The organism is Pseudomonas sp. Bc-h (assembly GCF_002080045.1).
GTDB lineage: Bacteria > Pseudomonadota > Gammaproteobacteria > Pseudomonadales > Pseudomonadaceae > Aquipseudomonas.
Genome location: NZ_MUIN01000003.1, coordinates 64,645 through 120,981 on the forward strand (window position 1 = coordinate 64,645; position 56,337 = coordinate 120,981).

The window sequence follows — 56,337 nt, forward strand, 5'->3', positions numbered from 1 at the left end:
CGAATCCGAACTGATGCTCGGCATCGAAATGTCCGCGCATGATCCGCATCAACATCACAAATAGAATGATCGTGCCGATGGTCACGTGGGCGCCGTGAAACCCCGTAAGCATGAAGAAGGTCGCGCCATATATGCCCGAGCCCAGAGTCAGGCCCAGTTCGGTATAGGCCTCGTGATATTCCTTGGCCTGCAGCGACAGAAAGGCGATGCCCAGCAGAATGGTCAGCGCCAGCCACAGCTTCAAAGCGCCGCGATGGCCCTTTTTCAAAGCGTGGTGAGCGATGGTCACCGTGACACTGGAACTGACCAGCAGCACGGTGTTGATCAAGGGAAGATGCCACGGATCGATGATTTCCCTGGGCGGCGGAAACATCTTCGGATCGGGCGTGTGCAGCAACGGCCAGGTGTACTGAAAGTTCGGCCACAGCATGTGCGCAATGCCTTTCGGTCCTTCGCCACCCAACGCCGGGCCCGCTACGTTGCGCACATAAAACAGCGCACCAAAGAACGCCACGAAAAACATGACTTCCGAAAAGATGAACCAGCTCATGCCCCAGCGGAACGAACGGTCCATCTGCGCGCTGTACAGCCCCGCCCGGCCTTCCTTGATTACCGTACCGAACCAGCCAAACATGATGTAGGCGACGATCAGCCCGCCAATCGCAAAGAAGATCGGCCCGTGGGATTCACGTCCTGCCTTCATGTCGATGAACCAGGTGCCCAGGCCGTACATGGTGATGAACATGCCGACCGTAGCGATGATCGGCCATTTGCTCTGCGCCGGAACGTAGTAATGCTCATGCGTTGCCATCTTCTGAATCTCCTCGGCCCGGAGGCCTAGCCACCATTTGCCGCAACAGGGCGGGCGACCGGTGGCATGCGAGCGGTGATATCGAACAGCGTGTAAGCGAGCGTCAGGTGTTTCACATCTTTGGGCAGGTCGCGATCGACGATGAAGCGCACTGGCATTTCGATGCGTTCGCCCGGTTGCAGCATTTGTTGGGTGAAGCAGAAGCATTCGGTCTTGTGGAAGTAAACCGCGGCGGTGCTCGGCGAGATGCTCGGGATCGCCTGCGCGGTCATCGGCTTGTTGGTCGGGTTCTGCGCCACGAACAGCATTTCGCTGACCGCGCCAGGGTGCACGGTCAGTTCTTCAGCCTTGGGGAAAAAGCCCCAGCTCATGTCGGCATTGTTGGTCGCCAGAAACTGCACCCGCACCTGGCGACTGTCATCGACCTGCTGGGTTTGCGTGTACTGGTCCCCGGTCTTGCCATTGATGCCCAGCGCCTTGCACATCACGTCGTAGAGCGGCACCAGCGCGAATCCGAAGGCGAACATCGCCACCACCAATATCAGGAGGCGGGTCACGAGTCGCTTGTTCGGGCGCAGCGTGTCGCTCATCTCACTTCACTCCCTCACTTGACTTCTGGTGGTGTCACGAAGGTGTGATACGGCGCAGGCGAAGGCACGGTCCACTCCAGCCCATCGGCACCATCCCAGGGTTTGGCCGGGGCCGGCGGGCCGCCACGGATAGTCTTGATCACGATGAACAGGAAAAAGATCTGGGTCGCGCCGAAGGTAAAGGCGCCAATCGACGAGACCATGTTGAAGTCGGCGAACTGCAGGTTGTAATCCGGCACCCGACGCGGCATTCCGGCCAGCCCCACGAAATGCATCGGGAAGAACGCCATGTTCATGCCGATGAAGGACAGCCAGAAGTGCAGCTTGCCCAGGGTTTCGTCGTACATGTGGCCTGTCCATTTCGGCAGCCAGTAATAGGCCGAGGCGAAGATGCCGAAGATCGCGCCCGGGACCAGCACGTAATGGAAGTGCGCGACGACGAAGTAAGTGTCCTGGTACTGAAAGTCAGCCGGTGCGATTGCCAGCATGAGCCCGGAGAAGCCGCCGATGGTGAACAGAATTACAAACGCCACGGCGAACAGCATTGGCGTCTCGAAGGTCAGTTCGCCCTGCCACATCGTGCTGACCCAGTTGAATACCTTCACCCCGGTTGGCACGGCAATCAGCATGGTGGCGTACATGAAGAACAGCTCGCCCACCAACGGAATGCCGACCACGAACATGTGGTGCGCCCAGACGATGAACGACAGGAAGGCGATGCTCGCCGTGGCGTAGACCATGGAGGTGTAGCCGAACAGCGGTTTGCGCGAGAACGCCGGGATGATCGAACTGACCGCGCCGAATGCCGGCAGGATCATGATGTATACCTCGGGATGCCCGAAAAACCAGAACACATGTTGGAACAGCACCGGATCACCGCCGCCGGCGGCGCTGAAAAAACTGGTGTGGAAGTGAATGTCCATCAGCATCATGGTCACGCAGCCCGCCAATACCGGCATCACAGCGATCAACAAAAACGCTGTGATCAGCCAGGTCCAGACGAACAGCGGCATTTTCATCAGGGTCATCCCGGGTGCGCGCAGGTTGAGGATGGTTGCGATGACATTGATCGCCCCCATGATCGAACTGATGCCCATCAAGTGGATGGCGAAGATGAAGTAGGTGACGCTTTCCGGTGCGTAGGTGGTGGAGAGCGGGGCGTAGAAGGTCCATCCGAAGTTCGGTCCGCCGCCCGGCGTGAACAAAGTCGAGACCAGCAGCAGAAAGGCGGCGGGCAGCAACCAGAAACTGAAGTTGTTCATGCGCGGCAACGCCATGTCCGGGGCGCCGATCATCAACGGGATCATCCAGTTGGCCAGCCCGACAAAGGCCGGCATCACCGCGCCGAACACCATCACCAGCCCGTGCATGGTGGTCATCTGGTTGAAGAAGGCAGGCTCGACGATCTGCAAGCCGGGCTGGAACAGTTCTGCACGTATCACCATGGCGAACGAGCCGCCCAGCAGGAACATGCAGAAGCTGAACCACAGGTACAGCGTGCCGATGTCTTTGTGGTTGGTGGTCAGCACCCAGCGCATCAGGCCCTTGGCCGGACCATGCACATGGCCTTCGTGGCCATGGTCGTCAATCACTGCGCTCATGTCCTGTCTCCTGCGAAACGCTGACGGGTATTCAATCTTGCGGGCGGCAATTCGATGTAGCTGCACGACTTGCCAGCGATAGCGATCTCAAGGCCGCCACCGCCGGCGAGCCGGGCTGCTACAGGAGGCACGGCGGGAATCAAAAAAGCGTTCATTTCGCCTCCGCCTGTTTCAGTGCAAACACGTCTTTGGGCGTGACCATGTCGCCCTTGTTATTGCCCCACGCGTTGCGCTCGTAGGTGACGACTGCGGCGATATCGACTTCCGACAGCTGCTTGCCGAACGCCGCCATCGCCGTGCCTGGCCGACCGTGGAATACCGTGGAGAGGTGTTCTTCTTTCGGACCCATCACGGTTTTCGAGCCCTTGAGCGCCGGGAACATCGGCGGCAGCCCCTGACCTTCAGCCTGGTGACAGGCCACACATGTCGTGTGATAAACCTTGTCGCCCTGAGCCACCAACTCCTCAAGCGTCCATTCCTTGCTGGTCAGCTCCTTGAGCTTGGCGGCTTCTTCCTTGCGACCGGCAAGCCAGGTGTCGTAGTCGGCCTGCGTCTTGGCCTCGACCACGATCGGCATGAAGCCGTGGTCCTTGCCGCACAGTTCAGAGCATTGCCCACGATAGATGCCCGGCTTCTCGATCCGGGTCCAGGCCTCGTTGACGAAGCCGGGAATGGCGTCGCGCTTGACCGCAAAAGCAGGCACCCACCAGGAATGGATGACGTCGGCGGCCGTCACCAGAAAGCGAATTTTCACGCCTACCGGGACCACCAACGGCTGATCCACCTCAAGCAGGTAGTGCTCGCCCTTGGTTTCCTTGTTGTGGATCTGGTCGGCGGGGGTCGCCAGGTTGCTGAAGAATTCGACGTCCTGACCCAGGTACTTGTAATGCCACTTCCACTGGTAACCGGTGATCTGGATATCCAGACCCGATTCCGTGCTGTCGTACATTTGGATCAAGGTCTTGGTGGCGGGGATCGCCATGACGATCAGGATCAGCAACGGCACGACGGTCCAGAGGATTTCCACCGTGGTGCTTTCATGGAATTTCGCGGCAACCTGTCCGGTCGAGCGGCGATGAACGATCATCGACCAGAACATCGCACCGAACACGATGATCCCGATCACCACACATATCCAGAAAATGGTCATGTGCAGATCGAAGACTTCGTGACTGACCTCGGTCGCTCCAGGTGCCATATTCGTGGTCCAGGCGGCGTGTGCCTGGCCGAATATCGACCACAACAGGAGGCCCATCCAGACGTGTGGATGTCGCATCATTGCGGTTTCCCCTCTTGTTCTTCTTATTAGCCAGCAGTCATTTCAGGCGGGGTGAACACCGTGCCGTGCGCAGCGGCGTTCACAAGTGCCTGTGCGGGCGAGGGAGCGGTCGGGTAAGTGGCTAGAGGACCGGGGCCAAGCCTGCGTCACATTCCAGTTGCATCAGCAAACTCATCACAAACCCGAGTATAGACACGGCCAAACGGTGCGCAATGCAGTGGAGATTCCGCGAAACCCAGCTATACGCACGCGCATTTACGAGAAAATTCAGGATCAATGCGGGAAAACTGGCCTTTTAATAGCGGATGCACATAACTATGAAATTGTTATGACAATTACGTCTTAGCGACGTTGATAAGCAAGCTAACGTATGACTTCCCTATAATGACAGCCTGGTTTTATTGCCCTATGGAGCATTCATGAACACCGCCGCATTGCGCGAGCAGATCACACGAGCACAGGAACACGAGACCCAGACCGGTCAGTTATTGCGCCAACTCGAATTGCAGCTTCCCCATTTGCACCCTGCCATCCATCTTCCCGATGTCGACGCGCGAGGTGTGCTGACGCGTTTTGTGATCGCCTACATCGAACAGGTCCCGGATTTGCTGGACGCCGCCCACGACGTGGCACTGCAAGCCGGGATCGATAGTCAGATCAAACCCGTCCTGAAAATCGCCGAACAGTTTTTCAGTGCACCGCCCGCCATCATGGCTGGTCATGAAGGTCTGGATGGCCTTCTGGACGAAGCCTATCTGGCGCATCGTCTGGTAGAAGAGGTGAATGACCTGTACATCGTGCACTTCGGCCAGCCGCTGATTCCGGTGAACACCACTGTGGCCAGCGTCATTGCCCATCAACTGATTGGTGAGGACTTCGCCAACCAGCTTGATGAAGTGGTGCATCACGCCATCGACGAGTTGCTCGGCGAAGACAGCTTTTCGCTGGAGTCGGTGGAGGCCTATCGAGACCAACTCGTCAGCCCGGATACCGAAGCTGCGTGGAAACGCTGGCCAAGCCTGTCGCGCCAACTGGGCGTGGGGCTTGAGATGGAATGCACGAAGGATTTATAGGGCTGCTGGCGGCATATGACCTGTAGCAGGCCGGCTTGGCGGCGGTAGCGATCACAAGATTGCCACCGCCGGCAAGCCGGACTGTCACCGAATGTTCCCAGTCGGGCTAATCAATGCTCAATGCAACGCCGCCCCACCAATCGACGTCCGAATCCGCCCCTCTACCCGGCGCTTGAGCAGACGCTGCTCCAACAGCAGCCGCGAGCCCTGTGCGGCATTGGCACGACCCCATTCCTCCAGCAACTCAAGGCAGGAATGGTCGATGTAGCTGAGGTTGCTCAGTGGCACATGCAGCGTAGTGCCGGGCGGTACTGCGCCCAGTGCCTGAGTCAGCGCAGGCACTTTAAGAAACGTCGCGGCACCATTCAGACGCAGCTCCATCTCGCCCTCGGCTTCCAGATCCACCAGATTGATCTTCAGCCGCGAAGCGTTCAGCGCCAGCTTCACCAGGGTCAGACCAAAGCCGATCAACACGCCGGTCAACAGGTCCGTGAGGATGATCGCGCTCGCTGTCGCGCCGTAGATAAACATCGGCATGCGGCCATAACGGCCCAGACCGCGCAGCGCCTTGAGATCTACCAACTTCACGCCGGTGTAGACCAGCACACCCGCCAGACTCGCCACCGGAATGCTTTGCAGCACGCTGGACAGCAACAACACGAACGCCAGCAGCCACAGACCGTGGAACATTGCCGACATGCGCGTCTTGGCACCGGCCTGCACGTTGGCCGAGCTGCGCACGATCACGCCGGTCATCGGCAGCGCGCCGACCAGGCCGCAGAGCATGTTGCCGACGCCTTGGGCGCTGAGTTCCTTATCGAAATCCGAACGCTGGCCGTCATGCATCCGGTCAACGGCGGCAGCCGACAAAAGCGTTTCGGCGCTGGCAATGAATGCCACAGCGATGGCCGCAATCAGGATCGCAGGGTCGGTCAGGCTCAACAGATCCGCCGGACGCAACCAATCGATCGCGTCTGCAAGATTGGCCGGGACTTCAACGCGCTTGACCTGGAGGTTCATCACCAGGCTCACGACTGTGGCGATGCCTACACCGAGGAGGGCGCCGGGCACGAAGCGCAAAGCGTGAGGGCGGCGCTTTTCCCAGAGCCACATGACCGCGATAGTCCCTAGGCCCAGAAGCCCGGCCTGCATGCCGCTGCCCGGCCCTATGGCACCGAACAGGGTTTCGGGGAAAGCGATCAGGTTATCCAGCCCCGAAGGTTTCGGACCGCTGTCGAACATTACATGGGCCTGAGACAGCACGATCAGTACGCCAATCCCCGCGAGCATCCCGTAGACCACCGCAGGCGCGGTCACGCGGAACCAGCAGCCAAGCTTGAGACGCCCGGCCACCAGTTGCAGCAACCCGGCGAGCAGCAGGATCGGCCCGAGCATTGCCATGCCGTGCTCACGCACCAGTTCGAAAACCAATACGGCAAGACCTGCCGCCGGGCCGCTGACCTGCAAGGGAGAGCCGGCCAGCCAACCCACCACAAGGCCGCCGATGATGCCGGTGATCAAACCTTTGGCGGGCGGCATGCCAGAGGCGATGGCGATCCCCATGCACAGCGGCAGGGCGACCAGAAAAACCACCACGGAAGCCAGCAGCTCCCGTGGCAATAAAGACTTCAGATCTGTAGTAGCCATGACGACTCTCCGGAGATTCTTCAGACGTGACAACGCCCGACGGCACGCGCAATGCGCGGCCGCTACGAGCTTGAATGAGGTGTGAACCGTCAGTGGTGACGCGGATTCAACGGCCTTGCGGCCGGTTTCAACCCGTGATCAGTAACGTTTTCGTGGCGTTGCCATCGGAGTGGCGTTGTCGCCATCCAGAGGAAGGAAGGTTCCCTGCTCGGCATCGTAAGCGCGAATCGCGCAGGTCTCGATGTCATACACCCAGCCGTGAATGAACAGCTGGCCGGCCGCGATCTTGGACGCTACGGAAGGGTGAGTCTGCAGATGACGCAGTTGCGCGATGACGTTCTCTTCTGTGAGGACGTGCATCGTTTCGTGTTCGCCCGAGCAATTGCAGTTGTCCTGGACCACGGTTCTGGCGACTTCGGCGTGACGCAACCAGGCCTTTACGGTGGGCATCTTTTCCAGGGTGTCCGGATTGAGTACTGCACGCATGGCGCCACAGTCGGAATGCCCGCAGACGATGATGTGATGCACACCCAGCGCCATGACAGCGTATTCGATGGCCGTGGAAACGCCGCCGTTCATGGGGCCATACGGCGGAACCACGTTGCCGACGTTACGGGTGACGAATAGGTCGCCGGGGGAGCTTTGAGTGATGAGTTCGGGGACGATGCGCGAGTCGGCGCAAGTGATGAACATAGCGCGGGGCTGCTGAGCCGTAGCGAGCTTTTTGAAGAGTTCTTCCTGTTGCGGGAAGACGTCGTGGCGAAAATGCTTGAAGCCATCAACGATGTGCTTGAGGGCCACATCGGCGGATTCTGCCTCGGCCAAGGCGCCCGGGGTTGTAACCTGGGGCCGTTTATCCATGTCTGTCATGTCTCATCCTCTTTGACGGATTGAAGTGGATTTACCAGTGATTCCCGTGGATGACCCACTTTTTTCAGGCAATACGGACAATTCCATCTGTACGCGACCAGCCGGTCACTTGCTAAACACCTTAACGGCAAAAACTTAATTGAAACTGAATGCATCGCTCTAGATCGCGGGTCTCGCTTAAGAAATTCTTAATCCAGGCCCCGGTTTCTACCGTCGACCGGTAGCCGGCCGGATTGCTGCAGAGCACACCTACAGATAGATAGACGTCACCTGAGTCACAACAATGACATCTGCCCTCCCGGCGGACAGAACGCCTCGCAGTCGAGCTTGAAACTGTCCCGCTGGTTCAAGCCGAGCCTCTTCACAGCGATACTGTAGCGCTGCGCCAGCAACTCGGCGAACACACCCTCGCCACGCATCCGAGAGCCAAAACGGCTGTCGTAAACCTGCCCGCCGCGACTCTGCCGGACCAGACTCATCACATGCTCGGCTCGCTGCGGATAATGCGCCTTCAACCATTCTTCGAATAGCGGCGCAACCTCCAGTGGCAAGCGCAACATCACGTAACTCGCGCTCAAGGCTCCCGCAGCCTTGGCCTCGGTCATCAGCTTTTCCAGCTCCATGTCGTTGATCATCGGGATCATTGGCGCCAGCAGTACGCCGACTGGAACACCCGCATCCCGTAGCACCCGAATCGCGCGCAGCCTCGCTTTGGGCGCTGCGGCACGAGGCTCAAGAATGCGTTTGAGCTCATCGTCCAGAGACGTCAGGCTGATGAACACCGACACCAGTCGCTGTTTCGCCAACTCGGCGAGCAGATCCAGATCACGCAGAATCAGCGAGCCTTTGGTGATGATCGTTACCGGATGACGATAGCGCAACAGCACCTCGAGCGTGGCGCGGGTGATTTTGTATTCGCGTTCGATGGGCTGATACGGATCGGTATTGGCGCCCAGCGTGATCGGCGCAACGCTGTAACCCGGCTTGGACAGCTGTTGCTCCAGAAGCGCGGCGGCGTTGGTCTTGGCGATCAGTCTGGTCTCGAAATCCAGCCCCGGCGACATGTCCCAATAGGCGTGACTGGGCCTTGCGTAGCAATAAATGCAGCCATGCTCGCAGCCACGATAGGGGTTGATCGAGCGATCAAACGGGATATCCGGCGATGAATTGCGCGCGATGATGCTCTTCGCGGTTTCCAGGGTGACGGTAGTGCCTTGCGTCAGCGGTACTTCCTGATACCAGCCGTCATCCTCGGCCACAGAGCGATTGGGCGCGAAGCGGTTGTGCGGGTTGGTGGCGGTGCCGCGTCCGCGGGGTGGCAATGAGATGGACATGCGGGCAATCCTGATAACTGTTCATGCATACAGTATCTTGAATCCCTTATGCTCTCCACGCTCAACCCCGAAAAAACCACGGATCGGCGATCAACGGCATCAACACGGCTTTGACATTTGCCTCACATCGCATTCACCCCACACCGCGCAGACTCGCGAATCCTGTCCCTGCTTGCTCGAACGGTGTTGCTCGATGCGTACTCAACTTATCCTGCCGCTGGCAGCTTTCCTTTGCTCGTTCGCTCAGGCCGGCGAATATTCCGTTTCGTCACCCAGGCCAAGTCAATGGGCGCAGCCGATCGACACCCACTACAACCTCTATGAAATGACTCCAACGCTCTACCGTAGCCGCCAACCGGATGCGGCTGCGCAGCCGCTGTTGAAGAAACTGGGGGTCGTGACAGTCGTGGACTTCATCAAGGAGAGCGACAGCAAATGGCTGTCTGACCCGTCCGTGGCCCAGGTGCAGATTCCATTGCAGACCGTTCACGTCGATGACGCCGACATGATCCAAAGCCTGCGCGCTATTCGGACAGCGCAAGAGAAAGGACCGGTGTTGATCCACTGCAAACACGGGCTTGACCGCACTGGCCTGGTAGCCGCGATGTACCGGATCGTTGTGCAGGGCTGGAGCAAACAGGCGGCGCTGGATGAAATGGAACATGGAGGCTTTGGCGATGCCGATGACCTCAAGCACGGCATCGATTACATCAACAAGGTTGACGTGGATGCGTTGAAGACGGCGCTGGACAGCGGGGCGTGCAGCACAAGCGCGTTTGCGAGCTGTGCAATCAAGGGGTGGTTTCAGAAGACCGATGTGGTGGGTGTGCAGACGATTTTGTGGCGGCTGTAGGGTCTCCCCGCTCTGTTAGCAGTCTGGCTTGCCGATAGTAGCGATCAAAAAACCGTCACCGCCGGCAAGCCGTGCTGCTACTGAAAGTTCGCGGATGTCAAAACAGCCGCGAAACGGGACTCGCGTTAAATCAGCTCGGATCAACCGGCTTTTTCAGCTTAGGATTCGGGAAGAACTGCACTCCCTGCACCTTGGGCCCGGCCGGTTTAGCAGGGGTCTTGTTGACCCGTGTGCCCAGTTCTTTCGGGATCGACTGGCCCTGAGCATTGAGCGTGTCCGAATACCCGCAATGCACGCATTCGCGATGCGGCACGTCGTCTTCGCTCCACATCATCAACTTGTCGGGCTCGCTGCACGCCGGGCAGACAGCCCCGGCGATGAAACGCTTCTTGGTAATCACATGGGGTGTATCGGTCATGCTGCCGCTTCCTCACTCAAGCCGGAGTGGCGCAAGAGTGCGTCAATCGAAGGCTCGCGTCCGCGGAAGTCGACGAACAGCACCATCGGCGCCTGCGAACCGCCACGGGCCAGAATCGCCTCGCGGAAGGCACGACCCGTTTCGGCATTGAGCACCCCGTCTTCTTCGAACTTGGAGAAGGCGTCTGCCGAGAGCACTTCAGCCCACTTGTAGCTGTAGTAGCCCGCTGCATAACCACCCGCGAAGATGTGCGCGAAGCTGTTCGGGAAGCGGTTGTAGGCGGGCGGACGCATGACCGAGACCTCGTCGCGAACGCCTTCGAGCACTTGCAGGGTCGTGCGGCCGTCGCCGTGGGTGGCGTGCAGTTCAAAGTCGAACAGCGAGAACTCCAGTTGGCGGACCATCATCAGGCCGGACTGGAAGTTCTTCGCCGCGAGCATTTTCTCAAGCAGATCCTGAGGCAGCGGTTCACCGGTTTCGTAGTGACCGGAAATCAGCGCCAGACCTTCCGGCTCCCAGCACCAGTTTTCCATGAACTGGCTCGGCAGCTCGACTGCATCCCACGCCACGCCGTTGATGCCCGAGGCACCCGCGTGTTCGACACGGGTCAGCAGGTGATGCAAGCCATGGCCGAACTCGTGGAACAGGGTCGTGACTTCATCGTGGGTCAGCAGGGCAGGCTTGCCAGGCGACGCCGGGGTGAAGTTGCACACCAGGTTGGCGACCGGGCTTTGCAGCGAGCCTTCCAGGGTGCGACGACGATCACGCGCGCCGTCCATCCACGCACCGCCACGCTTGTTGGCACGGGCATAGAGGTCGAAGAAGAAGCGGCCGACGTGCTGGCCGTTTTCCTTGATTTCGAACAGACGAACGTCTGGATGCCAGGTGTCGAAGCCTTTCTGCTCGGCGATTTCGATGCCGTACAGTTTTTGCACGATGGCGAACAGGCCGTTCAACACCTTGTCGATCGGGAAGTAGGCGCGCAGGGCTTCCTGGGAAACGCTGTAGCGCTGCTCGCGCAGCTTCTCGGCATAGAAACCGCTGTCCCAGCTTTGCAGGTCCGGGCAGCCGTGCTCAGCGGCGTAGGCTTTCAGTTGTTCCAGATCCTGGGCAGCGAAGGGTTTGCTGCGCTTGGCCAGATCACGCAGGAAGCTCAGCACCTGATCGCTGGACTCGGCCATCTTGGTTGCAAGGCTCAATTCGGAGAAGCTGGCGAAACCCAGGAGCTTGGCCAGTTCCTGACGCAGGTCGAGAATCTGCTCCATGACCGGACCGTTATCATTCTTGCCGGCATTTGGGCCCTGGTCCGACGCACGGGTGCAGTAGGCCGCGTAGACTTCTTCGCGCAAAGCGCGGTCCTGGGCGTAAGTCATCACCGCGTAGTAGCTCGGGAATTCCAGAGTAATCAGATAACCGTCGAGGTCTTTAGCCTTGGCCGCAGCGGCCATTTGCGCCTTGGCCGAATCGGTCAGGCCGGCGAGGGTGGCTTCGTCGGTGACGTGCTTGGTCCACGCCTGGGTGGCGTCGAGCAGCTGGTTGGAAAACTGGCTGCCCAGTTCCGATAGCTTGCTCTGCACTTCGGCGTAACGCTTTTGCTGCTCAGGCGGCAAGTCGATGCCCGACAAACGGAAATCACGCAACGAGTGCTCGAGGATGGTTTTCTGCGCGACGTCGAAACCAGCGGCTTGCGGGCTGTTGGCCAGGGCTTCGAAAGCCTGGAACAGCTCGCGGTTCTGGCCCATTTCAGTGGAGTAGGCGCTCAACCCTGGCAGGCAGGACTCGTAGGCTTCGCGCAGTTCGGCGCTGTTGCACACGGCGTTCAAGTGGCTGACCGGGCTCCAGGCAGCGCCCAGGCGGTCGTTCAGCTCGTCCATCGCCAACACCAGGCCGGCCCATGTAGGCTGCGCACCTTGCTTGGCGAGGATGTCGGCAATCGCGGCGCGGTTGTCGGCAAGAATCTGGTCGATAGCAGGTTTTACGTGCTCGGCGCGAATCGCCGAGAAAGGTGGCAGGTCGTAGGATTGCAAAAGAGGGTTGTTCGCGCTCACGGTTTGGCACCTTGGCTGGAAGAAACACCTGAGCATCTTAATTACAATCTGCGCTGACCGCAGCTATCAGCGCCAGAGAAGGAATCTATTGTGGCTATTCGCACATTCCAGAATCACACCCCGGCCCTTGGCGAACGGGCGTTTGTCGATCATTCGGCCATCGTTATCGGCGATGTCGACATCGGCGACGACAGCTCGGTATGGCCATTGACCGTGATTCGCGGCGACATGCACCGCATCCGAATCGGTGCTCGCACCAGCGTGCAGGATGGCAGCGTGCTGCACATCACCCACGCAGGCCCTTTCAACCCGGACGGCTTCCCGCTGTTGATCGGCGATGAAGTGACCATCGGTCACAAGGTCATGCTGCACGGCTGCACGATCGGCAACCGGATTCTGATCGGCATGGGCAGCACGATCATGGACGGCGCGGTGGTCGAAGATGAAGTCATCATTGGCGCTGGCAGCCTGGTGCCGCCAGGCAAACGTCTCGAAAGCGGGTTTCTGTATGTCGGTCGACCCGTGAAGCAGGTCCGGGCATTGACGGAAAAGGAAATCGCCTTCTTCCCTTACAGCGCCAGCAATTACGTGAAGTTGAAAGATCAGCACCTGGCTGAAGGTTTCGACAAACCCCTATAGCAGTCCCGCTTGCAGGCGATGGAAGACTGAAACCGCCACCGCCGGCAAGCCGTGCTGCTGCACATGCCACGCGTTGCACCGATTCACAGACTTCGAGAGAACACATGCATTACCAGAATATTCTGTTCGACCTGGACGGCACCCTGACCGACCCACGGGAAGGCATCACCCGTTCGATCCAGTTCGCTTTGAGCAAACTGGGGATCGACGAACCCGACATCACGCAGCTCGAGCACTTCATCGGCCCGCCACTGCTGCAGCAGTTCATGCGCGCTTACGATTTCGACGAGGCCAGGGCGTGGGAGGCGGTAGGCTTCTACCGCGAGCGCTTCAAAGTCACCGGGCTTTACGAGAACCTGGTGTTCGACGGTGTGTTCGAATTGCTCGACATGCTTGCGGATCAAGGCCGAACCTTGTTTATCGCGACCTCAAAACCTTGGGTGTTCGCCCATGAGATCGCCCGACATTTCGACTTTGCGCGCCACTTCAAGCTGATCTACGGCAGCGAACTGGACGGCACACGCACCGATAAGGTCGAACTGATCCGGCATTTGCTGGAAGAAGAAAAGCTCGATCCCAAGCAGACGCTGATGATCGGCGACCGCAAGCACGACTTGATCGGCGGCAAGCGCAACGGGCTGGATGTGGCGGCGGTGGGATATGGATTCGGCAGCAGGGAAGAGCTGGAGGCCGAGGCGCCGACGTATCACTTCGGCTCGTTGAAGGAGTTGCATCAGGCGTTTCTCAAGTCCTGACAGCCACACAAAACCTGTAGCCGCCCGGCCGGACGGCTACAGGGTCATGTTGTGATCAGGCGGGTTTCATCAACCTCTCCAACGCGGCCTTGCGCTCATCCTTCGGCAAGCCGCCCATCTTCTCGACAGCGACAAAGAACGCCAGCCAATCGCCCTTGACCTGCCTGAACAGCGCCTCGAACGACGGCACCCACTGGTCGTATAGCCCGATTGGCAGTAAGCGGGCGTTGTTCATGGGGGCGTAAACCCAACTGTCAAAACGCTTGTCGCCACCCCATTGGCTGTCGCGCATCTGTCGGTATGCACTGCGCAAACGATCGAACTCTTCAGCCTTGCGCTGGCGCATGACGTCGGGGCTCAACGGCTCGGCATACAGCGCCTTCAGACGGTCGCGAGTCTCGAGCGCCAACTGGGTCAGCTGGTCACGACGCTGAGCTTCGGACGATGCGGTCTCTGCAGGCAATCCCCGCGCCGCACGCCACTGCCGGGTGCCTTCCTCTTCGACAAACGTGGCATAGGACTCGTTGAACTCGCTGTCGTCCTTCACATAGAAGCGCTGGTGCGCCAGCTCATGAAAAATCAGCGTCGCCAGACGTTCATCGCCCCAGTTCATCATCGAGCTGATGATCGGGTCATTGAACCAGCCGAGCGTCGAATACGCCTCGACACCGCTGACATACACGTCCTTGCCGTCGAGCTTCTGCAGCGCCGCTTCCCCTCGCGCCGCACCCTGATCGTAGTAACCGCGATAGGCCACGCAGCCAGCGATGGGGAAGCAGTGGGTTACAGGGTCGAGAGAGAATTCGTCGGTGGCAAAGACGTTCCACACCACATAACGGCGATGGATGTCGGCGTACAGGCGATAGCTTTTGTTGTCAGGCAGATGCAGGTGTTCGCTGGCGAAAGCGCGAGCCTGTTGCGACTTGAGTAAATGGTCGCGCAGCTTCGGATCACGTTGTGGATCGGCGATGACATCGGCCACCGGTTCGCGCGCCTGCAGCAACGCCAACTGGCCGCTCGCCAATTGCGTGTAATAGGAAAGACTGGAACAGCCGCTGAGGAGTAAAATCGCCAGCATCGGCACACCGCGCCGCAACCACAAGATGTTCAATAGATTCATGCAGCGGCCTTAGTGTCGAAACAGAGAGTGCACACCAGCAGCGTTATGCCGGAGAGCCAGCCTCTGACGCAACCACCATCGCCATCTGCCTGAATGCGGAGTCTGTCATGCGCCTGCCCCTGTCGATCATCGCCCTCGGTCTCCTCGCTGGATGCGCAGGCCCGTTGCCTGCCGTCGATCCGCAAAAAGCCTGGGTCGACCTGCACACCTACACTGGCAAGACACTCATGTCCGACAAGCTGGATGGCGTGCGCACGGAAGATGGTCGGTTTTTTCAGGTGACGCCCGGCAAGCATAAGCTGGAAGTGCGCTATGACTACGACTACGCACCCGGAGGTCTGGGGCTTTCGATAGCGATCTATAACGAGCTGACCTGCTACGTCACGATCAACTACGACCATTTCGAAGCCGGCCATCGTTATCGCCTGGACGTGCGCAATATCGCCAACAGCATCGACGCGCAACTGCGCGACGAGCAGCGCAAGGTGTTGGCGGAGGAAGGGGAGATTTTTTGTATCCCGTAACGATGGCTACGGGATATTTTCAACTCGTTCGTGACCCTTACCGATCATTCTTCTGATAAATGATCTTCTTTGTGCCGTTCTCGCATGAGCCCACGACCATGTTCTGGTCGTGCACCTCTTCATTGCTGACGACTTCCAGGGTGTAGGAACTGACGTTCTGCGCCTGGATCTTGGCTTCGATCTCGGCTTTCAGCTCTTCGCAGGGCTTGGGAGCGGCGAACACGCTGGTGGTCAGTGCGCTGATGATCAGGGTTGCGGCGATGCGTTTCATGCTCGACTCCTTCGATGCCGTGCGACTCGCACCGGCCCTGCATATGACCTTGTGACCCCGAAGCGGTTCTCGGGCCCCTGAAATGAAAAATGACCCGCTGCACTCAAGCACGCGGGTCATCGGATAGTACGGCGGCGCTGGATCAGCTCACCAGTGTGGCATCCAGAGTGATCTTGGCGTTCAAGACTTTGGAAACCGGGCAGCCTTCTTTGGCCATGGCGGTCAGCTTGTCGAACTGCTCCTGAGTCGCGCCAGGCACTTTGGCTTTCAGGGTCAGGTGTACAGCGGTGATGGCAAAGCCGCCATCGACCTGGTCCAGCGTGACGTCTGCAGTGGTGTCGATACTGTCGGCTTTCAGGTTTTCGCCGCCGAGAATCATCGATAGGGCCATCGAGAAGCAGCCCGCGTGAGCCGCGCCGATCAATTCCTCAGGGTTGGTGCCCTTGCCGCCTTCGAAACGCGCTTTGAAACCATACGGTGCTTCACGCAGCACGCCGGTTTCGGTGGAGATGCTGCCAATACCTGTTTTCAGGTCGCCTTCCCAGTGGGCGGATGCTTTCTTGACGATGCTCATGGTGTCTCCTCGATGAAAAAAGTGCGATTGCGTCGCACGTGGACCAAAAGTCTGAGGAGTGTAGGCGGGACTTAGTTCAACAGTTATGACGCCCGTGCTTTATTTGCTGATTTTCAGAAGTGGAAATCCGACCAAATTAGTAGGAAATTTCCTCTTGCCCATTGCAACCTAAAAATCCGGCCGTATCCTAGGGCCTTAACGCAAATATTTAGGCTTAACGCAGGTTTTGCTCTCGCGTCTCCCAAGTCCGAGGCGCCCGACCAAGCCCCCAAGAGGATCGACAGCGGCCTATGAAACGATTAGCTGATGTGAAGATTTCCACCCTTGACCTGGTTCCGGTTCGCGAAGACAAAGGCCCGGCCGTGTCGCTGCGCAACTCGCTGGACCTGGCGCAACACGTCGAAAAATGGGGCTATAACCGCTTCTGGGTCGCCGAACACCACAACATGGATGGCATCGCCAGTTCCGCGACCTCGGTGCTGCTGGCCTATCTGGCGGGCGGCACTTCGACCATTCGTGTCGGATCCGGCGGCGTTATGCTGCCCAACCACGCGCCACTGGTGATCGCAGAACAGTTCGGTACCCTCGCGAGCCTGTTTCCGGGCAGGATCGATCTCGGTCTGGGCCGCGCGCCTGGTTCCGATCAGATGACCGCCCGTGCCTTGCGCCGCGAACGCTCCGGCAGCGCTGACGATTTCCCGGATGACGTCGCAGAGCTGATGAGCTACCTCGGCCCGCGTCAACCGCATCAACGCGTGATCGCCGTTCCCGGCACCAATACCAATGTTCCGATCTGGCTACTGGGCTCAAGCCTGTTCAGCGCGCAACTGGCCGGTCAGCGCGGTTTGCCCTATGCCTTCGCCTCGCACTTCGCACCGCGCTTCATGCACGAGGCGATCCGGGTCTACCGCAATCACTTCCAGCCTTCAGAGGTGCTCGACAAGCCTTACGTGATGCTGGGCGTGCCTCTGGCGGCGGCCGACACTGATGAGCAGGCCGAATACCTGGTGACTTCGGTTTATCAGCGCATTCTCAATCTGATGCGTGGGCAGAGCCTGATGCAGAAACCCCCGGTCGACAGCATGAACGGCCTGTGGCTGCCCCATGAGCGCGAAGCGGTGATGGATTTCCTGGGCCTGGCGATGGTCGGCGGCCCGGAGAAGATCCGCGCCAAGCTGGATGTGCTGCTGGAACAGACCGATGCCGATGAACTGATCTTCACCTGCGACATGTACGAGCACGCCGACCGGTTGCGCTCGTACGAGATTCTGGCGCAGGTGGCCAAAGGCTGATTGGGCAAGCATTTCTGTAGCAGTCCCGGGATGGGTAAAAGAACAACATTCAGGCATAAAAAAACCGACGCCAAATGCGTCGGTTTTTATTTGTCTATGGGCTGAGTCAGCCGCGTTTGTAGACGATTTCCTTGCTGCCGCCTTCGCAGGTGCCGACGACTTTTCCGTCTGCGGCGCTGCCTTTGTCTACCGCCTCAAGCGTGTAAGACGACACGCCGTTTGCCTTGATCTTCGCGTCGATGTCCGCCTTCACGTCATCGCACGATTTGCCGGCTGCAAAGGTGGTGCCCGCAATACTCAACAACCCTACCGCCAAAAGAATCTTCTTCATCGGTCACACTCCCTCGTCAGGCGCTTTTCAAGCGTAAGAGGCCGCTCGTCAGGAGCGGCCCGTCACATTTTCCTCGCGTCCGAATTCACGAACGGCGCGGTATGTATAGCGAAGGTTGTGGCAATCAGCCAGTGTAAAAGTTCATCAACTGTTGTCGATGCGGAAGCCAACCTTGATCGTCACCTGAAAGTGCGCCACCTTGCCATCCTTGATGTGCCCGCGGGTTTCCAGCACCTCGAACCACTCCATGAACTTCACGCTCTTAGCGGCCTGGGCAATTGCATTCTGAATCGCATCGTCGATGCTGGTGGTCGATGAACCGACCAGTTCCAGGATCTTGTAGGTGTGGTGATCTGTCATGGCAGTGCTCCTCAAGTTGTCTCAATTGCAGCGTAGCAGCGAAATTGCGCCCTACGACCGCCGTGGCTTTCCTATCTGTCAGGCGCCATTTGCCCCCGAAAAGTTCACAAGAAACGGTACTTCGAAACACGCACTGCACTTTCTGAAAACCCTGTAGTCGGAAACAACACACGCCACTCATCACTGCAGGAGAGTCAAATCATGGCATTCACGTCATCCCGTAAAGCGTCTTTGCAAAGCATGGAAGCGGAGATCGAGAGTCTGCTCAAGTCGTTGGAGAGCTTGAAGTCGGACGCTTCGGACGAGTCGCGCAAAACCCTGAAGACCCTGAAGGCCAACGCCGAAAGCGCGCTGAGCCATTCGCGCAGCCTGCTGAGCGATGTCTATGAAGACGTCAAAGTGAAAACCCGCGAAACAGGCGTTGCCACCCGTGACTACGCACAGGAACACCCTTGGACTACAGCGGGTGTCGCCGTGGGTGCGGTCGGTCTGCTGGCGGCCTACTTGCTCTGCAAACGCGGTAACTGATTACACCTGACCTGAACGCGCCAGCTCTTGTCCGAGCCATTGGGCAAGTTGCCGGGCACGCCCTTCGGCGGCACGTTTGGGCACCCATAACGCCAGTTGCGCCGGGGTTTCACTGAAACCCCATGGCGCAGCGAGGCGCCCGGCTTTCAAATCGTCAGCTACCAGCGGCTCCGGGGCGATGGCAATTCCAAGGCCCGCTACGGCAGCCTCAAGCAAGTAATACAGATGCTCGAACCCCTGACCGTAATGCAATGTGTCGGGATCGATGCCGTTCTGCTTCGCCCAGCTGGGCCACGCTTGCAACCGTGACTTCGTTTGCAACAGGGGTTCGTTACGCAGCGCTTGGGCAGGTGCGTGAGATAACGCTTCGAACCGGGCGAACCGCGGGCTCAACACCGGGCCAATGCGTTCCTTCGCCAATTCGAAAACCTGCATGTCGGCAGGCCACGGCGGTTCAGCGAACACCAGCAATGCATCCAGACCGGGACGCCGCGGATCAAGATCGCCTTCGCCAGCCGACAAGTGCAGGCGCAAGTCTGGCAGCTCTGCATTCAGGCGCCCCATTCGCGGGATGAACCAGCGAGCCAGCAAACTTCCCGAACATCCCAGGACGAACGGTGCGTCGGCGCTGCCTTGGGCCAGCTCAGCGCAGACAGTGCGCAGTCGATCGAATGCTTCGCCGCTGGCGTCCCGCAGACGAACGCCTGCATCTGTGAGTTTAAGGCCGCGCCCATCCTTGCTGAACAGACTCACGCCCAGATGCTCTTCGAGGACTTTCAATTGTCGGCTGACCGCGCCGTGGGTAACGTGCAATTGGTCCGCCGCCTGGCTGACGCTGTTAAGCCGGGCAGTGGCTTCAAAGGCACGCAGTGCGTTCAGCGGGGGGAGATCTCGACTCATGGTATCTGTGAGTTTTTCTGACAGGTTGCGCCGATCTTATCGGTTTTCATCCACCGATGCGCTGGTTAAAGTGTGTTCACTGCCTCAACGGCTAAATCTATTCGTCACCCCGGAGGTCTTCACCATGACTCAGACCCAATACAGGAACGGCCCGGATGACCGCGGCATGTTCGGCGCATTTGGCGGTCGTTACGTTGCTGAAACCCTGATGCCGCTGATCCTCGACCTCAATCGCGAGTACGAAGCCGCGAAAGAAGACCCGTCCTTCCTCAAGGAGCTGGCCTACTTCCAGCGCGATTACGTGGGCCGTCCAAGCCCTCTGTACTTCGCCGAACGCCTGACCGAGCATTGCGGCGGGGCGAAGATCTACCTCAAGCGCGAAGAGCTGAACCACACCGGCGCGCATAAGATCAACAACTGCATCGGCCAGATCCTGCTGGCTCGCCGCATGGGCAAGAAACGCATCATTGCCGAGACCGGCGCTGGCATGCACGGCGTGGCGACCGCCACCGTGGCTGCGCGTTTCGGTCTGGAATGCGTGATCTACATGGGCACCACCGACATCGAGCGCCAGCAGGCGAACGTGTTCCGCATGAAGCTGCTCGGCGCCACCGTGATCCCGGTCGTTGCCGGCACCGGCACCCTGAAAGACGCGATGAACGAAGCTCTCCGTGACTGGGTGACCAATGTCGACAGCACGTTCTACCTGATCGGCACCGTCGCCGGCCCGCACCCGTATCCGGCGATGGTTCGCGACTTCCAGGCCGTGATCGGCAAGGAAACCCGCGTACAGTTGCAGGAACAGGAAGGCCGGCTGCCTGACAGTCTGGTGGCGTGCATTGGCGGTGGCTCCAACGCCATGGGCTTGTTTCATCCATTCCTGGATGACACCACCGTGCGCATCATCGGCGTAGAAGCAGCCGGTCACGGCATCGACACCGGGAAGCACGCAGCGAGCCTGAACGGCGGCGTTCCAGGCGTTCTGCACGGCAACCGTACTTTCCTGCTGCAGGACGACGATGGCCAGATCATCGATGCTCACTCGATTTCCGCTGGCCTGGATTACCCTGGCATCGGTCCTGAACACGCCTGGTTGCACGAGATCGGCCGTGTCGAATACACCTCGATCACCGACGACGAAGCGCTGGCCGCGTTCCACCAGTGCTGCCGCCTGGAAGGCATCATTCCGGCGCTGGAAAGTGCCCACGCCCTGGCTGAAGTCTTCAAGCGCGCACCAACGTTGCCTAAAGATCACCTGATGGTGGTCAACCTGTCCGGTCGCGGTGACAAGGACATGCAAACCGTCATGCACCATCTGGATCTGTCCAAGCAGGAGAAACACTGATGAGCCGCCTGCAAACGCGCTTTGCCGAGCTGAAAGAACAAAACCGGGCCGCTCTGGTGACCTTCGTCACCGCAGGTGACCCGGCGTATGACACCTCGCTGGCGATCCTCAAGGGTCTGCCGAAAGCGGGGGCTGACGTGATTGAGTTGGGCATGCCCTTCACCGATCCGATGGCCGACGGCCCGGCGATCCAGTTGGCGAACATTCGCGCACTGGAGGCCAAACAGAACCTGGCGAAAACCTTGCAGATGGTCCGCGAGTTCCGCACCGAAGACAGCAACACGCCATTGGTACTGATGGGTTACTACAACCCGATCCACAACTACGGTGTCGAGCGCTTCATCGCCGAGGCTCAAGAGTCGGGCGTCGATGGCCTGATCGTCGTCGACCTGCCGCCTGAGCATAACAACGAACTGTGCGACCCGGCGCAGGACGCAGGTCTGGACTTCATTCGTCTGACCACGCCGACCACCGACGACAAACGCCTGCCAACCGTCCTCAACGGCAGCTCGGGCTTCGTTTACTACGTGTCGGTTGCCGGTGTGACCGGTGCGGGCTCGGCCACCATCGAGCACGTCAAGGAAGCCGTCGCTCGCCTGCGTCGTCACTCTGACCTTCCGATCAGCGTTGGTTTCGGTATTCGCACACCTGAGCAGGCTGCTGCCATCGCTCGCGTCGCGGATGGCGTCGTGGTGGGGTCGGCATTGATTGACCAGATTGCGAACGCCCAGACGCCGGAAAAAGCGGTGAGTGGCGTGCTGGAACTGTGTTCGACGTTGGCACAGGGTGTCCGCAGCGCCCGCGCTTGATACCAGCGCTCCATCGCGATTGTAAGAAAAGGCTCGCTTCGGCGGGCCTTTTTTATTGCATAGGCGTTTTCTGAAAGTGGATTTTCAAGTGAAGGAGTAAACCTGGCAGCCCACCATCATGGAGACATTGAAATGAAAGTCGGAAGCGCCAGAACCTTGATCCCGCATCGGGTTAATGAAGGAGCTTTGTCCATAAGTTCCAGACTTAAACAGCATCTTACGAGTGTCGGAAACACCGCGAGTGTCAAATCCAGCGAAGGGCCGGCTACAGATGCACCGCAGAAGAAATCAGTCCAGTTTGCCCCGACTGCAACACTCAGAGATGTAAACGGTAACGACACTACCGTTGACGCAAAACTGCCGCCAATCGGTCAAGAGCCCCGAAGTTCGCGCTCCAGCAGCTTGAAGGGCAGCTTGCGACCTCTTGAGCAGAATCAAAAAACCGGTGCCGCGCCTGGTTCTGGCGAGCCGAGGCTGCGTTCTCCTGAAGGGGTTGGTTACAGCGCTTGGGTTGCCAAGGACAACGCATTTATTTACTAGGGGTCGGCCCGGCCCATCTGCCCTGAGTAAAGATTCTGATACAAAGGAATCTAAGTCTTCGTTAGCAGACTAAGCAGTACAGCAAAGGGGTTCAGGACCCGATTCTGAACCCCTTTTTGCTGTCTCGAATTTGCTCAGGAGCACGCTACATGAAAGTCTCGAATCGTTTGATCGCAGGGTTGGGCGTACTGATGCTCAGCGCCAGCGCGCTGGTCCAGGCGGCACCGCCTGATCAACGTGGCGGCCATGACGACAACGGCCCCGGCCAGCATCAGGACCATGGCCCGCAAGGGGGTCCGCAGAATAATCGAGGCAATGATCACGGCAACGATCATCGCAATGACCAGCACGCTGACAACCGTGGCAACGACCGTGGGGGACGTCCGCCGCAAGACTTCGGCGACGTTCGCCGCACGATTCAGGAGCACCGTGAAGTCATCGGGCGCGGCCAGCCGCTGCCGCCGAACATTCATGTTGTGAAGGGTCACCCACTGCCGCGCGGCTATGGTCGTCGTCTGGATGATCGTTCGCTGCAGTACCTGCCGCGGTATGACGGCTATGAATGGCGTCGCCTAGGCACTGACGTAGTGCTTGTGGCCATCGGCAGCGGGATCGTTTACGAAATTCTGGATGGCGTGTTGAATTAAGCATCGACCCCGATTCAGCACGGCTTGCCGGCGGTGGCGTCTTAGACCGCTGGCGCTGGCAAGCCGGACCGCGATAGGGATTCGTCCGTCAGCGCCTGAACATCCCCACGTTCAAATCCCGAATCCCTCCCATCCAGATCGCATGCCTGGTGTGGTCGGCCAAGTCATCGCCGGTGTTCGGGTGCGTGAAAATCACCAGGCCGTCGCGATGCAGTGCCAGATGCAGCATCACGTCAGCAAACTTCTCATGCTCGAACGCCAATTGGCAGCTCCAGTCAGGATGCGGCCCCACCGGGCGCTCGTGTACTCGCCCCATGCGGATATCGAATTTCGCCGCAACGCTCTCGCACAACGCGCGGGCTTGCTCGATGGTCTGGGCATCGAAATAAACGTGGGCGTGATAGCCCTCGACAGGTGACATGTCCGGTCCTCCTAAAACGTGGAACAGCCCAATGCGCTGCTAGTCTCAAATAGGGAGAGTTATCCACAGTCCCGGATCAATTGCCATGAAGAATGCAGAAACCCCGGTGATGAAGGTTGTGCTGTTTGGCGCACTCAGCAGCTTCGGCAGCGCGTTGATGGCCGAATTGCTGCGCCGCCAGCATGAGGTCATCGCGATACTCGATGATCTCAACGCTCTGGCGCCACGGCCGGGTTTGCGCACAAAGGCAGGCAATCTGTTCAGCGCTGATCGGGTGTGTGAAAGCATCGCTGGTTGTTCGGCCGTCATCTGCCTGCTCGACGCCAAGGTGTTTCCCGTTGGCCCCGAACACGACCGCAAGCCCAAGAACCTTACCCCTGAAGAGCAATTGATCGCTGCGCAGAACGTTTTGGCCTGCCTGATGCGCATGCAGATCAAGCGGCTGATTCTCGTCGCGGACATCCAACTGCTACAGGGCCAGCCTCTCGCCGATTATCAGGACCCGGATCTCGACCAATTCCAGGCATCAGCGTTGATCGTCGATTCATTGCGCAATAGCGATGCCGATTGGACATTGGTCAGTGCACCACAGGGTGTCGCGGGCCTGAGTATCGAGCACTTCAGCCAGACCGGCGGGACGGTGGAACCTGGCCTGCAGGTACCCCTGGAGGTTCTGGGCCGGGTGGCGGCAGGTATCGCCGATGAACTCAGGCTCAATGCCCATGTGCGGCAATACGTGAATTTTGTTGTTTGAGCGGAGGCAAGCGTGTACGCCTCCATATCTGCGCCGCCGTAGCCCCTTTACACAGCAATCGACGGCATCGGCTTGCCCACCAACGAATCCCCGCTCAGCGCCTGTTCACTTTTCAGCCAATCGACGAAACGCTGCACGATCTGCACGCGTCGTTTGCGTTGCGGCAGGACGATGTAATACCCATAAGCCGAGATTGCCGTGGCTTCGATCGGGCGGCACAACAGGCCCTGCTCCAGCAAGTCATCCACCAGATGCCGCCAGCCGATCGCAACGCCTTGCCCGCCAATCGCGGCCTGGATCAGCAACGTGTAGTTGTCGAATCGTAACTGACCCGGGGCAGGGGCCTGAGCGATGTTCAATGCCCGGAACACGCCACCCCAGTCAAACCAGTTGGTGCTGGTCTCACCGCGCAGGTGGAGCAGCGGGAACTCTTTCAGCGCTTCGGTCTTCAATGGGAGAGGACGGTCGGCCAGCAACTTCGGACTGCACACCGGAAACACTTCCTCGCTGAACAGCCAATGGCTTTCACCCTGTTTGAAGCGTCCATCGCCAAACAGCACGGCCACGTCGATATCCGCTCGCAACATGTTATGACTGCGCTCGCTGGTCACCAGGCTGACGTCCACATCGGGGTTGTCTTTGTGAAAGCGGTGCAGACGCGGCATCAACCAATAGGCAGCGAAGGCGAAGTCGGTGGCCACCTGCAACACCTCGTGCTGGTGCTGCTCGGTAATCAGGCTCAAACCCGCATCCATGGACTGCAATCCGGTCTGCACGTGGTTGAACAGAATTTCCCCGGCGTCGGTGAGTTCGATACCGCGATAAATGCGATCGAACAGGCGCGTTGCCAGTTGTTCTTCTAACCTTTTGATTTGCTGGCTAATCGCCGGTTGGGTCGTGCCGAGCTCGACGGCTGCTGCGGTGAAACTGCGCAGACGGGCGGCAGCTTCGAAACCGCGAAGCAGATCCAGCGACATGTCACCAAGGGCTTCAAACATAAGCGTGGCTTATCCTAGGCATTGTGTTCTATGGGCTTTACCGCTGATCCCATGGGTCTCATTCTCTGGAACAGCAATTTCGCATAAATATTCACTATGGAATGCCGCGAATACATGAAGCGCAAGAACATTCTTTTCATCATGGCCGATCAGATGGCCGCGCCGATGTTGCCGATTTACGCCTCATCTCCAATCAAGATGCCTAATTTGAGTCGCCTCGCCGCCGAAGGCGTGGTGTTCGACGCTGCCTATTGCAATAGCCCGCTGTGCGCGCCGTCCCGTTTTACCTTGGTCAGCGGTCAGCTCCCGAGCAAGATCGGCGCCTACGACAACGCTGCCGATTTCCCGGCTGACGTCCCGACTTACGCCCATTACCTGCGCCGACTCGGCTATCGCACTGCGCTGTCGGGCAAAATGCATTTCTGCGGGCCTGATCAATTGCACGGGTACGAAGAACGTCTGACCAGCGATATCTACCCCGCCGACTACGGCTGGGCAGTGAACTGGGACGAGGCTGACACGCGCCCCACCTGGTACCACAACATGTCGTCGGTACTGCAAGCCGGCCCGTGCGTGCGCACCAACCAACTCGACTTCGACGAAGAAGTTGTCTTCAAGGCCCAGCAATACCTGTTCGACCACGTGCGTGAAGACGGTGATCAGCCGTTCTGCCTCACGGTGTCGATGACCCACCCACACGACCCGTACACCATCCCCAAGGAATACTGGAATCTCTACAACGACGACGAGATCCCGATGCCGCCTGCGCCGCCAGCACAGGCCGATCAGGACCCGCACTCTCAGCGACTGCTCAAGGTCTATGACCTCTGGGACAAGCCGCTGCCGGAACACAAGATTCGAGATGCCCGCCGTGCGTACTTCGGGGCGTGCAGCTACATCGACGACAATGTAGGCAAATTGCTGAAGACACTGGAAGACACCGGCCTGGCCGACGACACCATCATCGTGTTCTCCGGCGATCATGGCGACATGCTCGGCGAGCGGGGGCTCTGGTACAAAATGCACTGGTTTGAAATGTCCGCCCGTGTACCGTTGCTGGTGTACGCTCCGGGGCAGTTCAAGGCCGGCCGCGTGAAGGCCGCCGTGTCCACCGCCGATCTGTTGCCGACCTTCGTGGCAATGGCTCAGGGCGAGCTGGAAGCCGGTCTGCCGCTTGATGGCCGCTCGCTGCTGCCGCACCTGGAAGGCACTGGCGGTCACGACGAAGTATTCGGCGAGTACATGGCCGAGGGCACCAACAGCCCGTTGATGATGATCCGGCGCGGCGCTTATAAATTCATTTATTCGGAACAGGACCCATGTCTGCTGTATGACGTGAACAACGATCCGAAGGAGCAGGAAGAGTTGAGCCAGTCTGAGGCTCATCGCGACCTGTTCAATGCGTTCCTGGCTGAAGCAAAGGCCAAATGGGACATTGCGGCGATACACCACCAGGTGCTCGCCAGCCAGCGTCGTCGGCGTTTCGTCGCCGAGTCTCTGGCCCTCGGCAAGCTGAAGAGTTGGGATCACCAGCCGCTGGTAGACGCCAGTCAGCAATACATGCGCAACCATATCGACCTCGACGATCTGGAGCGCAAGGCCCGTTATCCACAACCTTGAACCCTGCCAACACCTAGAAAACCAAAAAGGGGCACACCATGATGAAGTTGTTCACAACGCTGGCGGTTGGGGTCATGAGCATGAGCGGCGTGGTGGCATATGCCGCTGACGCAGCCAGCTGCAGTACGGTGAAGATGGCCGATCCAGGCTGGAGCGACATCGCCGCAACCAACGCCACGGCGGGCTTTTTGCTCGATGGCATGGGTTACAAGGCCAAGGTCGATACGCTGGCGGTGCCGATTGCCTATGGTGGTCTCAAAGACGGTCAAATGGACGTTTTTCTGGGCAACTGGATGCCTGCGCAGCAGGGCTTCTATGACAAGTTCATCGCCACCGGCGATGTAACCCAATACGCGAAGAACCTGGAAGGCACCGAGTTCACCCTCGCCGTGCCGGACTATGTCTACGACGCGGGTGTGCATAACTTCGCCGACCTGAACAAGTTCGCCGACAAGTTCCACAAGAAGGTCTACGGCATTGGCTCGGGGGCCCCGGCCAACGCGTCGATTCAGGAGATCATCAAGAAGAACGAGTTCGGCCTCGGTGACTGGAAACTGGTCGAGTCGAGCGAGCAGGCGATGCTGGCCGAAGTACAGCGCAACGTGAAGAAGAAAGAGTTCGTGGTCTTCCTCGGCTGGACCCCGCACCCGATGAACGTGCAGATCAAGGGCATGCACTATCTCAAGGGTGGCGAGAAATACTTCGGTGACACTGGCAGCGTTTATACGGTGACCCGTAAAGGCTACGCCGACGCCTGCCCGAATGTGGCCAAGTTGTTCTCCAACCTGACATTCACCCAGGATATGGAGAACACCATCATGAAGAACGTGGTAGACAACAAGATCAGCAACACCGAGGCGGTCAAAGCGTGGCTCAAAGAAAACCCGGCTGTGCTTGAAAAGTGGTTGAGCGGCGTAAAAACCCTTAATGACAAGGATGCGCTGCCAGCGGTGAAGGCCAAGTTGTAAACCAGTCTCAGAATCGCGTTTGAACCTGCAGCAGTCCGGCTTGCCGGGGGTGGGGTCCATGGGATCGCCACCGCCAGCAAGCCGGACTGCTACAGATCACTGCTCAGCCATCAACCGCCGCAACTGCGCCAGCACCGGCGCCGAATCCGGGCGCACACCACGCCATAGAAAGAACGCCTCCGCAGCCTGTTCCACCAGCATCCCCAGGCCATCCACCGCTCGCTCCGCCTTGTGCTCGGTCGCCCAGCGACAGAACGCTGTCGGCTCCTTGGCGTACATCATGTCGTAGCAGAAGGTTTCGCCCGGCTGAATCAAACTCGGCGCAATCGGGGGCAGCTCACCGGACAGACTGGCCGACGTCGCGTTGATGATGATGTCCACAGGCTCTTCCAGCCAGTCATAACCGGCGGGCAGAACAGGCCCGATGTCAGCGAACTCTTTGGCCAGCCATTCAGCCTTTTCCACCGTGCGGTTGGCCACGACCAACACATAAGGCTCCTCGGCCAGCAATGGCTCCAGCGCCCCACGCACTGCACCACCAGCGCCCAGCAACAGGATGCGTTTATCCTTGAGCGTTACACCATGATTGACCTTCAGGTCCCGCACCAGCCCGGCGCCGTCAGTGTTGTCGCCGAGCAAACTGCCGTCAGCCTGCTTCGCCAGGGTATTCACTGCACCCGCACGACGTCCGCGCTCGGTCAATTGATCCGCCAGACGATAAGCCTCTTCCTTGAACGGCACAGTGACGTTGGCGCCTCGACCGGTTTCGAAAAACTGCCGGGCGCACGCAGTGAAGCCGTCGAGCGGCGCCAGCGCCGTCTGGTAGTCCAGCGACTCGCCGGTCTGCTCGGCGAACAAGCGATGGATCAGCGGCGATTTGCTGTGCGCGATGGGGTTGCCGAAGACGACGTAGTGATCGGTCATTGATTCTGTTCCTCGGCGAGCCAGTCGCGATCCTGCAGGAAGTACTCGGTCAGGCGCGCTTCTTCGCTGCCCGGCGCGGCTTTCCAGTCATAACCCCAGCGAACCTGCGGCGGCAGCGACATGAGGATCGACTCGGTGCGCCCGCCAGATTGCAGCCCGAACAGCGTGCCGCGGTCATAGACCAGATTGAATTCCACGTAACGGCCACGACGAAACTCCTGGAACTCGCGTTGCTGCGCCGTGTAAGAGATGGCCTTTCGGCGTTGCACGATTGGCAGATAGGCCTCGACAAAGGCATCACCGATGGCGCGCAGGAAAGCGAAGCTGGTGTCGAAATCCCACTCGTTCAAATCATCGAAGAACAGACCGCCCACGCCACGCGGTTCGTTGCGATGCTTGATGTGGAAATAGCGGTCGCACCAGGCTTTGTAACGCGGATAGACGTCGGCCCCGAACGGCGCGCAGGCCTGCTCGGCAACGCGGTGCCAATGCACGCAGTCTTCCTCGACGCCGTAATAAGGCGTCAGATCGAAACCGCCGCCGAACCACCAGACCGGTTCTTCGCCTTCTTTTTCGGCGATGAAGAAACGCACGTTTGCGTGTGAGGTCGGAACATGTGGGTTATGCGGATGCATCACCAGCGACACACCGAGAGCCTCGAAGCCGCGGCCAGCGAGTTCCGGACGATGAGCGCTGGCCGAAGGCGGCAGACCCGCACCGAAGACATGGGAGAAGTTGACGCCGCCTTTTTCGATGACGTTGCCGTTTTCGATCACGCGGGTCCGGCCGCCACCGCCGGCCGGTCGCTCCCAGGCGTCTTCGACGAAACGGGCGCCGCCGTCTTCGTTTTCCAGCGCGGCGCAGATCCGGTCTTGCAGATCAAGCAGGTAGGCTTTGACGGCATCGGTGCGAGAGGACATGGCAGTACCTTGAATAAGGTGAAACGGTATTTTTGAGCGTCGTCTTGAATACAGCGTGCCGCCGAACGAATCGGTTCAGCGCAAACGGGCGCTCGAAATTGGCGCGTAGCATATCACCGGCCAGTCCGGTGCCGCAGTTGACGAAGACCAAACGAAGGAGTCCGATAGAGCCCTTTCGTACATAAAGTTTCGATCCATGACGGAGAAAGCAAATGGCAAAGCGTATCCAGTTCCGCACCCACGGCGGCCCTGAAGTTCTCGAATACGTTGACTTCGAACCGGCCGCTCCGGGTCCGAAAGAAGTACTCGTGCGCAACAAAGCGATTGGCGTCAACTTCATCGAAACCTATTTCCGCACTGGCCTGTACCCGGTTGCCGCGATGCCGTCGGGTCTGGGCAATGAAGGGGCGGGTGTGGTCGAGGCGGTCGGCGCCGAGGTGACCCACGTCAAGGTTGGCGACCGCGTGGGTTACGGCACCGGCCCGCTGGGCAGCTATGCGGATCTGCACCTCACACCCGCTGCGAACGTGGTCAAGCTGCCGGACGAAATCAGCTTCGAACAGGCCGCTGCGATCATGCTCAAGGGCTTGACCGTTCAGTACCTGTTTCGCCAGACGTACGAGATTCGTCCTGAAGAAACCATTCTGTTTCACGCCGCAGCCGGGGGCGTGGGCTCCATCGCCTGCCAGTGGGCGAGCGCCATGGGCGTGAAGCTGATCGGTACCGTCAGCTCGCCGGAAAAAGCCGCCCACGCCAAGGCCAACGGCGCCTGGGAAGTGATCGATTACAGCAAGGAAGATGTGGCCAAGCGCGTACTTGAGCTGACCGATGGCAAGAAAGTTTCGGTGGTTTACGACGGCGTCGGCAAAGACACCTGGGAAACCTCACTGGACTGCCTGGAGCTGCGTGGCCTGTTGGTCAGCTTTGGTAATGCCTCAGGCCCGGTCGCTGGTGTGAATCTGGGGATTCTGGCGCAGAAAGGCTCGCTTTACGTGACCCGTCCGACTCTGGGCTCATACGCCAACAGCCCGGAAGCACTGCAGGCTATGGCTGATGAGGTGTTCGACATGGTGATCAGCGGCAAGGTCAAAGTGGATGAGTTGAAAAAATTCGACCTGAAGGATGCTGCGAAGGCGCACACCGAACTGTCCGCTCGGCGTACGACCGGCTCGATCATTCTGGTGCCTTGATCGCCCCTTGTTGATCCGCAGCTAACCCTATGGGAGGGAGGAGCTTGCTCGCGAAGAAGCCGGTACATTCGACACACCTATCGTGTCTGAACCTGTGCATTCGCGAGCATGCTCCCTCCCACAGGGGTTGGCAGTGAATTCTGATCGTTATCCCGCCCGCACAACCTCAGCGGTAACCAGATCCCGAATCACGCTCGGATTGCGCCTGCCGCCCAGCGAGCCACCGAGCACCATGTCCAGCTGATCATGGAAATACTGCTCGACCCGCAGACGCGAACGCGCAGCAGGGCGGCCAGTGGGGTTGGCCGACGTCGACACCAGCGGGCCGGTGAGGGCGCAGAGTTCACGCACTTGCGGATGATCGCTGACACGCAGCGCAACCGTATCGCGGCCCCCGGTGATCCAGTCAGGCAGCAGGCCCTGATGCGGCACCAGCCAGGTGTTCGGCCCTGGCCAGGTACTGGCCATGCGATCAATCCACAGCTCCGGGAAATCCTCGAACAGAAAATCGAACTGACGAATGTTGTCGGCAATCAGGATCAGGCCTTTTTCCACAGGCCGTGCCTTGATCGCCAGCAAGCGGTACACCGCTTCGACATCCCAAGGGTCGCACCCCAGGCCCCACACCGCTTCGGTTGGATAGGCAATCACAGCCCCGGCCCGGATCTCTCGTGCGGCTTGTTGCACACGCCAACTGCTGACCATCGTTCGCTCTCCGAATTAACGCTGGTGGGCAGTTTAACCTCAGGGCGCCCGGGCAAACCATCGTCCCGCCTCACAAGCCACGCTACTGTCGAGCTCAAGCTCGGTCAGCGCCGCCAGCACCTTGGGCAAGGGCCAGCCGCTGCTTAGCGCCAAGGCTTCACTGGTCTGCGGCGCGGCATGCAGCAAAGCGAGCAACGGGTGATCGGATCGGGGAGCGCTTTGCAGCGTATCGTTGCTCGGCGGCAGATTCTTCCAGCCTTGCAGCCCCTCCAGAATGTGATCGATGGTCTCCACCAATATGGCGCCTTCACGAATCAACTGGTGACAACCGCGTGCACCAGGGTGATGAATCGATCCGGGAATGGCATAAACCTCGCGGCCCTGTTCTGCAGCCAGACGCGCGGTGATAAGCGACCCGCTCGCAACGCTGGCCTCTACCACCAGCACGCCCAACGACAGGCCGCTGATGATGCGGTTGCGTCTCGGGAAATTGCTGGCGTGGGGAGCGGCATCCAGCGGTAACTCGGAAACCACCGCGCCACCCTGAGCCATCATCGTCGCTGCAAGTTGGCGGTGCCGCTGTGGATAAAGTTTTTCGATCCCCGTGCCGAGGACGCCAATCGTGGCGCCTTTTGCATCGAGAGCGCCCTGATGAGCGGCGCCATCGATCCCCAACGCCAGACCACTGGTGACGACAAAACCGGCCCCCGCCAGACTGCGAGCGAAGGACTTCGCAGTGTCCAGTCCTGGCTTGGAGGCACGTCGACTGCCAACCATTCCGAGTTGCGGACGATCAAGTAATGAGTGATCGCCAGCGATGAAAAGCAGCGGCGGCGGGTCAGGAATTTCCGCCAGCAATGCAGGGTAATCCGGGTTGTCCCACATCAACAAATGCTGGCCCGGACGCTCTAGCCAGCGCAATGCAGCACTGGCGCCATCACGCACCTCGGGGTCGCGACGCGCATCGGCACTGGCGGCAGGGAGACGCAGTGAACGCCACGCCGAGGCGGGCGCACTGAGCGCGGCGGACGCACTGCCAAAGGCATCGATGAGGGTCTGGAAACGCCTGGGACCAATCTCGGGCAATCGATGAAGACGCAGACGCGCCTCCAGCTCGGCAGGCGACTGCCCGGCTTTCTCGAACAACGGCATAAGATCTTCCTTGATCCCGAGCCCACTTCAGGAAGTGAGCAAAGCTGTGGATAAGTCTGTTAACAACAATTTGATAAGTGAAGCATGCCGGTGGAAAAAAGTGTGTTGGAGCTGATACATAGCATTACGGATTGCGAACCTTGTCATTAACCGCCAAAGATCTGGATGCATGCAGCACCATCGCGAAACTCAGGCGATTGTAGGTGCGGAAGACCATCAACAGGCCCGAGCGCTCATCCGGAATCTTCACCTGCTCGCCGGTAATACGGTCGCGCACTGTTTCACCCGCCTTGTAGATCGCCAGCACATTGCCTTCGGCCAGGCCATCGAGCCGTCCGCGATCCAGGGTCACCACGTCGAACTCACCGATCTGGGTCACGCCACGGGGCACATCGATGATCATGCCGTTGATCGGCTGCGAAGGTTCGCTGGGCACGAAAGTGGAATTGATCGCCCGCTCTTCGCTGACGAAAAGCCGGTCGCCCAGACGCACTTCCTGGGTCGAACGCTGCATCACCAGGGTGGCAATGTCGCCCTCGCTGGCCACGACCTCACCGCTGCCGATGTCATCGGCGTTGATGCCCAGCGGTACATTGGTATCCGGATCGAAGTAAGTCTTGCCCTTGCGGAAGATCCCATAGGACACATGGCCAGGATCGAATGTCCCGCGGGCGTAAATACGATCCCCGGCACCGCTGAGCACGCGCTCGCCGCTGCCGGCGACGATGTACGGTGCATCCTCGAACTGCTCGGGCGTGTCCATGATCCGGTTATTGAGCAGAAACGCATTGATCGCTCCCAACGGAATGGTCGGGATGGCGTCGGCGATGGGCGTGGTGCGCACACGCGGTGACAATTTGATGGTGCCGCGGGACTCGCCACGATTGACCACGATCCTCGGCTGACCGTCCACATAAATGAGGTTCAGGGTGTCGCCGGGGTAGATCAGATCCGGGTCATGGACCTGCGGATTGGCGTGCCAGAGCTGTGGCCACTTCCATGGCTGGCTGAGGAACTTGCCGGAAATGCCCCAAAGTGTGTCACCGGCGACAACGGTGTAACTCTGTGGATGGCCTTCCCTAAGCTGTACTTGCGCCTGAACAAGGCCTGTCGCGGCCAACAGCAGCAGGGCGAGTAGTGATTTCCTCATGCGGTGAATCCCTTTATCATGTTGGCTTCGCGTGAAACGTTGAGTCCTGCGAGACTTCGGTTTTACAAGGGCTGCCCGCTTTGACGTCCCAAGCCTAGCAGCCGATTTTGACTTTACCCTACAAGTGCAGCTCTTACGTATATGGCCATTTTAAACATTCTCGAATTTCCCGATTCGCGCCTGCGCACCATCGCCAAGCCGGTGGCCGCTGTGGACGAGGGCGTTCGCCAGTTGGTCGACGACATGTTTGAAACCATGTACGAAGCGCCTGGCATCGGTCTCGCCGCGACGCAGGTTAACGTACACAAGCGCGTCGTTGTAATGGATCTCTCGGAAGATCGCAGCGAGCCACGGGTTTTCATCAACCCGGAACTCGAGCCGCTGACCGACGAGATGGATCAGTATCAGGAAGGTTGCCTGTCGGTTCCCGGTTTCTACGAGAACGTCGACCGTCCGCAGCGCGTCAAGGTCAAGGCACTGGACCGCGAAGGCCAGCCCTACGAGCTGATCGCCGAAGGCCTGCTCGCGGTGTGCATCCAGCACGAGTGCGATCACCTGAACGGCAAGCTGTTCGTCGACTACCTGTCTAATCTCAAGCGTGACCGGATCAAGAAAAAGCTCGAAAAACTGCACAAGCAGAACGCTTGATCCCTTCACCCCGAAAGGCCTCTTGGAGGCCTTTTCTTTTTTTACAGATTTCAGAACGAGAAGCCCATGACTGAGCCACTGCGCATCGTCTTCGCCGGCACCCCGGAATTCGCCGCCGAACACCTCAAAGCCCTGCTCGACAGCCCTTATGAAGTGATCGCGGTCTACACCCAGCCCGATCGCCCGGCGGGACGCGGTCAGAAGCTGATGCCAAGCTCGGTCAAGCAACTCGCTGTGCAACACAACATTGCGGTACTGCAACCGCCGACGCTGCGCGCGCCGGACGCCCAGGCCGAACTCGCTGCGCTCAAGCCCGACCTTATGGTCGTCGTCGCCTACGGATTGATTCTGCCGCAGGCGGTGCTGGATATTCCGCGCCTGGGCTGCATCAACAGTCATGCCTCGCTGCTGCCACGCTGGCGCGGTGCGGCTCCGATCCAGCGCGCGGTCCAGGCGGGCGATGCCGGAAGCGGTGTGACAGTGATGCGCATGGAGGCGGGTCTGGACACCGGCCCGATGCTGCTCAAGGCCATTACCCCGATCACTGGCGAGGACACCGGCGGCACGCTGCACGACCGATTGGCCGAATTGGGCCCGGTGGCTGTGTTGCAAGCCATTGCCGGCCTGGCTGACGGCTCGCTGGTCGGCGAAGTGCAGGACGACAGCCTCGCCACCTACGCTCACAAGTTGAACAAAGATGAGGCGCGCATCGACTGGAGCCGTCCGGCCGACGAGCTGGAACGTCTGGTCCGTGCTTTCAATCCATGGCCGATCTGCCACAGCACCCTCAACGGCGAAGCGCTCAAAGTGCTGGCCGCTCAGATTGCAGAAGGCAACGGCGAGCCAGGCACGATCCTCGGCGCCAGCAAAGACGGCCTGACGGTCGCTTGCGGCCAAGGCGCTCTTCGTCTGACTCGCCTGCAACTGCCGGGCGGCAAACCGCTGAACTTCACTGACCTGTTCAACAGCCGCCGCGAGAAGTTCGCGCTCGGTACCGTGCTCGGCCAAGCGGCGGATAGCCAATGAACCCGCGTCTGGCTGCCGCCAAAGCCTTGGCTGCCGTACTCAGTGGCAAGGCATCGCTCAACAGTTCGCTGCCAACTCAACTGGACAAAGTCGACGACCGTGATCGCGGCCTGACTCAGGATCTGGCTTTCGGCACCGCGCGCTGGGAGCCTCGGCTATCGGCGCTGGCGGCCAAGCTGCTGCAAAAGCCTTTCAAGGCAGCCGACAACGACGTTCAAGCGTTGCTGTTGGTCGGCCTGTATCAGCTGTTCTATTCACGGATGCCAGCGCATGCCGCCATTGGCGAAACAGTGGGCTGCGCCGACAAGTTGAAAAAACCCTGGGCCAAGGCGTTGCTGAACGCCGTTCTGCGTCGCGCGCAACGGGAAGGCGAGGCGCTGCTGACCGAGCTGGAACACGATCCGGTGGTGCGCACTGCTCATCCGCGCTGGCTGCAAAAAGCGCTGAAGGCTGCATGGCCCGAGCATTGGGAGGCGATCTGCGCGGCAAACAACGCGCATCCGCCGATGATCTTGCGGGTCAATCGTCGCCACAAAACCCGTGATCAATACCTCGGACTGCTGCACGAAGCAGGCATCGATTCGACGGCCAGTGCCTTCAGCCAGGACGGTATCGTGCTGACCGAACCGGGCGACGTTCGCTCGCTGCCGGGTTTCGCCGAAGGCTGGATCAGCGTGCAGGACGAAGCGGCGCAACTGGCCGCAGAACTGCTGGAGCTGGCGCCGGGTCAGCGTGTGCTCGATGCCTGTTGTGCGCCGGGCGGCAAGACCTGCCACCTGCTGGAAGTACAACCGGGCCTCGCAGGCGTGGTCGCTGTGGATCTGGAAGCCAAGCGCATGGTCCGCGTGAAGGAAAACCTCGACCGTCTGGGCCTGAGCGCAGAACTCATCGCCGCCGACGCTCGCGCCACTGATCAATGGTGGGATGGCAAGCCGTTCGAGCGCATTCTGCTGGATGCGCCCTGCTCGGCGACCGGCGTCATCCGCCGCCACCCGGACATCAAACTGACACGTCAGGCCGATGACATCCCAGCACTCGCGACCCTTCAGGGCGAGCTGCTCGATGCGCTGTGGCCGACGCTGCAAGTGGGCGGCATTCTGCTGTACGCCACCTGCTCGACGCTGCCGACCGAGAACACCGAAGTGATCGAAGCCTTCCTCAGTCGTACGCCAGGCGCTCGGGAATTGGACATCGCCGGTCAGCAGGGCAACCCGCCGCCAGGCCTGAAACAGCCCCATGGCCGACAGTTGCTGGCGCAAGAAGGCAGTCATGACGGCTTTTATTACGCCAAACTGATCAAGATCTCGGCGATCACCTGATCTTTCCGGCTGAACCTCCACCTGTAGCAGCCCGGCTACAGAGGCGTTTTCCGCCGGAGGACACAATCACTTCAAGGAGAGACTGATTGAAGATCATCATTCTCGGTGCAGGACAGGTCGGCGGTACGCTGGCTGAGCATCTGGCCAGCGAGGCCAACGACATCACCGTGGTCGACACCGATGCGGATCGTCTTCGGGCGCTGGGCGATCGTCTGGATATCCGCACCGTTCAAGGTCGTGGCTCGTTCCCGACCGTGCTGCGTCAGGCAGGAGCGGACGATGCCGACATGCTGGTCGCCGTGACCAGCAGCGACGAAACCAACATGGTTGCCTGCCAGGTCGCCTATACCCTGTTCCACACTCCGACCAAAATTGCCCGCGTGCGTGAATCGGCATACCTGACCCGCGCAGGCCTGTTCGAAAACGAAGCCATTCCGGTAGACGTGTTGATCAGCCCCGAGCAGGTGGTGACCAACTACATCAAGCGCCTGATCGAATACCCAAGCGCGCTGCAGGTCATCGACTTCGCCGAAGGCAAGGTGCAACTGGTGGCAGTCAAGGCCTACTACGGTGGGCCGTTGGTGGGTCAGCAACTGCGCCAGTTGCGCGCTCACATGCCGAATGTCGACACCCGCGTTGCAGCCATTTTCCGTCGTGACCGTCCGATCATTCCTCAGGGCGACACCGTTATCGAAGCCGATGACGAAGTCTTCTTCATCGCCGCCAAGGCGGACATTCGCGCAGTGATGGGCGAAATGCGCCGTCTCGACGAAAGCTACAAGCGCATCGTTATCGCAGGCGGCGGGCAGATCGGCGAGCGTCTGGCCGAGGCTATCGAAAACCGCTACCAGGTGAAGATCATCGAGATGAACCCGGCGCGTTGCCGCTACCTCTCCGACACCCTCGACAACACGGTGATCCTGCAAGGCAGCTCTTCGGACCGCGACCTGTTGATGGAAGAGAACATCGATAACGCCGACCTGTTCCTGGCCCTCACCAACGATGACGAAGCCAACATCATGTCGTCGCTGCTGGCCAAACGGCTTGGTGCGAAGAAGGTCATGACCATCATCAACAACCCGGCGTACGTCGACCTGGTGCAGGGCGGGGAAATCGACATTGCCGTCAGCCCACAGCTGGCGACCATCGGCACTTTGCTGGCCCATGTAAGGCGCGGCGATATCGTCAGCGTGCACTCATTGCGCCGTGGTGCGGCCGAAGCCATCGAGATCGTCGCCCACGGCGACGCCAAATCGAGCAAGGTGATCGGCAAGGCCATCATGCACATCAACCTGCCGCCGGGCACTACCATCGGCGCCATCACCCGCGACGAACAGGTGCTCATCGCTCACGACAGCACCGTGATCGAATCAGGCGACCACGTTGTGATGTTCCTTGTGGATAAAAAGCACATCCGCGACGTAGAGCGGTTGTTCCAGGTGGGCTTGAGCTTTTTCTAAGGGGGAGTCAGCGTGCTTGAATCACTGGAAAAGATGCTCGCCAAGGGCATGGACAATGCGTTGCTGAGGTTCGGCCTGGGCAAGGGTTATCTCGATGCAGGCGATCATCAGAAAGCCGTTGAGCACTTGCAGCGCTGCGTCGAGTTCGACCCGAAATACTCGGCGGCCTGGAAACTCCTTGGCAAGGCCTGGCTAGCGGCAGGGGATACCGCGCAAGCTCGGGCGACATGGGAGCAGGGGCTTGTGGCTGCTGCTGCCCACGGCGATAAACAGGCCGAGAAGGAAATGACGGTGTTTTTGAAAAAGCTGGATCGCAAGGCCCAGTAATACGAACTCGAACTGATCGATCTGAAAAACACCGGGATTTTCTGTAGGAGACGCCGGAGGTCACGACGGCAGCGATCGCGGTGCGTCAGACATTTCACCTTTGATGATGCCTCTCTATCGCTGCCGTCGCGGCCTCCGGCGTCTCCCACAAGAACAGGGTGAACCGCAGCTAGATCTGGCGGCTCACGTTTTCATGGATCAGCGCTCATCAATACCAGCGCTTCTCACCCTCAGGCCGCTTCTTGAAGCGCTTCATGGTCCACATGTACTGGCTTGGATACGCGCGTACATACTTTTCCACCACCTTGCTCATGGCTGCCGCTGAGGTCTCGGTATCGGTGCTGTACATGTCTTCAGGGGCAGCTTCGAGCACCACTTTGTAGCCCGAGCCATCTTCCAGACGCATGGCGTGCAAGAACACGCCGACTGCCTTGCCGCCCGCGAGCATGTTCGGCACGAACTTGCTGGTCAGCGCCACGGTGCCGCAGAACGGAACGAAGATACCCGCCGATTCCGCCGGCTCAGGGTCAGCCGGAATACCCACCGAGCCGCCTTTGCGGACTTCCTTGATGACACTCAGGATACCTTCCTTGGTCGACGCAGCCACGCGGTTGCCCAGTTGCACACGCTGTTTGCGCAGCAATTCATCCACCGCCTTGAGCTTGGGCGGACGGTAGAAAATGATCGGTTTGCACTGGCTGCAATAGAAGTGGTTGAGCACTTCCCAATTGCCAAGATGGCTGGTGATACCGACTACGCCCTTGCCGGACGCCAGCGCATCTTTCAATACCTGCAGGCCCTCGACTTCACGCACCAGATTGATCGATTTTTGAGCAGGCCAGATCCAGGCACAGGCGCTTTCGGTCAATGTTTTGCCGATGTCCATCAGGCTGCGCCCCACCAGAGCCTCAAGCTCGGTCGGGTTCAACTCGGGAAAGCATTTGGAAAGGTTGATGCGCGCGACTTCGCGAGAACGGTTGGGCAGCTTCCACATCAGCCAGCCAATACAGGTGCCGACCCCTTGCACGGCGCGCCACGGCAACAGGGCGAACAACCGTAACGCCCCGACCATCATGGCGCCTTTGAACTTATCCACAGATCACTCCTGAATCGATGAGGCCGCCATTGTAACCATCACCGGCTGAGCTCGGCGTATCGATCGCAATCAACGGTGTGGTCCATGACCATCCCGGTCGCCTGCATGTAGGCGTAGCAGATGGTCGGGCCGACGAAGGTGAAGCCGGCTTCCTTCAAGGCCTTGCTCATGGCTTCAGCCTCCGGCGTGATGGCCGGGACTTCGCTGCGGTCCTTGAAATGATTGACCTTCGGTTTGCCGCCGACAAAGGACCAGACAAACGCCACCGGATCGTCCAGTAGCAGCCAGGCTTGAGCGTTCTTGCGCGCTGCGTTGAGTTTGAGGCGGTTGCGAACGATGCCAGGCTCGAGCATCAATTCCTCTATTTCGGCATCGGTCATGGCGGCGATACGGCGCACGTCGAAGTTGAACATCACTTCGCGATAGCGAGCGCGCTTCTTCAAAATCGTGATCCACGACAGCCCGGCCTGGAACCCTTCGAGCAATAGAAACTCGAACAGCATCTGCGCGTCGCGCAACGGCACACCCCACTCTTGATCGTGGTAGTCCATATAAAGCGGATCTTCGTTGCACCAAAAGCAGCGTGGCATAGGGCTCCCAAGGGTGGAGGCGCTGCCGAATCGGGTATACTCCCGCTCTTTAAATCGCAGCCCCCCAGTACAGGTGAATTTCGTGAGCCAGCCTACGCCAGCCGTGCGTACCTTCCAAGACTTGATCCTCGCCCTCCAGCAATACTGGGCCGAGCAAGGTTGTGTGGTACTTCAGCCCTACGATATGGAAGTGGGCGCCGGCACTTTCCACACCGCCACGTTTCTGCGCGCCGTCGGCCCGGAAACCTGGAACGCCGCCTACGTACAGCCGAGCCGTCGTCCTACCGATGGCCGTTATGGCGAGAACCCTAACCGCCTGCAGCACTACTATCAGTTCCAGGTGGTCCTCAAGCCGAACCCGGACAACTTTCAGGAACTGTATCTGGGCTCGCTGAAGCATGTCGGTCTCGACCCGCTGGTGCATGACGTGCGCTTCGTCGAAGACAACTGGGAATCTCCTACTCTGGGCGCCTGGGGCCTGGGCTGGGAAATCTGGCTCAACGGCATGGAAGTCTCGCAATTCACCTACTTCCAGCAAGTGGGCGGCATCGAGTGCTACCCGGTGACTGGCGAGATCACCTACGGTCTCGAGCGTCTGGCGATGTACCTGCAAGGCGTCGAATCGGTTTACGACCTGGTCTGGACCGACGGCCCGTTCGGCAAAGTCACCTACGGCGACGTGTTCCACCAGAACGAAGTGGAGCAATCGACCTATAACTTCGAACACGCCAACGTCGAAAAACTGTTCGAGCTGTTCGACTTCTATGAAAGCGAAGCCGTACGCCTGATCGCAGCTGAACTGCCGCTGCCGAGCTATGAAATGGTGCTCAAGGCCTCGCACACCTTCAACCTGCTGGATGCCCGTCGCGCCATTTCCGTGACCGCGCGTCAGCAATACATCCTGCGCGTACGCACCCTGGCTCGCTCCGTGGCCCAGGCGTACCTGATGGCCCGGGCCAAACTTGGTTTCCCGATGGCCGCACCTGATATTCGCGACGAAGTGTTGGCTAAGCTGGAGGCTGCACAATGAGTGCTCAAGATTTCCTGGTTGAACTGGGCACCGAAGAACTGCCACCCAAAGCCCTGAACACCTTGGGTGACGCGTTCCTGGCCGGGATCGAAAAAGGCCTGCAGGCCGCTGGCCTGACGTACAGCGCCAAGCAGGTCTATGCCGCGCCGCGTCGTCTGGCTGTGCTGATCACCGAACTTGCGACCCAGCAACCGGACCGCAGCGTGAATCTGGACGGCCCGCCACGTCAGGCGGCTTTCGACGCTGAAGGCAACCCGACCCAGGCTGCACTGGGCTTCGCCAAGAAATGCGGCGTCGATCTGAGCGAAATCGATCAGAGCGGCCCGAAACTGCGTTACAGCCAGAGCATCGCCGGCAAACCGACCGCGAGCCTGCTGCCGACCATCATCGAAGACTCGCTCAACGACCTGCCGATCCCCAAGCGCATGCGCTGGGGTGCACGCAAGGAAGAATTCGTGCGTCCGACCCAATGGCTGGTAATGCTGTTTGGCGATCAAGTGATCGACTGCACCATCCTCGCTCAAACCTCGGGCCGTGAGTCGCGTGGCCACCGCTTCCATCATCCTGAAAACGTGCGCATCACCTCGCCAGCCAACTACGCCAGCGACCTGCGCGCTGCCCACGTACTGGCGGATTTCAACGAGCGCCGTCAGCTGATCAGCAAACGCGTCGACGAGCTGGCTACCCAGCACGAAGGCACCGCGATCGTACCGCCTGCGCTGCTCGACGAAGTGACCGCGCTGGTCGAATGGCCCGTGCCGCTGGTGTGCTCGTTCGAAGAGCGTTTCCTGGAAGTGCCTCAGGAAGCCCTGATCACCACCATGCAGGACAACCAGAAGTATTTCTGCCTGCTGGATGCCAATGGCAAGTTGCTGCCCCGTTTCATCACGGTCGCCAACGTCGAGAGCAAGGACCCGTCGCAAATCGTGCACGGTAACGAGAAAGTCGTTCGTCCGCGCCTGACCGACGCCGAGTTCTTCTTCAAGCAGGACAAGAAGCAGAAGCTGGAAACCTTCAACCAGCGCCTGCAGAACGTCGTGTTCCAGGCTCAGTTGGGTACCGTGTTCGACAAGGCCGAACGTGTCTCCAGGCTGGCAGCGTTCATTGCGCCGCGCATTGGCGGCGATGCTCAGCGCGCTGCCCGTGCCGGCCTGCTGTCCAAGTGCGACCTGGCGACCGAAATGGTCGGCGAATTCCCGGAAATGCAGGGCGTGGCGGGCTACTACTACGCGCTGGCCGATGGCGAGCCGGAAGACGTCGCACTGGCGCTGAACGAGCAATACATGCCTCGCGGCGCTGGCGCTGAACTGCCAGGCACCCTGACCGGTTCGGCCGTGGCCATCGCCGACAAGCTCGACACGCTGGTCGGCATTTTCGGCATCGGCATGCTGCCAACCGGTAGCAAGGACCCGTACGCACTGCGTCGTGCTGCGCTGGGTATCCTGCGCATCCTGATCGAGAAGAAGCTGGATCTTGACCTGATCAAGACCGTGCAATTCGCCGTCACCCAGTTCGGTGCCAAGGTGAAGTCGGCGGGTCTGGCCGAGCAGGTGCTGGAATTCATCTTCGACCGTCTGCGTGCGCGTTACGAAGACGAAGGCGTCGACGTTTCGGTGTACCTGTCCGTACGTGCCCTGCAGCCGGGTTCGGCACTGGACTTCGACCAGCGTGTGCAAGCCGTACAGGCGTTCCGCAAGCTGCCTGAAGCCGCTGCACTCGCCGCCGTGAACAAGCGTGTATCGAACCTGCTGAGCAAGGCCGAGGGCAGCATTGCCCAGACCGTCGAGCCGAAATACTTCGACAACGCCAACGAGTTCTCGCTGTACTCGGCGATCCAGCAGGCCGACCAGGCGGTCGCGCCAATGTCGGCCAATCGTCAATACAACGAAGCACTGGCACGTCTGGCCGCACTTCGCGAGCCGGTGGATGCCTTCTTCGAAGCCGTGATGGTCAATGCCGAAGATGCAAGCGTGCGGGCCAACCGCTATGCGTTGCTGGCGCGTCTGCGCAACCTGTTCCTCGGCGTCGCCGACATTTCCCTGTTGGGTTGAGCTGGAGCGCATGATTTGAAGCTGCTGATTCTCGATCGGGACGGAGTGATCAACCAAGACTCCGACGCTTACATCAAGTCGGTGCAGGAATGGATTCCGATTCCCGGCTCGATCGAGGCAATCGCGCAGCTCAGCAAAGCCGGCTGGGCGGTGGCGGTCGCTACCAACCAGTCCGGCATCGCTCGCGGGTATTACGATCTGGCCACCCTCGACGCCATGCACGCGCGCTTGCGTGAACTGGTGGCGGAGCAGGGCGGCGAGGTCGGTCTGATTGTTTACTGCCCTCATGGCCCGGATCAGGGATGCGATTGCCGCAAACCCAAACCGGGCATGTTGCGCACCATTGCCACCCATTACTCTGTGGATTTACACGGAATCTGGTTTGTCGGTGACAGCAAGGGTGACCTGGAGGCGGCGGTGGCCGTCGACTCTCAACCTGTTCTGGTCATGACGGGCAAAGGTCACAAGACGCGGAGTAGTCCATTGCCCGCGGGAACGTTGATTTTTGACGATCTGGCGGCGGTTGCCGCAGAACTTATTCACAACAGCGCCTCGTTGAACGGCTGACCGGTCGTTCAACGGTACGCTCAATCCGGGCAATGCCCGTAACGGTAAAAGCAGCTATGTCGATAGTGCAGGCCATCAGGATCTTCTTCTTTTACCTGCTGCTGGGCACCAGCGCTCTGCTGTGGTGCTCGCTGAGTTTTTTCGTCGCGCCTTTTCTGCCATTCCGCGTTCGTTATCGCTTCATCAATGTCTATTGGTGTCGCTGCGCGCTCTGGCTGACCCGAGTGCTGCTCAACATCAAGGTCAATGTCACCGGCCAGGAAAACGTCCCGAAGACGCCTTGCGTGATTGTTTCCAATCACCAGAGCACCTGGGAGACGTTTTTCCTGTCGGCGCATTTCCAGCCTTTGAGCCAGGTGCTCAAGCGCGAATTGCTGTACGTGCCGTTCTTTGGCTGGGCGATGGCGATGCTGCGCCCGATCGCCATTGACCGGAACAACCCGAAAGCCGCGCTCAAGGTCGTCGCCAAGAAGGGCGACGAGCTCCTGAAGGATGGCGTCTGGGTGATGATCTTCCCTGAGGGTACGCGCGTGCCGTACGGCCAGATCGGAAAGTTCTCGCGCAGTGGTTCAGCCATGGCGGTGAATGCCGAGTTACCGGTGCTACCCATCGCTCACAACGCGGGAAAATACTGGCCGAAAGAAGGCTGGAACAAGAAGCAGGGGACCATCGAAGTGGTGATCGGTGAGCCGATGTATGCAGAAGGCACCGGGCCTCGCGCCATTGCAGCCCTGAATGAGCGGGTCAGCGCCTGGAACGAGGCGACTCAGAAGGCGCTGGGCTCTCCCGCCATACCTGTACCAACACCTGAAAAATCACCGGTGTGAATTGTGGATAACCTGTGCACCAATTGTGTGAGATTTCTGATAATCAGCGATAAGTCATTCATTTAATTACTTATTTCTGACCGCGATTACCGAACCAAAAACGTGCATAAGTTTTTTCTGACAGACAAATTTCCCGCCTGAAAACGTCGGTCTTGAGCCTTCAAAGGGTCAGGACCGATGCCCGTTACACCACTCGTCTGGGTTCTGATATCCACAGATTGCACAGCGCCGCCATGCCGATCAGCACCAACCCTCCACAGGCTGCAGCCACGAAGCCCATTGCAGGGGAAAAACTGTCGATCGCGAACCCCACCAGCGGCGCGGACAACGTCTGACCTATTCGATACGCAGAGTCATGCAGGCCCATCACTTCGCCGCGCACGCTGGACGGCGCCAGCTTGGCAACGGCTTCCGAGCCCGCCGCCAGTGTTGGCGTACATAGCAAGTTGGTCGGGAGCAACGCCAGCAACAGCCACCACCACACCCCGTCGAACAAGGCGACCGGCAACAATAGCAGGCTCATCGCTAATGCCAACTGCGCCTGTGACCAGGACCTGTGGACGATCCCGTGGACAAAACCGCCGACAATGGAGGCCACGGACATCGAGGCAATGACGTAACCGGTGAAGGCGATTTCACCGTTTTCCCTCAGCACTGCGATCAGGGCCAGTTCAGTCCCATAGAGCACGAATAACGCACCGGCACTGACGAACATCACACTCAGCAGACGCGCACTCATCCACGTCCGCAATTTGGGTCGCACGCGATTGGGGTCTTGAGCGACTTCATCGATAGAGCGCGTCGGCCAATTCAGCTTGTAGAGCACGATATAAGAAAGCGCACGCCACAGGCCAATACCGACAATGGTCGCTGTTGCCGAATAGCGGGTGATCAGGAAGATGCCGGTCGCGGGACCGATGACGAAGCCCAGCTCCATCAGCATCATGTTCAGCGAATAAGCAGGGCGGCGTTTGTCTTCGGGTACCAGGCTCGCCACGAACTGCCGCGCCAGAGACCCCGTAGGCACGGTGAACATCCCGGCGACGAATGCCAGGCAGACGTAAACCGGATAGCTCACCAACGGCAGCAGCATCCAGGCCACTGTGGATAAAGTGCCGCACACTGCCACCACCGGGCGTAGGCCATGGCGGTCGATCTTGCGCCCCAGCAGTGGAGAACCTACCGCGAACCCCAGTGCGGTCGCGGTACCGACTACGCCGGCATCGAGGTACCCACGATGCATTTCATTGAGTACATGAAGGCTCAACGTGAGGGTCATGATCGTCAGCGGCAGGCCTGCGACGAACATGAACAGCGTGGCCGGCAGCACCCGAGGGATGGCCAGCACTCTCTGGTATTTGCGAAACGACATTCGGGTAAAGCTCCTTGGCCCGGCGAGTGACTCTGCAACGACTTCCCTGTGAACGGTCGGCCAGCTTACGCCTTCGGCTGCAGCAACAAGGCGACCAGCGCGCTCCAGCCTGTCTGATGAGAAGCCCCGAGTCCACGGCCGTTTTCGCCATGAAAATATTCGTGGAACAACACCAGGTCGCGGCTTTGCGGGTCTATTTCAAGCTGTGGGTACCCTGCCATTGAAGGGCGGTTTCCTTCTTCGTTGCGTAGGAAAAGGCTGTTGATTCGACGGCTGAGTCCGTCAGCCACTTCCTCAAGTGTTGCCAGATAGCCCGAGCCGGTCGGGTATTCCACGGAAAAGTTCTCGTCATAGTAGCGATGAAACTCACGCAGCGACTCGATCAGCATGTAATTCAGCGGCATCCATACCGGCCCGCGCCAGTTGGAGTTGCCGCCGAACAGCCGTGAACTGGATTCCGCCGGCTCGTAATCCGCCGACAACGTATTGCCATTGATCTGCATGCTGAACGGCTGTTCGCCGTAAAACCGAGACAACGAACGCACGCCAAAGCCAGAAAGAAACTCGCTTTCGTCGAGCATTCGCTTGATCAGATCCTTGGTCCGCTGCCCGCGCAGCAGTGCGAGCAGCAGGCGATTGCCTTTGCCCGGTTCGGTCCAGCGTGAGATCAAGGCGGCGAGATCCGGCCGGTGATGCAGGAAACCCAGCAGACGCTCGCGCAGATCTTTCAGGCCTTCGTGTTCGCGCTGCTCGAGCACGCGTACGGCAAACAATGGGATCAGGCCGACGAACGAGCGCAGCTTCACGGATTCACGAAGGCCGTCCGGGCGGTGCAATACGTCATAGAAAAAACCGTCCTCATCGTTCCACAGGCCTTCGATTTCTTCCTTGTCCACCTCGTTGATCGCGCCCGCTATATAAAGGAAGTGTTCGAAAAACTTCACCGCGATGTCGACATACACCTCGTTGTGTTGAGCGAGCTCCAGCGCAATACGCATCAGGTCCAGCGCATAGCCGGCAACCCAGGCAGTGCCGTCGGCCTGATCCAGTTGATAACCGGGGGCGAGGGCGGCTGAGCGGTCGAACAGGCCAATGTTATCCAGCCCGAGAAAGCCGCCTTGAAAAATGTTGTGGCCTTCAGCGTCCTTGCGATTGACCCACCAGGAAAAATTCAGCAGCAGCTTGTGGAAAACCCGTTCGAGGAACACCACGTCGCCCTGGCCTTTTTGCGTCTTTTCCATCTGGTAGACCCGCCACGACGCCCACGCATGAACCGGCGGATTCGCGTCATCGAAGCGCCATTCATAGGCCGGGAGCTGGCCGTTGGGGTGCATGAAGCGGTCTTTGACCAGCAGCAACAACTGATCCTTGGCGAACTCGATATCGATCAGCGCAAAGGCCACAGCCTGGAACGCCAGATCCCACGACGCATACCAGGGGTATTCCCACTTGTCCGGCATGGAAACGATGTCGAAATTGCACAGATGTCGCCACTGGTTGTTGCGGATATGTGAGCGCCCCGCAGGCAACGGGCCTTGCCCCGGATCCCCGTCGAGCCAGGCTTTGACGTCGAAATAGTACAGTTGCTTGGACCACAGCAGCCCGGCCAGTGCCTGACGTTGCACGTTACGGGCATCGGCATCCTTCAGGTCTTGCTGCAGCACGCCGTAATAATCATCCGCCTCACTGCGGCGACGCTCGAACAGCGCCCTGGCATTCACATGGTCGGAGCCTGCCGGTGCAAAACGCAGATAAACCATCTGCGTGGCGCCGCTCTCCAGCGCCATCACAAAATGCGCGGCAACCTTGGTCCCCGAGTCACGGCTGATCGCACCTGCATTTCCCGCCACGAGCCAGTCGTTGATGCCGTCCTTGAATAGCCCGGTCGCCGGTTGGTTGAATAGCTTCGGCGTGTTGGTGCTGTTTTCGCAGAACAGCCAATCACAGGTTTCGTGGCCCCACGCCGTCGCTTCTTTATTTGCCAGCAACGGGTGAACCGCCAGCACCCGGTTATCCACACGCGACAGGGCTGGGCGCTCGGTTTCAGGGGCCCAGCTCCAGATGTTGCGCGCCCACAGTTGAGGGAGCACATGCAGGCGCGCCGCCCGATCGGAGCGGTTGACCACCGTGACTCGCATGAAGATATCGTCGGCAGTGTGTTTGGCGTATTCGATGCTGACGTCGAAATAATGGTTGTCGTTGAATACCCCGGTATCGAGAACCTCGTACTCAGGGTCGTCGAGCCCGCGCCGCGCGTTTTCCTCTACCAGATCGCTATAGGGAAACGCCGCATGAGGGTATTTGTAGAGCATGCGCATGTAGGCGTGGCTCGGCACGCCATCCACATGGAAATACAGCTCCTTCACATCCTCGCCGTGATTGCCCTCGGCGTTGTTCAAACCGAACAGGCGCTCCTTGAGAATCGGGTCGCGCTCGTTCCACAGCGCCAACCCCAGGCACCAATGCTGCGATTTGTCGGAGAACCCGGCCAAACCGTCCTCACCCCAGCGGTAGGCACGACCGCGGGCGTGATCGTGGGGAAAAAAATCCCAGGCATCGCCGTCTGCGCTGTAGTCCTCACGCACCGTGCCCCACTGACGATCACTCACATAGGGCCCCCATTCACGCCATTGCGCAGCACCATCGCCCTCAAGGCGCTGACCTTCGACGGTTTGCTGCAGCGTGTTGCGGGCAGATTCGGCAGGCATGTTCATTTCCAGAAATCAGGTTGAATGGCTGACAACCGACGCTCGTTGCAAGAAATCTATCGAGTGGCGCCTTTGGTCAAATTTTTGGCAAGCAGGTTATTCACGGGTCGATTAGTGATGGCAATTAGACGCTGTACATGGCCGGTGTATGGTTCCAGCGTGGAACCACATTTCCTGCCTCTTCGGTATTGCGCGTTGTTCGGGACGTGAAGCATCACAGCGGTGAATGGATCGGAACGTTGTTGCCCTGATCGCGGGCGGAGGCGATATGAATACATTGGGTGATCTGGCGTCCAGACGAAACAATAACTTCAACCTGATCCGGATGCTCGCCGCCACCGCCGTGCTGATTTCGCACAGTTATCCATTGGCTCAGGGCAGCACCGCAGTTGAACCGCTCTCCAGCTGGCTTGGCCTTTCGCTGGGCGAACTCGCAGTCATCACCTTCTTTTGCGTGTCCGGTTTCTTCATTTCCCTGAGCCGGGATCGCGCGCCCAGCAATCTGGATTTCTTCTCCGCGCGCTTTCTGCGCATCTATCCCGGCCTGACGCTGGTCCTGCTGCTGAGCGTGTTTCTGGTCGGGCCGATCTTTACGACACTGGGTACGCTGGAATATTTCCGCTCCGGTGCAATTTACAGCTATCTAAGCAACAACCTGATGCTGTTCAGCATGAAATTCCAGTTGCCGGGTCTGTTCGAAAACAATCCATGGCCGGGCATCAACGGCTCGCTGTGGACGCTCATCTATGAAGTCACGCTCTACATTCTTGTGGGCGGATTGGGGGCCTTCGCGTTCTATGGGAAAGGCCCACGCTTTGCGGTTTTTCTGCTGGTGTACGCGATTGTCTACGTCGCTTTCAAAGCCATGCTGGCGAACACCGAGCTCCTGAACGAACTGCATCGCGCACAATTCTTCTTCACCTGGAGCCTGCCATTCGTGCTCGGCATGGCGCTGTATAGGTATCGGCAGCACGTCCAGCATCGCTTCATCTGGTTCCTGCCACTGGCAGCGCTGGCAGGGTGGGCCTATCAGACGCCCTTCTTTTTCGAGTGCTTCGTCATCGCCTGGACCTACCTGATTTTCTACCTTGGTTTTGCCACCAACAGTTTTGTGGATCGCTACAACCAGTTGGGCGATTATTCGTACGGTGTCTACATCTACGCTTTCCCGGTTCAGGAAATCCTCGCGCATCAGGTCAAAGGCATCGGTCCGATCAGCATGATGCTGGTGGCATTTCCAATCGTGCTGATCGCCGCGATGTTCTCCTGGCACTTCATCGAGAAACCGGCGATGGCGCGCCGGCATGGTTTTGCTGCACAGCTCGGCGCGTCATTCAGCGGTCTGAAAGCTTGGGCCGGCATGCGAAAAGGCACGGTCTGAAACGCAAAAACCCCGAGCGACTGGCATCGACCGGGGTTTCTGGTTGAACTGATGAACCAATATCGGGCTATCAAAGCTGGCCCATGCAAGAAAGTGCTTAGCGTTCTGACGTGAACGCAAGGTGCCCTAACGATTGCGGAACTGCCGAGCGATGATCGGCAGTATGCGGTAGGCATCGACTGCGTAACGTCGACCCAGCCGTCTGGGCTCGGTACACAACCGATGCAACCACTCCAGCGACAAGCGTTGTACCCATATCGGAGCCCGCTTGACCTTGCCCGACAAAAAATCGAGCGACGCGCCTGTGCATAAACCGATGCCCGTGGCGCCGCCCCGTTTGAACAACGCGCAGGCGAGAATTTCTTGGCGAGGAGAGCCCACGGAGAAGAACGTCATGCGCGAGCGTTGGCGCTGCATGAAGGCAATGCAGCGCTCCACCTCCTCGGGGTCATTGATGAACCCCATTGGCGGGTTGTAGTGATGAAAGGTCACGGAGGGGTAGTTTCTTTTCAGAGTCGCGACGACGTCCCTTTCGCATCCCAGAACCGTCACCGGCCACTGCCTGAGTTGCGCGATATTCATCATCGCGCGCGTCAGCGTACTCCCGGGAATCGGCTCGGCGATCCCGGCGTCCAGACGCTGCAGCACCGGAAACAACACGCGGCTGTCGCATAATCGATGCCCTGCGTAGCGATAGGCTTCTCGGAACTGTTCGTCATGTTCGAGCAGCACGATGTGATTGACGTTGGCGGTTACCAGGTACTTGAAAGGTGCGTCACTGAGCTTGATCAACTCGTCGATGAGCTCCCGTTGTCGTCCACGATAGAACTCGATTCCAAACACTTTCATAGGGCGGGCTCCTGCTAATGAATAATCGCGTGCAGAGCCGAACCACACTGAACATCAGCGCGATAACGGCGAATGCGACCCTCTCGAGGACCAGCGGTAAGCATCAGGAGCGACGTAACAGGCAGGCAGACGTAACGCCCGCGTTGCTTGAACAACACGAATTCCGTTCGGGAGTCTTACGTGGTGAAAACACGGCGAGGTTGAGTCGCGCTATGAGGTGGTTGCGCAAGTCGGTGCTGGCCGGCTTGTCGCTGACTGTCATTCAGGGAATGTGTGTGACTGCTCAGGCCGCGTCCCTGCCGATGGTGTTGATCAACGTTTCGGGGGCGGAGTCTTCGGACAATGTGTTTCCCGGAGTGAACGGCACGCACTACTTCTTCCCCAGTGAAGGGTATTTCGCTCGCTGGAAAGCCAAGGGCATACGCACAGTGCGCTTTCCATTGAAGTGGGAGCGGTTACAGCCAGTGTTGGGCGGTGGGCTGGATGCCACATATGCCGGGTTGATAGACAAGATGCTCGTGCAGGCGAACCAGCAAGGCATCGGCGTGATCCTCGATGTGCATAACTATGCTCGGTACCGGGGGCAGGTGATTGGCAGCCGGCAGGTGACGGTCGACCATTACCGGAATTTGATGCAGCGCGTTGCCGAGCGCTGGCATGACGCGCCGGCACTCTATGCGTACGACTTGATGAACGAGCCCCATGATGACTCCGACGCCAGCTGGCCGCAGGCCGCGCAGGCGGGAATCGACGCGATTCGTCAGACAGACTCAAAACGGCTGATCATTGTCGAAGGTCGCTCCTGGTCCAGTGCCGAGCGCTGGCCCCAGTACAACGACGCCTTGCTGCCGCTGAAAGACCCGGCGAACAACATCGTGTTTTCCGCACATCTGTACATGGATCAAAACGGCAGCGGTGTGTACAAGGACGCCAAAGGCACGCCGATCGATCCGGATATCGGCGTGCGTCGAGTAAAACCTTTCATCGAATGGCTGCAGAAGAACGGTCGACGCGGGCAGATTGGTGAGATGGGCTTTCCCGACAACGATCCGCACTGGAACGAAGCGGCGGATCGTCTGCTCGGTTTTCTGCGCCAGCATTGCGTGCCGGTGGCGTACTGGACCTCAGGTGAAAGCTGGGGGCGCGAACCCATGAACCTGGAACCCGTCGACGGCCGCGACCGGCCGCAGTGGCAGGTGCTGGCCAAATATCTGGAAGCGCCGAAGTGCACGGATTACGGGCCTGCGCCGGCCCGCCGTTGAATCATCGGTGCTGTTGAAGCGGCTGGCGATAGCTGTGCTCTGGGGCAACTGAATGCCGACGAGATTCGTTGCTCAATACCGAGGCCCGTGCAAAGTACACGAATGCTGCAATCGCAAACCCGGCCAGGTCGCCGCCGTACATGATCGAGGTGGACAGGAAGAAGTTGAGCGCATTGAGCAGGAAATCCAGTTGCAGCGCACTGAGCAAATCGCCCTTGCGCCGACACTGGCGCATGATTCGCCAATAACCGAAGTAGTAGAACAGCGCGACGATCGGGGTGAGAAAGCCAAAGCGGTAAAGCACGCCCAAAAGGCCCACGTCGGACAGATAGAAGTACGCGCTGTACAGCCGCGCGAAGCCGTTCTGCCACTGCAACGACAACGCGCCCATTCCGATGTAGTAATTCTGCTGAATCTCTTGCAGGACAATGTCCGAGGTCGTGGCCCTCACACCGCCTTCGCTGGTCGCCTCGAAGAGCAAGGCATTGAATCTCTCGTATTGGTCGGTGAAGAAATCCGGGACGATGAAATACGCCACCGCCACGATGGCGACCACGGCGACGCCCGACTTGAGCAAGACACCCCAGCGGCTGCGAAAGATCCACAGCCCGGCCAGTGCCCAGACCAACATGGTGTTACGGGTCTGAAGTACCAGCCACAGATACGATGCGAACAGCAGTAATAGTGCGACCGATGCCAATGAGTAGTTCCGTCGCAGGCGATACATCAGCATGTAGGCACACACGCTGACGTACGCTGCGCCGACACTGAAGCGGTTGGGCCGCAGCGGATTGAGCCCGTAGTCCTTTTCATCGACGGTGAAAGCGACATCATTGTTTTCCGGCAGGATCCCCAGGTAATACAGGTAACCGACCGTCACGCACGCAAGGCCAGACACCAGAAAGAAGCGCTCCAGTTCCTCCTGTGTGGGACGCGCTTTGATCATCAAGTACAGGGCCGGGAAGAACAGCAGATACAGAAAACTGCGACGCTCTTCCAGCAGACCGAACAGCACCGGCTGACCGAATTTGGCATTGGCCAGACATGCCGACAATAAAGGCAGCAGCAAGCCAAAACACACTACCCAGAACGCCGCCCTGGATTGATGCGCACGCCTCCAGACCAACAACAGGGTCAAAGCTGACAGCACGATCGCCACGATGAACATCTCGCGCAGATAGGGCAGGCCGGCTTTTTTGTTGTCGGTGAGAAACAAGCACGCCGAGTTCAGGAAGAGCAGAATGAACAACAGCGTCCGATAGGAAAGGAGCCTTCTGGTCACAGCGAAATACCTTCGTCGGTGAAATCCCGGAGCAGGGGAGAACGAGCGTTGATTCGTCAGTGCCAGGAGAACGCGAAACCCTCGCTGATCCCCTTGAGCCCATAGCGGATGTTTTTCGGACTGCGGCTGTTCTGCAAAACGGTGATCGACGCCAGTGCCAGCGACGACACCACGCAGCAGGTGGTCGAGTGAAATTTGCGGTTGTACATGATCGCAGCGCGGTTCCGATAAAAGTGGAACAAGTGGCTCTTACCCTTCGTGCTGCCACTGTCGCCATGCCGGGCAAAACTGTCCAGCGACACCTGACAAGTGATGCCGCGCGTCGCGGCTCGACGCTGCCAGTCGACCTCTTCGGAGTACATGAAATAGCGCTCGTCCATCAGCCCGACCTGTTCGATGACCCGGCGCGACACCAGCATCGAGGCGCCCATCAGGTAGTCCGGGGTCGGTAGATCCAGAGTGGAAAGCTGTGCGCGCTCGGCATTCTTGCCAATCAGCCGGGTCTTGCCGAGCCAGGGATAAACCGTGCCGCCACCGACGCATTGCACGATGTCCGGGTTGTCGGCATAGACCAGCACCGAGGCACTGAAGCCGCAGCGTGGATCGCTTTCCATGGTTGCCATCAACGCTTCCAGCGAGCCGGGCTCGACCGTGATGTCGTTGTTGAGTATCCAGAAATACTCGTAGCCGGCGCGGTTGGCGTAGTCGATGCCGACGTTGTTGCCACCGGCATAACCATGATTCCCGTTGTTTCTGATCAGGCAATAGGCGTACTTGCGCGCCTCGTGGCCAATCTCGTCCTGGCTGGTGATCAACGTCTCGTCGGTGTCCTGGTCGAGCATGAAACTGTGCAGCTTCTGGTAATCGGCAACCTGTGAATCGTTGTCGATGATCACCACCGGGATAGACCCGCAGGCTTCCAGCGAACGGATGCAGTCGAGCGTTTGCTCGGCACCGTTCCAGTTGAGGATGATCGCGCAAACCTTGTCAGTGTTCATGGAAGAGATCCTCAGGAAGGACAGACAAACAGCAGACGTAGCTGCCGCCCGATAGCTGAAAAATCATTTTTGAATCAGAGCTGTTCTTGGCACAGCCGGCGATGCCAGCGTCGGGCTTCAAACAGCACGATGACGATCATCGACAGGTTGATCAGGACATTGGCCGCCGCAAACGCCATGACCACGGCCAAGGCGTCCTTGAAGAAAAACGCGCCAGCCAATACTGCTGAAATCCGCAGGCTGGTGCTGACGATCTCGAATACCAGAAAGATTTTCTGCAATGAGAGGGCGGGAATCGCGACCAGACAAGGGCCGCCGATAAACCCCGCGAACTCGGATATCGCCAGCCAGCGCGCGTATTCGCCAGCGGTTTCCCATTCACCGCCGAAGGCCAGATGAAACATCCAGGGCCCGGCAATGACCAACGCGGCAAATGGAACCAGCCCGGCCAACGACATGCCTGCCACACCGCGCACCAGCAATCCGGCCACCGGCTCGCGGGCGTGGATGGCCTGGGTGATACGCGGGTAATAAACGCTACCAACGGCCTTGCCGATGAAGTTGCTGGGCATCGCCAGCACTTGCAGGCAAAGCGCAAAAAAACCGGCTGGCACCGCACCGAAAGCCGATGCCAGCACCAGCGTGGGCATGTGCACCGAGAGCGCATTGATCAGGACTTGCGGCGCACGAAACAGCGGAAAATCCCGGTACTCGGCAGCCAGCTGACGCAGGGTTTTGCGTGGTTCCTCAGTGACTTCGGGAACGATGTGAGCGCGAGCCAACAGGCTGGGTTCGCGTCGTAAACGTATGCCGATCAATAACAAAGCGCCGTGGATAACGTAGTAGAGCGCACTGGTCACCACCAGCACAGGCGCCGTGGCAAGGATGAGACCGGCGCCACTGCGGGTCGCGTTGTAGATCAACGCATGCAAGGTCGCCGCACGCGCAGTCAGCTTGTAGCGCTGGTTGCGATATAGCCACTGCTGCGTGATCTCCAGCACTGCCGAGCTGAACATGACAATCGGCAACAGCATCAAGTAGGGGATCAACAGTTCGATGCCCAGTGCACGAGACGCTGCCTCACCCCAGCCATACAAGAGCAAGGCCGTGACACCGCAGATCGCCGCCGCCACCCACAACGACAGACGAATCAATCCACGGGCATCGCGTTCGGACTGCGGTAACACGACTGCCATCGGATATGTCAGCGCGCACCACGGGATGAGGATGATCGTCAGGCTTTGAAACGTGCCGACCACCCCGAACGCCTCGGGGCCGTAGATGCGCATGATCAGCGGAATCAATGCCAGGTTGATTGCCTGGGCGCCAGCACTGCCGGAAATCGTCGTAACGATGTTGCGCACCAGCTTCGCCCGCCACAGTTGCCGAACCGCGCCACGCCATCCCGTGCCGGGCAAATCGTTGGCGGTCAATTCGGGATCTGCCATGCCCATCTCCTTCGCGTGACGCGGCGCTCAATAGATATTGCGTGAGAATAGGGTAAAAGGCGTTTTCACCAGGATCTTGAGGTCGAGCCACAGCGACCAGTGATTGATGTAGGCCAGATCCTTTTCGATCCGTTG

57 protein-coding genes (2 of these 57 cut by a window edge) are annotated in these 56,337 nt (G+C 59.2%); 25 read left to right on the forward strand and 32 right to left on the reverse strand.

Translation table 11 applies throughout. The features are described 5' to 3' along the window. The 5 genes in view from BWR59_RS05040 to coxB are tightly spaced (at most 26 nt apart) and all read right to left on the reverse strand, a layout consistent with a single transcriptional unit that may run on beyond the window. On the reverse strand, positions 1-811 hold the 5' portion of the coding sequence (locus tag BWR59_RS05040) for a cytochrome c oxidase subunit 3 (RefSeq protein WP_081564554.1). 74 nt of this gene lie to the left of the window's left edge; only the first 811 of its 885 coding nucleotides appear in the window; it begins with the start codon at positions 809-811; its stop codon lies off the left edge, out of view. A gap of 26 nt (positions 812-837) precedes the next feature. Then, on the reverse strand, positions 838-1,401 hold the full coding sequence (locus BWR59_RS05045; protein ID WP_081564555.1) for a cytochrome c oxidase assembly protein: 564 nt from the start codon (positions 1,399-1,401) through the stop codon (positions 838-840). A gap of 14 nt (positions 1,402-1,415) precedes the next feature. After that, positions 1,416-3,002: a cytochrome c oxidase subunit I gene (ctaD, locus tag BWR59_RS05050; RefSeq protein WP_081564556.1), complete on the reverse strand. Its 1,587-nt coding sequence runs from the start codon at positions 3,000-3,002 to the stop codon at positions 1,416-1,418. Continuing rightward, positions 2,999-3,157, reverse strand: a complete 159-nt coding sequence (locus BWR59_RS32350; protein ID WP_168184451.1) for a hypothetical protein — start codon at positions 3,155-3,157, stop codon at positions 2,999-3,001. Before BWR59_RS32350 ends, ctaD begins: the two co-directional genes overlap by 4 nt. After that, entirely contained in the window at positions 3,154-4,281 is a 1,128-nt protein-coding gene (gene coxB, locus BWR59_RS05055; RefSeq protein WP_081564557.1) for a cytochrome c oxidase subunit II, read from the reverse strand. Before coxB ends, BWR59_RS32350 begins: the two co-directional genes overlap by 4 nt. A gap of 419 nt (positions 4,282-4,700) precedes the next feature. On the opposite strand from coxB, the gene BWR59_RS05060 reads away from it, so the two are divergent. Next, positions 4,701-5,354, forward strand: coding sequence for a hypothetical protein (locus BWR59_RS05060; RefSeq protein WP_081564558.1), 654 nt, complete (start codon positions 4,701-4,703; stop codon positions 5,352-5,354). A gap of 117 nt (positions 5,355-5,471) precedes the next feature. Here the strand turns inward: BWR59_RS05060 and BWR59_RS05065 are convergent, their stop codons facing one another. The 3 genes from BWR59_RS05065 to BWR59_RS05075 all read right to left on the reverse strand — a co-directional run bounded on the left by BWR59_RS05065 (position 5,472) and on the right by BWR59_RS05075 (position 9,205). Continuing rightward, positions 5,472-7,001: a SulP family inorganic anion transporter gene (locus tag BWR59_RS05065; protein ID WP_081564559.1), complete on the reverse strand. Its 1,530-nt coding sequence runs from the start codon at positions 6,999-7,001 to the stop codon at positions 5,472-5,474. A 138-nt stretch (positions 7,002-7,139) separates the two neighbouring features. Continuing rightward, a complete protein-coding gene (locus tag BWR59_RS05070; RefSeq protein ID WP_081564560.1) occupies positions 7,140-7,871 on the reverse strand; it encodes a carbonic anhydrase in 732 nt (243 codons plus the stop codon). 275 nt (positions 7,872-8,146) lie between these two features. Beyond that, positions 8,147-9,205, reverse strand: coding sequence for a PA0069 family radical SAM protein (locus BWR59_RS05075; protein WP_081564561.1), 1,059 nt, complete (start codon positions 9,203-9,205; stop codon positions 8,147-8,149). A gap of 193 nt (positions 9,206-9,398) precedes the next feature. Between BWR59_RS05075 and BWR59_RS05080 the strand changes: the two genes are divergently transcribed. Continuing rightward, positions 9,399-10,058, forward strand: coding sequence for a dual specificity protein phosphatase family protein (locus BWR59_RS05080; protein ID WP_081564562.1), 660 nt, complete (start codon positions 9,399-9,401; stop codon positions 10,056-10,058). A gap of 130 nt (positions 10,059-10,188) precedes the next feature. Here the strand turns inward: BWR59_RS05080 and BWR59_RS05085 are convergent, their stop codons facing one another. Together BWR59_RS05085 and prlC are read right to left on the reverse strand one after the other, a co-directional pair. Then, a complete protein-coding gene (locus BWR59_RS05085) occupies positions 10,189-10,476 on the reverse strand; it encodes a YheV family putative zinc ribbon protein (protein WP_081564563.1) in 288 nt (95 codons plus the stop codon). Then, positions 10,473-12,524, reverse strand: a complete 2,052-nt coding sequence (prlC, locus tag BWR59_RS05090; protein ID WP_081564564.1) for an oligopeptidase A — start codon at positions 12,522-12,524, stop codon at positions 10,473-10,475. The genes BWR59_RS05085 and prlC overlap by 4 nt, the downstream gene beginning before the upstream one ends. A 90-nt stretch (positions 12,525-12,614) precedes the next feature. Here prlC and BWR59_RS05095 point away from each other — a divergent pair, with 90 nt between their 5' ends. Next, a complete protein-coding gene (locus BWR59_RS05095; RefSeq protein ID WP_081564565.1) occupies positions 12,615-13,163 on the forward strand; it encodes a gamma carbonic anhydrase family protein in 549 nt (182 codons plus the stop codon). Between the two features lie 104 nt (positions 13,164-13,267). Continuing rightward, positions 13,268-13,918, forward strand: coding sequence for an HAD family hydrolase (locus BWR59_RS05100; protein WP_081564566.1), 651 nt, complete (start codon positions 13,268-13,270; stop codon positions 13,916-13,918). Between the two features lie 55 nt (positions 13,919-13,973). On the opposite strand, the gene BWR59_RS05105 is transcribed toward BWR59_RS05100, so the two are convergent. After that, positions 13,974-15,038 carry an aminopeptidase gene (locus BWR59_RS05105; protein ID WP_081564567.1) on the reverse strand — a complete coding sequence of 355 codons (1,065 nt, stop codon included), beginning with the start codon at positions 15,036-15,038 and terminating at the stop codon, positions 13,974-13,976. A 107-nt stretch (positions 15,039-15,145) separates the two neighbouring features. On the opposite strand from BWR59_RS05105, the gene BWR59_RS05110 reads away from it, so the two are divergent. Then, on the forward strand, positions 15,146-15,562 hold the full coding sequence (locus BWR59_RS05110; protein ID WP_081564568.1) for a hypothetical protein: 417 nt from the start codon (positions 15,146-15,148) through the stop codon (positions 15,560-15,562). 37 nt (positions 15,563-15,599) lie between these two features. Here the strand turns inward: BWR59_RS05110 and BWR59_RS05115 are convergent, their stop codons facing one another. Together BWR59_RS05115 and BWR59_RS05120 are read right to left on the reverse strand one after the other, a co-directional pair. Next, the gene (locus BWR59_RS05115) at positions 15,600-15,833 is read right to left on the reverse strand and encodes a DUF1161 domain-containing protein (protein WP_081564569.1); all 234 of its coding nucleotides are present in this window, start codon (positions 15,831-15,833) and stop codon (positions 15,600-15,602) included. A 142-nt stretch (positions 15,834-15,975) separates the two neighbouring features. After that, positions 15,976-16,407 (reverse strand): OsmC family protein, encoded by a 432-nt coding sequence (locus tag BWR59_RS05120; RefSeq protein WP_081564570.1) that lies wholly within the window; start codon positions 16,405-16,407, stop codon positions 15,976-15,978. Between the two features lie 290 nt (positions 16,408-16,697). On the opposite strand from BWR59_RS05120, the gene BWR59_RS05125 reads away from it, so the two are divergent. Continuing rightward, positions 16,698-17,699, forward strand: a complete 1,002-nt coding sequence (locus tag BWR59_RS05125; RefSeq protein ID WP_081564571.1) for an LLM class flavin-dependent oxidoreductase — start codon at positions 16,698-16,700, stop codon at positions 17,697-17,699. A gap of 106 nt (positions 17,700-17,805) precedes the next feature. On the opposite strand, the gene BWR59_RS05130 is transcribed toward BWR59_RS05125, so the two are convergent. Next, complete coding sequence (locus tag BWR59_RS05130) at positions 17,806-18,030, reverse strand: DUF1161 domain-containing protein (RefSeq protein WP_081564572.1); 225 nt, start codon at positions 18,028-18,030, stop codon at positions 17,806-17,808. 144 nt (positions 18,031-18,174) lie between these two features. Further along, positions 18,175-18,390 (reverse strand): dodecin, encoded by a 216-nt coding sequence (locus BWR59_RS05135; RefSeq protein ID WP_081564573.1) that lies wholly within the window; start codon positions 18,388-18,390, stop codon positions 18,175-18,177. Positions 18,391-18,591: 201 nt separating this feature from the next. Here BWR59_RS05135 and BWR59_RS05140 point away from each other — a divergent pair, with 201 nt between their 5' ends. Beyond that, a complete protein-coding gene (locus tag BWR59_RS05140; RefSeq protein ID WP_081564574.1) occupies positions 18,592-18,918 on the forward strand; it encodes a DUF883 family protein in 327 nt (108 codons plus the stop codon). Here the strand turns inward: BWR59_RS05140 and BWR59_RS05145 are convergent, their stop codons facing one another. Beyond that, complete coding sequence (locus BWR59_RS05145; RefSeq protein WP_081564575.1) at positions 18,919-19,818, reverse strand: LysR family transcriptional regulator; 900 nt, start codon at positions 19,816-19,818, stop codon at positions 18,919-18,921. It lies immediately after the preceding gene. Between the two features lie 124 nt (positions 19,819-19,942). On the opposite strand from BWR59_RS05145, the gene trpB reads away from it, so the two are divergent. The 3 genes from trpB to BWR59_RS05160 all read left to right on the forward strand — a co-directional run bounded on the left by trpB (position 19,943) and on the right by BWR59_RS05160 (position 23,159). Next, positions 19,943-21,163, forward strand: coding sequence for a tryptophan synthase subunit beta (gene trpB, locus BWR59_RS05150; RefSeq protein WP_081564576.1), 1,221 nt, complete (start codon positions 19,943-19,945; stop codon positions 21,161-21,163). Further along, positions 21,163-21,972, forward strand: a complete 810-nt coding sequence (trpA, locus tag BWR59_RS05155) for a tryptophan synthase subunit alpha (protein WP_081564577.1) — start codon at positions 21,163-21,165, stop codon at positions 21,970-21,972. Before trpB ends, trpA begins: the two co-directional genes overlap by 1 nt. 689 nt (positions 21,973-22,661) lie before the next feature. Next, on the forward strand, positions 22,662-23,159 hold the full coding sequence (locus BWR59_RS05160) for an anti-virulence regulator CigR family protein (protein ID WP_081564578.1): 498 nt from the start codon (positions 22,662-22,664) through the stop codon (positions 23,157-23,159). Positions 23,160-23,247: 88 nt separating this feature from the next. On the opposite strand, the gene BWR59_RS05165 is transcribed toward BWR59_RS05160, so the two are convergent. Next, a complete protein-coding gene (locus tag BWR59_RS05165) occupies positions 23,248-23,580 on the reverse strand; it encodes a DOPA 4,5-dioxygenase family protein (protein WP_081564579.1) in 333 nt (110 codons plus the stop codon). Between the two features lie 85 nt (positions 23,581-23,665). Here BWR59_RS05165 and BWR59_RS05170 point away from each other — a divergent pair, with 85 nt between their 5' ends. Next, the gene (locus BWR59_RS05170) at positions 23,666-24,334 is read left to right on the forward strand and encodes an NAD(P)H-binding protein (RefSeq protein ID WP_081564580.1); all 669 of its coding nucleotides are present in this window, start codon (positions 23,666-23,668) and stop codon (positions 24,332-24,334) included. 47 nt (positions 24,335-24,381) lie between these two features. Here the strand turns inward: BWR59_RS05170 and BWR59_RS05175 are convergent, their stop codons facing one another. Next, entirely contained in the window at positions 24,382-25,332 is a 951-nt protein-coding gene (locus BWR59_RS05175; RefSeq protein ID WP_081564581.1) for a LysR family transcriptional regulator, read from the reverse strand. Between the two features lie 114 nt (positions 25,333-25,446). Here BWR59_RS05175 and betC point away from each other — a divergent pair, with 114 nt between their 5' ends. Both betC and choX read left to right on the forward strand, forming a co-directional pair. Beyond that, a complete protein-coding gene (betC, locus tag BWR59_RS05180; protein ID WP_081564882.1) occupies positions 25,447-26,952 on the forward strand; it encodes a choline-sulfatase in 1,506 nt (501 codons plus the stop codon). Between the two features lie 38 nt (positions 26,953-26,990). Continuing rightward, a complete protein-coding gene (gene choX / locus BWR59_RS05185; protein WP_081564582.1) occupies positions 26,991-27,920 on the forward strand; it encodes a choline ABC transporter substrate-binding protein in 930 nt (309 codons plus the stop codon). 96 nt (positions 27,921-28,016) lie between these two features. Here choX and aroE read toward each other — a convergent pair whose 3' ends face one another. Beyond that, positions 28,017-28,844, reverse strand: a complete 828-nt coding sequence (aroE, locus tag BWR59_RS05190) for a shikimate dehydrogenase (RefSeq protein WP_081564583.1) — start codon at positions 28,842-28,844, stop codon at positions 28,017-28,019. Further along, entirely contained in the window at positions 28,841-29,764 is a 924-nt protein-coding gene (gene hemF, locus BWR59_RS05195; protein ID WP_081564584.1) for an oxygen-dependent coproporphyrinogen oxidase, read from the reverse strand. Before hemF ends, aroE begins: the two co-directional genes overlap by 4 nt. Positions 29,765-29,976: 212 nt before the next feature. Between hemF and BWR59_RS05200 the strand changes: the two genes are divergently transcribed. After that, complete coding sequence (locus BWR59_RS05200; RefSeq protein ID WP_081564585.1) at positions 29,977-30,954, forward strand: NADPH:quinone reductase; 978 nt, start codon at positions 29,977-29,979, stop codon at positions 30,952-30,954. Positions 30,955-31,101: 147 nt separating this feature from the next. Here BWR59_RS05200 and BWR59_RS05205 read toward each other — a convergent pair whose 3' ends face one another. The 3 genes from BWR59_RS05205 to BWR59_RS05215 form a co-directional block, all read right to left on the reverse strand. Beyond that, positions 31,102-31,659: an L-threonylcarbamoyladenylate synthase gene (locus BWR59_RS05205; protein ID WP_081564586.1), complete on the reverse strand. Its 558-nt coding sequence runs from the start codon at positions 31,657-31,659 to the stop codon at positions 31,102-31,104. Positions 31,660-31,698: 39 nt separating this feature from the next. Next, on the reverse strand, positions 31,699-32,811 hold the full coding sequence (dprA, locus tag BWR59_RS05210) for a DNA-processing protein DprA (protein WP_081564587.1): 1,113 nt from the start codon (positions 32,809-32,811) through the stop codon (positions 31,699-31,701). A gap of 124 nt (positions 32,812-32,935) precedes the next feature. Continuing rightward, positions 32,936-33,961 (reverse strand): LysM peptidoglycan-binding domain-containing protein, encoded by a 1,026-nt coding sequence (locus tag BWR59_RS05215; RefSeq protein WP_081564588.1) that lies wholly within the window; start codon positions 33,959-33,961, stop codon positions 32,936-32,938. Between the two features lie 141 nt (positions 33,962-34,102). Here BWR59_RS05215 and def point away from each other — a divergent pair, with 141 nt between their 5' ends. The 5 genes from def (at position 34,103) to BWR59_RS05240 (ending at position 38,741) form a co-directional block, all read left to right on the forward strand. Beyond that, positions 34,103-34,609, forward strand: coding sequence for a peptide deformylase (def, locus tag BWR59_RS05220; RefSeq protein WP_081564589.1), 507 nt, complete (start codon positions 34,103-34,105; stop codon positions 34,607-34,609). 66 nt (positions 34,610-34,675) lie between these two features. Continuing rightward, positions 34,676-35,635, forward strand: a complete 960-nt coding sequence (fmt, locus tag BWR59_RS05225; protein WP_081564590.1) for a methionyl-tRNA formyltransferase — start codon at positions 34,676-34,678, stop codon at positions 35,633-35,635. Beyond that, positions 35,632-36,954 (forward strand): 16S rRNA (cytosine(967)-C(5))-methyltransferase RsmB, encoded by a 1,323-nt coding sequence (gene rsmB, locus BWR59_RS05230; RefSeq protein ID WP_081564591.1) that lies wholly within the window; start codon positions 35,632-35,634, stop codon positions 36,952-36,954. The genes fmt and rsmB overlap by 4 nt, the downstream gene beginning before the upstream one ends. An 86-nt stretch (positions 36,955-37,040) precedes the next feature. Continuing rightward, on the forward strand, positions 37,041-38,414 hold the full coding sequence (gene trkA, locus BWR59_RS05235; protein WP_081564592.1) for a Trk system potassium transporter TrkA: 1,374 nt from the start codon (positions 37,041-37,043) through the stop codon (positions 38,412-38,414). Positions 38,415-38,447: 33 nt separating this feature from the next. After that, on the forward strand, positions 38,448-38,741 hold the full coding sequence (locus tag BWR59_RS05240; RefSeq protein WP_168184457.1) for a tetratricopeptide repeat protein: 294 nt from the start codon (positions 38,448-38,450) through the stop codon (positions 38,739-38,741). A 208-nt stretch (positions 38,742-38,949) separates the two neighbouring features. On the opposite strand, the gene BWR59_RS05245 is transcribed toward BWR59_RS05240, so the two are convergent. Then, the gene (locus tag BWR59_RS05245) at positions 38,950-39,837 is read right to left on the reverse strand and encodes a lysophospholipid acyltransferase (protein ID WP_081564594.1); all 888 of its coding nucleotides are present in this window, start codon (positions 39,835-39,837) and stop codon (positions 38,950-38,952) included. Positions 39,838-39,875: 38 nt separating this feature from the next. Next, entirely contained in the window at positions 39,876-40,427 is a 552-nt protein-coding gene (locus BWR59_RS05250) for a DNA-3-methyladenine glycosylase I (RefSeq protein WP_081564595.1), read from the reverse strand. An 82-nt stretch (positions 40,428-40,509) separates the two neighbouring features. On the opposite strand from BWR59_RS05250, the gene glyQ reads away from it, so the two are divergent. The 4 genes from glyQ to BWR59_RS05270 are packed head-to-tail and all read left to right on the forward strand — an operon-like array spanning position 40,510 to position 44,902. After that, complete coding sequence (gene glyQ / locus BWR59_RS05255; protein ID WP_081564596.1) at positions 40,510-41,457, forward strand: glycine--tRNA ligase subunit alpha; 948 nt, start codon at positions 40,510-40,512, stop codon at positions 41,455-41,457. Continuing rightward, the gene (glyS, locus tag BWR59_RS05260; RefSeq protein ID WP_081564597.1) at positions 41,454-43,508 is read left to right on the forward strand and encodes a glycine--tRNA ligase subunit beta; all 2,055 of its coding nucleotides are present in this window, start codon (positions 41,454-41,456) and stop codon (positions 43,506-43,508) included. The genes glyQ and glyS overlap by 4 nt, the downstream gene beginning before the upstream one ends. A gap of 15 nt (positions 43,509-43,523) precedes the next feature. Further along, complete coding sequence (gene gmhB / locus BWR59_RS05265) at positions 43,524-44,075, forward strand: D-glycero-beta-D-manno-heptose 1,7-bisphosphate 7-phosphatase (protein WP_081564598.1); 552 nt, start codon at positions 43,524-43,526, stop codon at positions 44,073-44,075. A gap of 56 nt (positions 44,076-44,131) precedes the next feature. Beyond that, positions 44,132-44,902, forward strand: a complete 771-nt coding sequence (locus tag BWR59_RS05270; RefSeq protein ID WP_081564599.1) for a lysophospholipid acyltransferase family protein — start codon at positions 44,132-44,134, stop codon at positions 44,900-44,902. A gap of 184 nt (positions 44,903-45,086) precedes the next feature. Here the strand turns inward: BWR59_RS05270 and BWR59_RS05275 are convergent, their stop codons facing one another. Together BWR59_RS05275 and BWR59_RS05280 are read right to left on the reverse strand one after the other, a co-directional pair. Further along, a complete protein-coding gene (locus tag BWR59_RS05275; protein WP_081564600.1) occupies positions 45,087-46,274 on the reverse strand; it encodes an MFS transporter in 1,188 nt (395 codons plus the stop codon). 65 nt (positions 46,275-46,339) lie between these two features. Next, positions 46,340-48,982 carry a glucosidase gene (locus BWR59_RS05280; protein ID WP_081564601.1) on the reverse strand — a complete coding sequence of 881 codons (2,643 nt, stop codon included), beginning with the start codon at positions 48,980-48,982 and terminating at the stop codon, positions 46,340-46,342. Positions 48,983-49,250: 268 nt separating this feature from the next. Here BWR59_RS05280 and BWR59_RS05285 point away from each other — a divergent pair, with 268 nt between their 5' ends. Continuing rightward, on the forward strand, positions 49,251-50,363 hold the full coding sequence (locus BWR59_RS05285) for an acyltransferase (RefSeq protein ID WP_168184453.1): 1,113 nt from the start codon (positions 49,251-49,253) through the stop codon (positions 50,361-50,363). 126 nt (positions 50,364-50,489) lie between these two features. Here the strand turns inward: BWR59_RS05285 and BWR59_RS05290 are convergent, their stop codons facing one another. After that, positions 50,490-51,212 carry a WecB/TagA/CpsF family glycosyltransferase gene (locus tag BWR59_RS05290; RefSeq protein WP_081564603.1) on the reverse strand — a complete coding sequence of 241 codons (723 nt, stop codon included), beginning with the start codon at positions 51,210-51,212 and terminating at the stop codon, positions 50,490-50,492. A 212-nt stretch (positions 51,213-51,424) separates the two neighbouring features. Here BWR59_RS05290 and BWR59_RS05295 point away from each other — a divergent pair, with 212 nt between their 5' ends. Then, on the forward strand, positions 51,425-52,474 hold the full coding sequence (locus BWR59_RS05295; RefSeq protein WP_081564604.1) for a glycoside hydrolase family 5 protein: 1,050 nt from the start codon (positions 51,425-51,427) through the stop codon (positions 52,472-52,474). A 1-nt stretch (position 52,475) separates the two neighbouring features. Here the strand turns inward: BWR59_RS05295 and BWR59_RS05300 are convergent, their stop codons facing one another. The 4 genes from BWR59_RS05300 to BWR59_RS05315 form a co-directional block, all read right to left on the reverse strand. Continuing rightward, complete coding sequence (locus tag BWR59_RS05300) at positions 52,476-53,756, reverse strand: hypothetical protein (protein ID WP_081564605.1); 1,281 nt, start codon at positions 53,754-53,756, stop codon at positions 52,476-52,478. Positions 53,757-53,812: 56 nt separating this feature from the next. Next, entirely contained in the window at positions 53,813-54,754 is a 942-nt protein-coding gene (locus BWR59_RS05305) for a glycosyltransferase family 2 protein (protein WP_081564606.1), read from the reverse strand. Positions 54,755-54,828: 74 nt separating this feature from the next. Next, positions 54,829-56,202: an oligosaccharide flippase family protein gene (locus tag BWR59_RS05310; RefSeq protein WP_081564607.1), complete on the reverse strand. Its 1,374-nt coding sequence runs from the start codon at positions 56,200-56,202 to the stop codon at positions 54,829-54,831. A gap of 27 nt (positions 56,203-56,229) precedes the next feature. Then, positions 56,230-56,337, reverse strand: the 3' end of a protein-coding gene (locus tag BWR59_RS05315; protein ID WP_081564608.1) for an undecaprenyl-phosphate glucose phosphotransferase. Its footprint extends 1,287 nt past the window's final position; the window shows 108 of its 1,395 coding nt (coding positions 1,288-1,395); its start codon lies off the right edge, out of view — the gene reads right to left on this strand; it ends in the stop codon at positions 56,230-56,232.

Bases quoted from the DNA above. Each gene is read 5' to 3' on its own strand.
- dprA (WP_081564587.1), bottom strand. From the start codon at position 32,811: ATGCCGTTGTTCGAGAAAGCCGGGCAGTCGCCTGCCGAGCTGGAGGCG.
- BWR59_RS05290 (WP_081564603.1), bottom strand. From the start codon at position 51,212: ATGAAAGTGTTTGGAATCGAGTTCTATCGTGGACGACAACGGGAGCTC.
- BWR59_RS32350 (WP_168184451.1), bottom strand. From the start codon at position 3,157: ATGAACGCTTTTTTGATTCCCGCCGTGCCTCCTGTAGCAGCCCGGCTC.
- betC (WP_081564882.1), top strand. From the start codon at position 25,447: ATGAAGCGCAAGAACATTCTTTTCATCATGGCCGATCAGATGGCCGCG.
- BWR59_RS05280 (WP_081564601.1), bottom strand. From the start codon at position 48,982: ATGCCTGCCGAATCTGCCCGCAACACGCTGCAGCAAACCGTCGAAGGT.
- BWR59_RS05115 (WP_081564569.1), bottom strand. From the start codon at position 15,833: ATGAAACGCATCGCCGCAACCCTGATCATCAGCGCACTGACCACCAGC.
- def (WP_081564589.1), top strand. From the start codon at position 34,103: ATGGCCATTTTAAACATTCTCGAATTTCCCGATTCGCGCCTGCGCACC.
- BWR59_RS05100 (WP_081564566.1), top strand. From the start codon at position 13,268: ATGCATTACCAGAATATTCTGTTCGACCTGGACGGCACCCTGACCGAC.
- glyS (WP_081564597.1), top strand. From the start codon at position 41,454: ATGAGTGCTCAAGATTTCCTGGTTGAACTGGGCACCGAAGAACTGCCA.
- BWR59_RS05170 (WP_081564580.1), top strand. From the start codon at position 23,666: ATGAAGAATGCAGAAACCCCGGTGATGAAGGTTGTGCTGTTTGGCGCA.
- BWR59_RS05270 (WP_081564599.1), top strand. From the start codon at position 44,132: ATGTCGATAGTGCAGGCCATCAGGATCTTCTTCTTTTACCTGCTGCTG.
- ctaD (WP_081564556.1), bottom strand. From the start codon at position 3,002: ATGAGCGCAGTGATTGACGACCATGGCCACGAAGGCCATGTGCATGGT.
- BWR59_RS05160 (WP_081564578.1), top strand. From the start codon at position 22,662: ATGAAAGTCTCGAATCGTTTGATCGCAGGGTTGGGCGTACTGATGCTC.
- BWR59_RS05105 (WP_081564567.1), bottom strand. From the start codon at position 15,038: ATGAATCTATTGAACATCTTGTGGTTGCGGCGCGGTGTGCCGATGCTG.
- BWR59_RS05175 (WP_081564581.1), bottom strand. From the start codon at position 25,332: ATGTTTGAAGCCCTTGGTGACATGTCGCTGGATCTGCTTCGCGGTTTC.
- trpA (WP_081564577.1), top strand. From the start codon at position 21,163: ATGAGCCGCCTGCAAACGCGCTTTGCCGAGCTGAAAGAACAAAACCGG.
- BWR59_RS05125 (WP_081564571.1), top strand. From the start codon at position 16,698: ATGAAACGATTAGCTGATGTGAAGATTTCCACCCTTGACCTGGTTCCG.
- BWR59_RS05200 (WP_081564585.1), top strand. From the start codon at position 29,977: ATGGCAAAGCGTATCCAGTTCCGCACCCACGGCGGCCCTGAAGTTCTC.
- BWR59_RS05130 (WP_081564572.1), bottom strand. From the start codon at position 18,030: ATGAAGAAGATTCTTTTGGCGGTAGGGTTGTTGAGTATTGCGGGCACC.
- coxB (WP_081564557.1), bottom strand. From the start codon at position 4,281: ATGATGCGACATCCACACGTCTGGATGGGCCTCCTGTTGTGGTCGATA.
- trpB (WP_081564576.1), top strand. From the start codon at position 19,943: ATGACTCAGACCCAATACAGGAACGGCCCGGATGACCGCGGCATGTTC.
- BWR59_RS05045 (WP_081564555.1), bottom strand. From the start codon at position 1,401: ATGAGCGACACGCTGCGCCCGAACAAGCGACTCGTGACCCGCCTCCTG.
- hemF (WP_081564584.1), bottom strand. From the start codon at position 29,764: ATGTCCTCTCGCACCGATGCCGTCAAAGCCTACCTGCTTGATCTGCAA.
- BWR59_RS05285 (WP_168184453.1), top strand. From the start codon at position 49,251: ATGAATACATTGGGTGATCTGGCGTCCAGACGAAACAATAACTTCAAC.
- fmt (WP_081564590.1), top strand. From the start codon at position 34,676: ATGACTGAGCCACTGCGCATCGTCTTCGCCGGCACCCCGGAATTCGCC.
- aroE (WP_081564583.1), bottom strand. From the start codon at position 28,844: ATGACCGATCACTACGTCGTCTTCGGCAACCCCATCGCGCACAGCAAA.
- BWR59_RS05250 (WP_081564595.1), bottom strand. From the start codon at position 40,427: ATGCCACGCTGCTTTTGGTGCAACGAAGATCCGCTTTATATGGACTAC.
- BWR59_RS05060 (WP_081564558.1), top strand. From the start codon at position 4,701: ATGAACACCGCCGCATTGCGCGAGCAGATCACACGAGCACAGGAACAC.
- BWR59_RS05305 (WP_081564606.1), bottom strand. From the start codon at position 54,754: ATGAACACTGACAAGGTTTGCGCGATCATCCTCAACTGGAACGGTGCC.
- BWR59_RS05070 (WP_081564560.1), bottom strand. From the start codon at position 7,871: ATGACAGACATGGATAAACGGCCCCAGGTTACAACCCCGGGCGCCTTG.
- rsmB (WP_081564591.1), top strand. From the start codon at position 35,632: ATGAACCCGCGTCTGGCTGCCGCCAAAGCCTTGGCTGCCGTACTCAGT.
- BWR59_RS05120 (WP_081564570.1), bottom strand. From the start codon at position 16,407: ATGAGCATCGTCAAGAAAGCATCCGCCCACTGGGAAGGCGACCTGAAA.
- BWR59_RS05080 (WP_081564562.1), top strand. From the start codon at position 9,399: ATGCGTACTCAACTTATCCTGCCGCTGGCAGCTTTCCTTTGCTCGTTC.
- BWR59_RS05215 (WP_081564588.1), bottom strand. From the start codon at position 33,961: ATGAGGAAATCACTACTCGCCCTGCTGCTGTTGGCCGCGACAGGCCTT.
- BWR59_RS05310 (WP_081564607.1), bottom strand. From the start codon at position 56,202: ATGGCAGATCCCGAATTGACCGCCAACGATTTGCCCGGCACGGGATGG.
- BWR59_RS05065 (WP_081564559.1), bottom strand. From the start codon at position 7,001: ATGGCTACTACAGATCTGAAGTCTTTATTGCCACGGGAGCTGCTGGCT.
- BWR59_RS05275 (WP_081564600.1), bottom strand. From the start codon at position 46,274: ATGTCGTTTCGCAAATACCAGAGAGTGCTGGCCATCCCTCGGGTGCTG.
- choX (WP_081564582.1), top strand. From the start codon at position 26,991: ATGATGAAGTTGTTCACAACGCTGGCGGTTGGGGTCATGAGCATGAGC.
- BWR59_RS05140 (WP_081564574.1), top strand. From the start codon at position 18,592: ATGGCATTCACGTCATCCCGTAAAGCGTCTTTGCAAAGCATGGAAGCG.
- BWR59_RS05085 (WP_081564563.1), bottom strand. From the start codon at position 10,476: ATGACCGATACACCCCATGTGATTACCAAGAAGCGTTTCATCGCCGGG.
- BWR59_RS05240 (WP_168184457.1), top strand. From the start codon at position 38,448: ATGCTCGCCAAGGGCATGGACAATGCGTTGCTGAGGTTCGGCCTGGGC.
- BWR59_RS05135 (WP_081564573.1), bottom strand. From the start codon at position 18,390: ATGACAGATCACCACACCTACAAGATCCTGGAACTGGTCGGTTCATCG.
- BWR59_RS05145 (WP_081564575.1), bottom strand. From the start codon at position 19,818: ATGAGTCGAGATCTCCCCCCGCTGAACGCACTGCGTGCCTTTGAAGCC.
- BWR59_RS05075 (WP_081564561.1), bottom strand. From the start codon at position 9,205: ATGTCCATCTCATTGCCACCCCGCGGACGCGGCACCGCCACCAACCCG.
- BWR59_RS05165 (WP_081564579.1), bottom strand. From the start codon at position 23,580: ATGTCACCTGTCGAGGGCTATCACGCCCACGTTTATTTCGATGCCCAG.
- BWR59_RS05205 (WP_081564586.1), bottom strand. From the start codon at position 31,659: ATGGTCAGCAGTTGGCGTGTGCAACAAGCCGCACGAGAGATCCGGGCC.
- BWR59_RS05110 (WP_081564568.1), top strand. From the start codon at position 15,146: ATGCGCCTGCCCCTGTCGATCATCGCCCTCGGTCTCCTCGCTGGATGC.
- BWR59_RS05295 (WP_081564604.1), top strand. From the start codon at position 51,425: ATGAGGTGGTTGCGCAAGTCGGTGCTGGCCGGCTTGTCGCTGACTGTC.